The organism is Hydrogenobacter hydrogenophilus, assembly GCF_900215655.1.
GTDB classification, from domain to species: Bacteria; Aquificota; Aquificia; order Aquificales; family Aquificaceae; genus Hydrogenobacter; species Hydrogenobacter hydrogenophilus.
The window spans coordinates 56,145-111,629 of the sequence record NZ_OBEN01000004.1 but is presented as its reverse complement, the minus strand read 5'-3'; the positions used below and the strand labels follow the sequence as shown (position 1 = coordinate 111,629).

The 55,485-nt window shown below is 41.1% G+C and carries 58 protein-coding genes, 1 tRNA gene and 2 CRISPR repeat arrays (2 of these 61 running past the window's edge); of the genes, 24 read left to right on the top strand and 35 right to left on the bottom strand.

Annotated features, from left to right (window positions below):
- The 5 genes in view from CP948_RS05030 to fbp are tightly spaced (at most 47 nt apart) and all read right to left on the bottom strand, a layout consistent with a single transcriptional unit that may run on beyond the window.
- Positions 1 to 190: the 5' portion of a LysR family transcriptional regulator gene (locus tag CP948_RS05030; protein ID WP_096601981.1), read on the bottom strand. The gene continues 719 nt to the left of window position 1, outside the view; only the first 190 of its 909 coding nucleotides appear in the window; its start codon is at positions 188 to 190; its stop codon lies beyond the left edge, outside the window.
- A gap of 47 nt (positions 191 to 237) precedes the next feature.
- Complete coding sequence (locus tag CP948_RS05025; protein ID WP_096601978.1) at positions 238 to 642, bottom strand: arsenate reductase/protein-tyrosine-phosphatase family protein; 405 nt, start codon at positions 640 to 642, stop codon at positions 238 to 240.
- 16 nt (positions 643 to 658) lie between these two features.
- Positions 659 to 1,591, bottom strand: a complete 933-nt coding sequence (gene hemH / locus CP948_RS05020) for a ferrochelatase (RefSeq protein WP_096601975.1) — start codon at positions 1,589 to 1,591, stop codon at positions 659 to 661.
- Positions 1,584 to 5,048: a chromosome segregation protein SMC gene (smc, locus tag CP948_RS05015; protein ID WP_096601972.1), complete on the bottom strand. Its 3,465-nt coding sequence runs from the start codon at positions 5,046 to 5,048 to the stop codon at positions 1,584 to 1,586. Before smc ends, hemH begins: the two co-directional genes overlap by 8 nt.
- A gap of 11 nt (positions 5,049 to 5,059) precedes the next feature.
- Positions 5,060 to 6,205 (bottom strand): fructose-1,6-bisphosphate aldolase/phosphatase, encoded by a 1,146-nt coding sequence (gene fbp / locus CP948_RS05010; RefSeq protein WP_096601969.1) that lies wholly within the window; start codon positions 6,203 to 6,205, stop codon positions 5,060 to 5,062.
- Positions 6,206 to 6,265: 60 nt separating this feature from the next.
- On the opposite strand from fbp, the gene CP948_RS05005 reads away from it, so the two are divergent.
- A complete protein-coding gene (locus tag CP948_RS05005) occupies positions 6,266 to 6,655 on the top strand; it encodes a PA2779 family protein (protein ID WP_096601966.1) in 390 nt (129 codons plus the stop codon).
- A complete protein-coding gene (locus CP948_RS05000) occupies positions 6,652 to 7,164 on the top strand; it encodes a C39 family peptidase (protein WP_096601963.1) in 513 nt (170 codons plus the stop codon). The genes CP948_RS05005 and CP948_RS05000 overlap by 4 nt, the downstream gene beginning before the upstream one ends.
- Here CP948_RS05000 and CP948_RS04995 read toward each other — a convergent pair.
- Genes CP948_RS04995 through gspC form a run of 5 tightly spaced genes read right to left on the bottom strand, consistent with a single transcriptional unit; the run spans position 7,134 to position 12,145 of the window.
- Positions 7,134 to 8,201 carry a bis-aminopropyl spermidine synthase family protein gene (locus CP948_RS04995; protein WP_096601960.1) on the bottom strand — a complete coding sequence of 356 codons (1,068 nt, stop codon included), beginning with the start codon at positions 8,199 to 8,201 and terminating at the stop codon, positions 7,134 to 7,136. The genes CP948_RS05000 and CP948_RS04995 overlap by 31 nt on opposite strands.
- Before the next feature lie 26 nt (positions 8,202 to 8,227).
- A complete protein-coding gene (locus CP948_RS04990) occupies positions 8,228 to 8,827 on the bottom strand; it encodes an FAD-dependent oxidoreductase (protein ID WP_096601957.1) in 600 nt (199 codons plus the stop codon).
- A gap of 15 nt (positions 8,828 to 8,842) precedes the next feature.
- A complete protein-coding gene (locus CP948_RS04985) occupies positions 8,843 to 9,493 on the bottom strand; it encodes a hypothetical protein (protein ID WP_096601954.1) in 651 nt (216 codons plus the stop codon).
- Entirely contained in the window at positions 9,474 to 11,450 is a 1,977-nt protein-coding gene (gene gspD / locus CP948_RS04980) for a type II secretion system secretin GspD (protein WP_096601951.1), read from the bottom strand. The genes CP948_RS04985 and gspD overlap by 20 nt, the downstream gene beginning before the upstream one ends.
- Entirely contained in the window at positions 11,450 to 12,145 is a 696-nt protein-coding gene (gene gspC, locus CP948_RS04975; RefSeq protein ID WP_245810089.1) for a type II secretion system protein GspC, read from the bottom strand. Before gspC ends, gspD begins: the two co-directional genes overlap by 1 nt.
- Positions 12,146 to 12,254: 109 nt before the next feature.
- Between gspC and tpiA the strand changes: the two genes are divergently transcribed.
- Positions 12,255 to 12,995: a triose-phosphate isomerase gene (tpiA, locus tag CP948_RS04970; protein ID WP_096601945.1), complete on the top strand. Its 741-nt coding sequence runs from the start codon at positions 12,255 to 12,257 to the stop codon at positions 12,993 to 12,995.
- On the opposite strand, the gene CP948_RS04965 is transcribed toward tpiA, so the two are convergent.
- A complete protein-coding gene (locus CP948_RS04965) occupies positions 12,954 to 14,012 on the bottom strand; it encodes an LptF/LptG family permease (protein WP_096601941.1) in 1,059 nt (352 codons plus the stop codon). The genes tpiA and CP948_RS04965 overlap by 42 nt on opposite strands.
- 24 nt (positions 14,013 to 14,036) lie before the next feature.
- On the opposite strand from CP948_RS04965, the gene gcvT reads away from it, so the two are divergent.
- The 3 genes from gcvT to lgt are packed head-to-tail and all read left to right on the top strand — an operon-like array spanning position 14,037 to position 17,124.
- Positions 14,037 to 15,056: a glycine cleavage system aminomethyltransferase GcvT gene (gcvT, locus tag CP948_RS04960; protein ID WP_096601938.1), complete on the top strand. Its 1,020-nt coding sequence runs from the start codon at positions 14,037 to 14,039 to the stop codon at positions 15,054 to 15,056.
- Between the two features lie 43 nt (positions 15,057 to 15,099).
- Complete coding sequence (locus tag CP948_RS04955) at positions 15,100 to 16,302, top strand: methionine adenosyltransferase (RefSeq protein WP_096601935.1); 1,203 nt, start codon at positions 15,100 to 15,102, stop codon at positions 16,300 to 16,302.
- A 12-nt stretch (positions 16,303 to 16,314) separates the two neighbouring features.
- Positions 16,315 to 17,124, top strand: coding sequence for a prolipoprotein diacylglyceryl transferase (gene lgt, locus CP948_RS04950; RefSeq protein WP_096601932.1), 810 nt, complete (start codon positions 16,315 to 16,317; stop codon positions 17,122 to 17,124).
- On the opposite strand, the gene gatB is transcribed toward lgt, so the two are convergent.
- Positions 17,112 to 18,533, bottom strand: a complete 1,422-nt coding sequence (gene gatB / locus CP948_RS04945; protein WP_096601929.1) for an Asp-tRNA(Asn)/Glu-tRNA(Gln) amidotransferase subunit GatB — start codon at positions 18,531 to 18,533, stop codon at positions 17,112 to 17,114. The two genes, lgt and gatB, sit on opposite strands and share 13 nt — an antisense overlap.
- A gap of 35 nt (positions 18,534 to 18,568) precedes the next feature.
- On the opposite strand from gatB, the gene CP948_RS04940 reads away from it, so the two are divergent.
- Positions 18,569 to 19,159, top strand: a complete 591-nt coding sequence (locus tag CP948_RS04940; protein WP_096601926.1) for an SCO family protein — start codon at positions 18,569 to 18,571, stop codon at positions 19,157 to 19,159.
- Complete coding sequence (gene rsmG / locus CP948_RS04935; protein ID WP_245810091.1) at positions 19,159 to 19,746, top strand: 16S rRNA (guanine(527)-N(7))-methyltransferase RsmG; 588 nt, start codon at positions 19,159 to 19,161, stop codon at positions 19,744 to 19,746. Before CP948_RS04940 ends, rsmG begins: the two co-directional genes overlap by 1 nt.
- Here rsmG and CP948_RS04930 read toward each other — a convergent pair.
- Both CP948_RS04930 and CP948_RS04925 read right to left on the bottom strand, forming a co-directional pair.
- Positions 19,716 to 20,456 (bottom strand): tRNA (adenine-N1)-methyltransferase, encoded by a 741-nt coding sequence (locus CP948_RS04930; RefSeq protein ID WP_096601921.1) that lies wholly within the window; start codon positions 20,454 to 20,456, stop codon positions 19,716 to 19,718. The genes rsmG and CP948_RS04930 overlap by 31 nt on opposite strands.
- Positions 20,453 to 20,923, bottom strand: coding sequence for a hypothetical protein (locus tag CP948_RS04925; protein WP_180764091.1), 471 nt, complete (start codon positions 20,921 to 20,923; stop codon positions 20,453 to 20,455). The genes CP948_RS04930 and CP948_RS04925 overlap by 4 nt, the downstream gene beginning before the upstream one ends.
- 42 nt (positions 20,924 to 20,965) lie before the next feature.
- Here CP948_RS04925 and queC point away from each other — a divergent pair, with 42 nt between their 5' ends.
- The 4 genes from queC to fabD are packed head-to-tail and all read left to right on the top strand — an operon-like array spanning position 20,966 to position 25,216.
- Positions 20,966 to 21,616 (top strand): 7-cyano-7-deazaguanine synthase QueC, encoded by a 651-nt coding sequence (queC, locus tag CP948_RS04920; RefSeq protein ID WP_096601918.1) that lies wholly within the window; start codon positions 20,966 to 20,968, stop codon positions 21,614 to 21,616.
- Positions 21,617 to 21,624: 8 nt separating this feature from the next.
- The gene (locus CP948_RS04915; RefSeq protein ID WP_096601915.1) at positions 21,625 to 21,945 is read left to right on the top strand and encodes an MTH1187 family thiamine-binding protein; all 321 of its coding nucleotides are present in this window, start codon (positions 21,625 to 21,627) and stop codon (positions 21,943 to 21,945) included.
- Between the two features lies 1 nt (position 21,946).
- On the top strand, positions 21,947 to 24,280 hold the full coding sequence (locus CP948_RS04910; RefSeq protein ID WP_096601913.1) for an ATP-binding protein: 2,334 nt from the start codon (positions 21,947 to 21,949) through the stop codon (positions 24,278 to 24,280).
- Positions 24,281 to 24,283: 3 nt separating this feature from the next.
- Positions 24,284 to 25,216 carry an ACP S-malonyltransferase gene (fabD, locus tag CP948_RS04905; protein WP_096601911.1) on the top strand — a complete coding sequence of 311 codons (933 nt, stop codon included), beginning with the start codon at positions 24,284 to 24,286 and terminating at the stop codon, positions 25,214 to 25,216.
- Positions 25,217 to 25,224: 8 nt separating this feature from the next.
- Here fabD and CP948_RS04900 read toward each other — a convergent pair whose 3' ends face one another.
- Entirely contained in the window at positions 25,225 to 25,779 is a 555-nt protein-coding gene (locus CP948_RS04900; protein WP_096602021.1) for a DUF429 domain-containing protein, read from the bottom strand.
- Between the two features lie 19 nt (positions 25,780 to 25,798).
- Between CP948_RS04900 and ccsA the strand changes: the two genes are divergently transcribed.
- Both ccsA and CP948_RS04890 read left to right on the top strand, forming a co-directional pair.
- On the top strand, positions 25,799 to 26,554 hold the full coding sequence (gene ccsA, locus CP948_RS04895; protein ID WP_096601908.1) for a cytochrome c biogenesis protein CcsA: 756 nt from the start codon (positions 25,799 to 25,801) through the stop codon (positions 26,552 to 26,554).
- Complete coding sequence (locus CP948_RS04890) at positions 26,544 to 27,053, top strand: shikimate kinase (RefSeq protein ID WP_096601905.1); 510 nt, start codon at positions 26,544 to 26,546, stop codon at positions 27,051 to 27,053. The genes ccsA and CP948_RS04890 overlap by 11 nt, the downstream gene beginning before the upstream one ends.
- On the opposite strand, the gene ndk is transcribed toward CP948_RS04890, so the two are convergent.
- Positions 27,022 to 27,447: a nucleoside-diphosphate kinase gene (gene ndk, locus CP948_RS04885; RefSeq protein WP_180764090.1), complete on the bottom strand. Its 426-nt coding sequence runs from the start codon at positions 27,445 to 27,447 to the stop codon at positions 27,022 to 27,024. The genes CP948_RS04890 and ndk overlap by 32 nt on opposite strands.
- A 43-nt stretch (positions 27,448 to 27,490) precedes the next feature.
- On the opposite strand from ndk, the gene CP948_RS04880 reads away from it, so the two are divergent.
- Positions 27,491 to 28,441 carry an acetyl-CoA carboxylase carboxyltransferase subunit alpha gene (locus tag CP948_RS04880; protein ID WP_096601899.1) on the top strand — a complete coding sequence of 317 codons (951 nt, stop codon included), beginning with the start codon at positions 27,491 to 27,493 and terminating at the stop codon, positions 28,439 to 28,441.
- The gene (locus CP948_RS04875; RefSeq protein ID WP_096601896.1) at positions 28,438 to 30,468 is read left to right on the top strand and encodes a DUF3536 domain-containing protein; all 2,031 of its coding nucleotides are present in this window, start codon (positions 28,438 to 28,440) and stop codon (positions 30,466 to 30,468) included. Before CP948_RS04880 ends, CP948_RS04875 begins: the two co-directional genes overlap by 4 nt.
- Here the strand turns inward: CP948_RS04875 and secA are convergent.
- Entirely contained in the window at positions 30,451 to 33,246 is a 2,796-nt protein-coding gene (gene secA / locus CP948_RS04870) for a preprotein translocase subunit SecA (protein ID WP_096601893.1), read from the bottom strand. The two genes, CP948_RS04875 and secA, sit on opposite strands and share 18 nt — an antisense overlap.
- A gap of 118 nt (positions 33,247 to 33,364) precedes the next feature.
- Between secA and CP948_RS09005 the strand changes: the two genes are divergently transcribed.
- Positions 33,365 to 33,499: a hypothetical protein gene (locus tag CP948_RS09005; RefSeq protein ID WP_274536693.1), complete on the top strand. Its 135-nt coding sequence runs from the start codon at positions 33,365 to 33,367 to the stop codon at positions 33,497 to 33,499.
- On the opposite strand, the gene CP948_RS04860 is transcribed toward CP948_RS09005, so the two are convergent.
- Positions 33,489 to 34,124: a superoxide dismutase gene (locus CP948_RS04860; protein ID WP_096601887.1), complete on the bottom strand. Its 636-nt coding sequence runs from the start codon at positions 34,122 to 34,124 to the stop codon at positions 33,489 to 33,491. The genes CP948_RS09005 and CP948_RS04860 overlap by 11 nt on opposite strands.
- A gap of 108 nt (positions 34,125 to 34,232) precedes the next feature.
- Here CP948_RS04860 and CP948_RS04855 point away from each other — a divergent pair, with 108 nt between their 5' ends.
- Entirely contained in the window at positions 34,233 to 34,790 is a 558-nt protein-coding gene (locus tag CP948_RS04855; RefSeq protein WP_096601884.1) for a urate hydroxylase PuuD, read from the top strand.
- Here the strand turns inward: CP948_RS04855 and CP948_RS04850 are convergent.
- The 15 genes from CP948_RS04850 to cas10 form a co-directional block, all read right to left on the bottom strand.
- Positions 34,787 to 35,221 carry a copper chaperone PCu(A)C gene (locus tag CP948_RS04850; protein WP_096601881.1) on the bottom strand — a complete coding sequence of 145 codons (435 nt, stop codon included), beginning with the start codon at positions 35,219 to 35,221 and terminating at the stop codon, positions 34,787 to 34,789. The genes CP948_RS04855 and CP948_RS04850 overlap by 4 nt on opposite strands.
- Positions 35,222 to 35,249: 28 nt before the next feature.
- Positions 35,250 to 35,323, bottom strand: a tRNA-Arg gene (locus CP948_RS04845).
- Positions 35,324 to 35,563: a KH domain-containing protein gene (locus tag CP948_RS04840; RefSeq protein ID WP_096601878.1), complete on the bottom strand. Its 240-nt coding sequence runs from the start codon at positions 35,561 to 35,563 to the stop codon at positions 35,324 to 35,326.
- A gap of 17 nt (positions 35,564 to 35,580) precedes the next feature.
- Positions 35,581 to 35,817 (bottom strand): 30S ribosomal protein S16, encoded by a 237-nt coding sequence (rpsP, locus tag CP948_RS04835; RefSeq protein ID WP_096601875.1) that lies wholly within the window; start codon positions 35,815 to 35,817, stop codon positions 35,581 to 35,583.
- Between the two features lie 38 nt (positions 35,818 to 35,855).
- A complete protein-coding gene (locus CP948_RS04830; protein WP_096601872.1) occupies positions 35,856 to 37,889 on the bottom strand; it encodes a heavy metal translocating P-type ATPase in 2,034 nt (677 codons plus the stop codon).
- A gap of 49 nt (positions 37,890 to 37,938) precedes the next feature.
- Positions 37,939 to 38,733, bottom strand: coding sequence for a tryptophan synthase subunit alpha (gene trpA, locus CP948_RS04825; RefSeq protein WP_096601869.1), 795 nt, complete (start codon positions 38,731 to 38,733; stop codon positions 37,939 to 37,941).
- The gene (locus tag CP948_RS04820) at positions 38,715 to 39,122 is read right to left on the bottom strand and encodes an OsmC family protein (RefSeq protein WP_096601867.1); all 408 of its coding nucleotides are present in this window, start codon (positions 39,120 to 39,122) and stop codon (positions 38,715 to 38,717) included. Before CP948_RS04820 ends, trpA begins: the two co-directional genes overlap by 19 nt.
- A gap of 1 nt (position 39,123) precedes the next feature.
- Positions 39,124 to 39,564, bottom strand: coding sequence for an acetyl-CoA carboxylase biotin carboxyl carrier protein (accB, locus tag CP948_RS04815; RefSeq protein ID WP_096601864.1), 441 nt, complete (start codon positions 39,562 to 39,564; stop codon positions 39,124 to 39,126).
- The gene (gene efp, locus CP948_RS04810; RefSeq protein WP_096601861.1) at positions 39,564 to 40,133 is read right to left on the bottom strand and encodes an elongation factor P; all 570 of its coding nucleotides are present in this window, start codon (positions 40,131 to 40,133) and stop codon (positions 39,564 to 39,566) included. Before efp ends, accB begins: the two co-directional genes overlap by 1 nt.
- A gap of 53 nt (positions 40,134 to 40,186) precedes the next feature.
- A CRISPR array of direct repeats spans positions 40,187 to 40,831; the repeat unit is 29 nt; unit sequence GTCTCAATCCCACACGGTGGGCTAAAAAC.
- 305 nt (positions 40,832 to 41,136) lie between these two features.
- On the bottom strand, positions 41,137 to 41,865 hold the full coding sequence (gene cas6 / locus CP948_RS04805; RefSeq protein ID WP_096601858.1) for a CRISPR system precrRNA processing endoribonuclease RAMP protein Cas6: 729 nt from the start codon (positions 41,863 to 41,865) through the stop codon (positions 41,137 to 41,139).
- Between the two features lies 1 nt (position 41,866).
- Positions 41,867 to 42,934: a type III-A CRISPR-associated RAMP protein Csm5 gene (gene csm5 / locus CP948_RS04800; RefSeq protein ID WP_096601855.1), complete on the bottom strand. Its 1,068-nt coding sequence runs from the start codon at positions 42,932 to 42,934 to the stop codon at positions 41,867 to 41,869.
- Positions 42,921 to 43,865 carry a type III-A CRISPR-associated RAMP protein Csm4 gene (gene csm4 / locus CP948_RS04795; protein WP_096601852.1) on the bottom strand — a complete coding sequence of 315 codons (945 nt, stop codon included), beginning with the start codon at positions 43,863 to 43,865 and terminating at the stop codon, positions 42,921 to 42,923. The genes csm5 and csm4 overlap by 14 nt, the downstream gene beginning before the upstream one ends.
- Complete coding sequence (gene csm3 / locus CP948_RS04790; RefSeq protein WP_096601850.1) at positions 43,855 to 44,754, bottom strand: type III-A CRISPR-associated RAMP protein Csm3; 900 nt, start codon at positions 44,752 to 44,754, stop codon at positions 43,855 to 43,857. The genes csm4 and csm3 overlap by 11 nt, the downstream gene beginning before the upstream one ends.
- A 2-nt stretch (positions 44,755 to 44,756) precedes the next feature.
- On the bottom strand, positions 44,757 to 45,206 hold the full coding sequence (gene csm2, locus CP948_RS04785; RefSeq protein WP_096601848.1) for a type III-A CRISPR-associated protein Csm2: 450 nt from the start codon (positions 45,204 to 45,206) through the stop codon (positions 44,757 to 44,759).
- Between the two features lie 2 nt (positions 45,207 to 45,208).
- Positions 45,209 to 47,629, bottom strand: a complete 2,421-nt coding sequence (gene cas10, locus CP948_RS04780; protein ID WP_096601846.1) for a type III-A CRISPR-associated protein Cas10/Csm1 — start codon at positions 47,627 to 47,629, stop codon at positions 45,209 to 45,211.
- 91 nt (positions 47,630 to 47,720) lie between these two features.
- On the opposite strand from cas10, the gene purN reads away from it, so the two are divergent.
- The 6 genes from purN to CP948_RS04750 all read left to right on the top strand — a co-directional run bounded on the left by purN (position 47,721) and on the right by CP948_RS04750 (position 52,855).
- Positions 47,721 to 48,362 carry a phosphoribosylglycinamide formyltransferase gene (gene purN / locus CP948_RS04775; RefSeq protein WP_096601843.1) on the top strand — a complete coding sequence of 214 codons (642 nt, stop codon included), beginning with the start codon at positions 47,721 to 47,723 and terminating at the stop codon, positions 48,360 to 48,362.
- 38 nt (positions 48,363 to 48,400) lie between these two features.
- The gene (locus tag CP948_RS04770) at positions 48,401 to 49,189 is read left to right on the top strand and encodes an inositol monophosphatase family protein (protein WP_096601840.1); all 789 of its coding nucleotides are present in this window, start codon (positions 48,401 to 48,403) and stop codon (positions 49,187 to 49,189) included.
- A gap of 1 nt (position 49,190) precedes the next feature.
- Positions 49,191 to 50,072: a universal stress protein gene (locus CP948_RS04765; RefSeq protein WP_245810088.1), complete on the top strand. Its 882-nt coding sequence runs from the start codon at positions 49,191 to 49,193 to the stop codon at positions 50,070 to 50,072.
- Positions 50,069 to 51,709, top strand: coding sequence for a tetratricopeptide repeat protein (locus tag CP948_RS04760; RefSeq protein WP_096601837.1), 1,641 nt, complete (start codon positions 50,069 to 50,071; stop codon positions 51,707 to 51,709). The genes CP948_RS04765 and CP948_RS04760 overlap by 4 nt, the downstream gene beginning before the upstream one ends.
- Positions 51,709 to 52,563, top strand: a complete 855-nt coding sequence (locus CP948_RS04755; RefSeq protein WP_096601834.1) for an LptF/LptG family permease — start codon at positions 51,709 to 51,711, stop codon at positions 52,561 to 52,563. The genes CP948_RS04760 and CP948_RS04755 overlap by 1 nt, the downstream gene beginning before the upstream one ends.
- Before the next feature lie 67 nt (positions 52,564 to 52,630).
- Positions 52,631 to 52,855: a hypothetical protein gene (locus CP948_RS04750; RefSeq protein ID WP_096601831.1), complete on the top strand. Its 225-nt coding sequence runs from the start codon at positions 52,631 to 52,633 to the stop codon at positions 52,853 to 52,855.
- A gap of 16 nt (positions 52,856 to 52,871) precedes the next feature.
- Here CP948_RS04750 and CP948_RS04745 read toward each other — a convergent pair whose 3' ends face one another.
- A complete protein-coding gene (locus tag CP948_RS04745; protein WP_096601828.1) occupies positions 52,872 to 54,215 on the bottom strand; it encodes a sigma-54-dependent transcriptional regulator in 1,344 nt (447 codons plus the stop codon).
- A gap of 22 nt (positions 54,216 to 54,237) precedes the next feature.
- Positions 54,238 to 55,053: a transglycosylase SLT domain-containing protein gene (locus CP948_RS04740; protein WP_096601825.1), complete on the bottom strand. Its 816-nt coding sequence runs from the start codon at positions 55,051 to 55,053 to the stop codon at positions 54,238 to 54,240.
- Positions 55,054 to 55,441: 388 nt separating this feature from the next.
- Positions 55,442 to 55,485: direct repeats of the CRISPR family, unit length 29 nt; unit sequence GTTTCTAATGTACCGTGTGGAATTGAAAG; it runs 378 nt beyond the window's last position.

Genomic DNA, 55,485 nt, shown 5'->3' with positions numbered 1-55,485 from the left:
TCCTTCCTTCGTTGGTGAGCACTATTTTACCGCCCTGTCTTTGGAAAAGCTTAGCCCCCACTATCTTTTCAAGAGCCTTTATCTGTTGAGTGACAGCTGGTTGTGTTATGTAAAGTATTTCCGAAGCTTTTGAGAAGCTTCCTAAGTCTGCAACCGCCACAAAAGTTTTCAATTTGGTGATGTCTATCATTCCCTTTTAAATTATATGTATAAAAATGCCTTATGACAAGTATAAATCTACCTTATTTTGAAGAGAGAGTTTACATTCTCCTCTATCTGATCTCTGAGCTTTCTGAGGGCATTAAGATCGCTCGTGTCTTTGATTTCTTCCAGTACCCAATGTTCCCGTCTTTTGTGAGTGGGTACATAAGGGCATCTGTCTCTGGCTTCTGGAGAAAGGGTTATTATAATGTCCATTTCTTCGTAAGGTATTTCTTCAATACCTTTAGGCTTTATCCCTTCTGTAGGGTAGCCTTTCTCCTTTAGTACTTGTATGACCTCCTGTGGAACATCAGACAAAGGTTCTACACCGGCAGAGTAGATATCCAAGTTTAAAAGAGCATCTCGTGAGAGCTTTCTCGCTATAGCCTGTGCCATAACACCTCTTACTGCACCACCCGTGGACACAAAACACAGCTTCATCAAGACCTAATTATATCTATAAATGGGAAAGTATGATCTCCTTTAGTGCGGATATGAAAAGGGGGTGGTCTTTTAAGGTAGGTATCCTGACAAAACTTTCAACACCTAAGTTTTCTGCAAGCTTTTTGTAAGATACGTCAAGCTCGTACAAGGTTTCAGAATGCTCACACACAAAAGATACAGGTATGACAGCTATGCGCTTATAACCAGCTTTTATGGTTTCTTCTATAAGCTTGTCAGTAGGAGGTTCAAGCCATTTGACGGGTCCTATTTTACTCTGATAGCCCAGAGCGTATTCCACTTTAGGGAAGTGTTCCACAATGAGCCTGACTGTTTCCTCCGTTTGTTTTTGGTAAGGGTCTCCCCTCTTTATGACACTAACGGGTAAGCTGTGAGCGGTAAATAGGAAGAAATAGTCCTCCCAATTGGGAAGGTTTTCTTTTATGTTTTCCACCATTGCCTTTATGTAAAGGGGGTGATCGTGGTAAGACTTTACCTTAACAACAGGCACTTGTGGGAATCTTTTAAAAACTCTGTCAAACTCGTTAAAAGAAGATCCTGTGGTAGTTTTGCTGTACTGTGGATACATGGGAAGTAAGACTATTCTGTTTATGCCTTCTTTAAAGAGCTCTTCAAGAGCCTCTTCCGTAAAGGGATGCCAGTATCTCATAGCGATAGCCACTTTAAAGTCCTCTCCCAGTTCTCTCTGAAGTGCCTGTGCCTGTCTTTCTGTTTGCTCCTTTTGTGGGGACTTGCCTCCCATAACTTCGTAGTAATGCCTTGTCTTTTTAGCTCTTAGCTTGGATATTAGCTTTGCAACAGGTTTCTGTATAAGTCTGGGGATTTCTATTATGTCATGATCAGAAAATAGGTTGTAAAGGAAAGGCTCTACAGCAGAAAGGCTATCTGGACCACCCATATTGAGGAGTAAAACGCCTATCTTAGTCATTTGCAACCTCTACAAGAAAGTTCTTGACGGGGAAAACTCTTGACACACCGCCTCTGCTACTTACACCTATGAGCCTATCTGCATAAGATGCCAAGATCTCCCTTAAGGTGACCACTATGAACTGTGCCTTTTGGGAACGTTTCCTTATGAGCTCTCCTATCCTTCTGGCATTTGCTTCATCAAGGTGCGCATCTACTTCGTCAAAGTAGTAAAAGGGTGATGGTTTATAATCCTGTATGGAAAATATAAGAGCCAAGGCTACAAGAGTTTTTTCTCCTCCTGATATGGCATCTATGTATTGGACTTCTTTACCTTTAGGTTTGACTACAAGGTTTATACCACCAGAGAATGGGTCTTGGGGATTTTCTATCTGCATGTAAGCCTTGCCACCCGGAGATAGTTCTGCAAACACTCTCTTTAGTCCCTCATTTATGCTCTCAAAAGCGGTGTTAAAAGCGTTGAGCTTTTTAGTTTCTATCTCCTCAATCATTTCCTTTATAGCCCTTTTCTCTTCAGAGAGCTTTTTGTACCTATCCGTGTAGTCTCTGTGTCTCTCCTCGTACTCTCTGTAATCGTCCTCCGCTTTAAAATTAACGGTGCCAAGAGAAGATAGTTCTTTGCGTACAGTGTCTATGGCTTCTTTGAGCTTGCTGTAGCCTTCTTTTACCTCCTCTATGGGTCCTTCGTATCCCAATTCTCTGAACCTTAAGTTTATCTCTTGATGCTTTTCTTCAATCTTGGCATACTCAGTCTCTAAACGGGTGAGCTCTTCTCTCTTTGCTTCCTCCTGCAATCTTAACCTGCCTATTTTTGCCTGCAGATCTGTGCAAACCTCCTCCAATTGGTCCTTCTTTGAGTACAGCTCATATGCAGTTCTTTCAAGCTCTTTTATCCCTTCCTCTAACTTTCTTCTCTCTTCCTTTAGCTTTTCAATTTGATCTTCTATCTCTTGCTTAGTTCTCTCTGAGCTTTCCAAAAAAGCCATGTTTCTGTTTATCTCTGCGCGCAAATTCTGTATGTCTGACTGTAGTTCTTTTAGTTTCATACTTAGAGAAAAGGTAGCTTCCTTGAGATGATCAAGGGCTTTTCTACTCTTTTCGTAGTTCTCTCTTAAGCTCTCTATTCCTGACTCTTTGTAGTGTTCCAATATAGACTGCCTCTTTATAATTAGATTGTTTAACTTCTCCTCAAGGTAGGAAAGCTCCTGCATTATGGTGTTTTTTTCCTTCAGTAAATTCTCCTTTTCTTCCGCAAGCCTGCTGATATACTCTTCTGCTTTCCTGAGCTTTTCTTCTATCTCCTTTAGCCTCTCAAAGCCCATCTTATCTGACTCTTCTATGTCCTTTATGCGCCTCTCAAGTATCCTCAAAACACCTTCCTTTTGGATAAGTTCATCTCTTAGAGTTTTTATGGTGCTTTCTGTTTGTTCTTCTTCTTCTTTTAGGTCCTTCTCTGCTTTAGAAAGCCTTTCCAACTGCTCTGTGTAAAACTCTCTTCCTAAGTCCCCTCTGCTTTCTGTATGCCCACCGCTTATTACACCACTCTTTTCAAAAACCTCCCCCTCAAGAGTTACCATCCTGTAATTGCCTATACCTAAGTCTTTGGCACTCTGGAAGTCCTCCACCAAAAGGGTATCTCCAAACACGAACTTTATTGCCCTTTCAAACTTGCTGTCGTATTCCACTAAATTAACCACAAAATCTATATAACCTTTCCTTCTCGGATAAGGTGGAAGAGGTGTGGGTTTTATCCTATTTAATGGTATGAAGTTCAGTCTGCCCCTTTTGGTTTCTTTAAGCCTCTGTATGCACTCTTTGGCTACATCTTCATCTTCAACCACCACATAAGAGAGCCTTCCAGCGCCAGCGGATTCTACAGCTTTTATATATTCAGGATTTTTGACTTTTATAAGCTCATAAACCCTCCCATAAACGCCCCTTATACCTTCAAAGGGTAATGTGTCTGCATGTAAGCTTGCCAACTTAGCAGAGATGCCTGCCTTTTCCTTTATAACCTCTTCCCTCTTATATCTTAATGCCCTGAGCTTTTCCTCAAGTCTCTCAAGCTCTTGCTTTTTTTTCTTAACGGAGTGCTCTTCTTCTACCTGCATCTTTTTGTAATTTTCCATCTTTAGAGCGTTCTCTCCCATCTGTGATTTGAGCTTTTGCTCTTCTTCTTTGAGCTTTTGCATATCTTCTTGCACCTTTTGGGACTTTATGTCCAACTCCCTTAATTTAAGCTCTATCCTTGAAAGGTGTTCCTTCTTTTGATCCATCTCTTTTCTTACAGCATTTATCTTCTCTTCTGTTGCGTGCACCTCTTGTATAGATACTTTGAGACCTTCCTCCTTACTTTTTAACATTTGATAAAGTAAAGAAACCTCTTCTTCTTTACGGATCACTTCTTTTTCCTTTTGGGATACAAGGTCTTTAAGCTGGGCTTCTTCTTCAAGGAGTTTTTCAAGGTTCGCAGAGAGATTTTTTATGCGTTCCTTTGCCTTTAGCTGATCTTCTTCCATCTGGTTTCTTTTATTCTCAAGCTCTTGTATCCTTTTATCTGTGTGATCTATGTCTGAGCTTAGCCTTCCCAACCTCTCCCTGAAGGGAAAGAGCTGTGCGTTTATCTCTCTTAGTTCTTCTTCTTTTTGTGTGTGCTCTGATTCTAACTTGCTTATATCCTTTCTTATTTCTGAAATCTCTCTTTTCTTCTCTTCTATGGCTTTTTCAAGGTTATTCATGTTTTGACTTATGCTCTTTGCATCTTTCATCAACTGCCTTATTTGTAGTTCTCTTAGCTGACTTTCTAACTCTCTGTATCTTCTTAGTTTTTCCACTTCCTGAGAGAGCCGTTCCATCTGAACTTCCATCTCATCTATGAGAAGCCTAAGTTCTCTCAGCTTTAGCTCCACTTCTCCTAATTCTGTAAGGGCTTTTTGCTTTTTCTCCTCATACTCACCTATGCCTGCGACCTCTTCTATGAGCTTTCTTCTTTCTACGGGTGTCATCTTCACAAAGCGCACCACATCACCTTGTAAGACTATGTTATAAGCGTTCTCATAAAGCCCGGCTCTTGCAAGAAAGTCCCTTAGGTCTCTTTCTCTTACTACAGTTCCGTTTATACGAAAAACGCTCCTGCCCTCTTTATCCACCTTCCTTGATATGACGAGTTTGTCCTCTTCTATGGGGAAGGCACCTTCGTTTTTGAAATGCACCTCCACATACGCGTACTGACTTGCCTCACCGTCCTTTGAGTATATAAGGTAGGATAGGTTTTTTGCCCTTAAGGTTTTGGCTGTAGCAAGCCCCAATGCGAAGGATATGGCGTCACCTATGTTGGACTTTCCTGCACCGTTGGGACCTACTATCCCTATAAATCCTGGTCCTAAGGGTATCTCTACCCTCCCCTTCCCGTAGGACTTAAAACCCTCTACCACTAATTTTTCTATCCATGCAGTCATCTTATAAAAATTTAGTCTACATCGTGTTTTTCCGATGTTTCTTCTACAGGTTTTTTGGGAGCTTCCACTTCGTAAAACCTTTCCTCAAGCTTCTTTAGTATCTTAGGAAGTGTTGTGTACTCCATCTCTTCAGAAGGTAGTCTGTGAGGTTCAAATATGCCCTGTCTTCTTAGTATGTCTGCAATGATCTGAGCTTGTTCTCTTGCCTTGTCAAAGGCTGGATCATCAAAGAGGTCTCTGGGTCCTATGAGCTTACCTTCCGCAAGCTGATAACCTGCAGCTATCACCCTTGGAGGACCGTCAAATCTGGTGGGTGTTGCGTATCTGAAGGATACTGGCATAAGGGGTCCGTTGTGAGATCCTCTCATCCAACCCTCCACTATCCATGGCCTTGCAAAGGGTTCTAATATCTCACCTACCGCAGGAAAACCAGCCTGTGCTCTAACTATCATAACAGGGTCATCTTTTCCTACATACTTGCCTGCTATAAGAGAAAGCCTTTGGGTTGAAGCGGTTGCTGCTATCTCACCGTCGTGATTTCTCCACACATTCCTTACTGCATACCTCTCTACAGCACCTATGAGAGCCAATAGTTCATAAAGCTCTGCGGGTGTTGAGAGCTTTACCGCCTTTCCTGTGTAAGTGTCAAGCACCTCAAAGGTAAATCCGTCGTGCATTTTGGGGTCTATCACAAGCCCTGCACACACCATAGGGTCCGCAAACATCTCATAAAGAGGTAAGTTCCAAGCACTTGGGGAGGTCTTATCAGCAAAGAAGATGATCACAGGCTCTGATGGTCTTTCTTCAAACTCCATCTCCGCCACACCAGGACCCATACCTTTAACATTCCCAGAAAAGGCGGTGGACAAAATGTCCTGACCTGCACCGTAAAGCTTTAACTTTTTTGCCACCTGTGTTGCTTTTTCAAAGGCTTTCCAAGCTATACCGTGAACTATCTCACTGTCAACGCCGTGAGTATGTGTCATTACCAAAGCGGTGTCATCACCACAAACGAGCGTATCCGCATCAATGAGGTTTCCTTTTTTAACCTCTTCTCTTATAACCTCTCTTATAGTTTCTAACATGTCTGGATGTACAGAAGAGTGTCCCACATAACCCCCTACATCCGCTTTGATCACGCTCAGTGTTATCCTCATGCTTTTACCTCCTTAAGCAGGTTATAATAATTTTACCAAAACTGTTTGGGGGTGTTGGCTATGATGAAGTATCTTAGGAAGAAGGCTGTTGTGCTGACTGTTGCCTCTGCCTTTTTCTTTGTAAACTCAGCACCAGCATTAGCGGGTCTTGTAGATTCCAAACACACTTTTGAGGTGTCTTCCCAAAGAGATCAGGACATGCAAAAGGTACAAAGAGTCTTAGAAAGCAAGGTAGTGCAAGAGAAACTAAAAGCTTATGGGCTCAGCAAGGAAGAAATACAGGAAAAACTCTCCCAACTTAGTGATGAGCAAATACACATGCTTGCAAAGGCTTCTGATAAGGTCTTAGCGGGTGGTGATGGCATAGGTTTAGCTATTGCGGTCGTAGTGCTTCTTATACTGGTAGTAATACTTCTTAAGCTTCTCAACAAAGAGATCATCATAAGGTGAGAGGGCTTTTTGCTCTCCTTCTGCCTTTTTTACTTTCTTTTAAGCTCCTTGATGTTCCTTTTGTAAAACAGAAAGATGATTACTGTGGTCCTGCTTCTCTGAGCAGTGTGCTTGAATATTACGGTGTGAAGAAGAGTCAGGAAGACATAGCCAAGTTCGTATACGATCCCAGGCTTAAAGGTGCTCTCATAACTGATTTAGAAAACTATGCCAAAAAACTTGGCTTTAAGGCTTACACCTTCCAAGGAAATCTTGAGGATATTAAAAGATACATAGACGAGGGTAAACCTGTTATCCTGCTTTTAGACCTTGGCTTCCTCTGGTTTAGCGTGCCCCACTACATTGTGGTAGTAGGTTATGACGAAAGGTACATATATGCGCACACAGGTTATGAGAGCAAGAAAGCTTTTGATTACAAAGACCTTGACAGAAAATGGGCAAAGATGGGTAGAGTAGGATTAGTAGTGTATCCTCAAACTCAGGTAGTGGAACCTTCTTCGTCAAGATAAAACACATCGTCAGATATAGCCTCGTTCCACCTTTTAAAACCGGGCAATGCCTCTATCCTATACCAAGAGGACCTGTACCATATATCTTTGGGTTCTCTCCTGACAGGTGCTATCTGTGCAGCTTTAGTTTCTTTGTGATAGTCCCAAGTTATGTAAGCGTTAAAATCTTGAACTATATCCGTTATGGCAACACCAAATTCAGAAGTAAGGGCTATTTGAAAGTCCCTCCACCTGAATACGGAGGAGTCTCTGAGAGTAAGTCCAAAGTATCCTACCCCACCTTCTTCCTTAAGGGTTGCTATGCCTCTACCTATAAAGGCTCTAAAGGCAGGCAGGGTTTCTGGTGGATCAGAGACAAAGACATCATAACGTCCCAATATTTCTGAGGGAAAGGGGTTTCTAAGATCCCAAACGCGAGCTTCTGCGTTGTCTATGCCCAGCTCTTTGAATATGTTGTTATCAAAATCTATCAGTCTTTTGTCTATGTCTATGATGAGAACGCTTTTGGCTTTCCTTGAAAGGGCTACCGCAAGACCCGTAAGGTCATCTTCCGCTCCCAAGACAAGTATATCCTTGTTGCGCAGGTCTCCTCTTGAGTCCATAAATAGCACCCTTGAGACGGTGGTTTCTGGTGTCACAGAACCCTGATCGTAGTCTCTTATAGCCTTAGGTCTATCTTTGGTAAGCTGTATGAAGGTTCTGTAAAACTCAATGTCTATGTAAAAGGGTATGCCTCTACCTTCACAAGCTTGGCAGGTATAATCCACATAAGGCTCTATCCCAAGCTCTTTAATAAGGTCATACCCCTTCTGTGTGAGCCTTATGTTCTCCTCATCATCTATGAAGGCATAACCTTCTTTTATAAGCACTTTAACTATGCCAGATGCTGCAGGTACAGGCAGGTCTGACATATCCACTATCTGCCAAAAATCACCGCTCTTCAAAAGTGCAGAGAGTACTCTCTCTACATTCTTTTTATATATCCTTACCTGACTCTCTTCTCTGGCTTTGATTGCAAGCTCTGTAAGTAAGCTCACTTGTGCCTCCTTTTAGCTTTTAGTTATTATACATTTGGAACATCATGTATAACTATTCTTTTGCCCGCCATACGAGAGAGTATCTCACAAGCCACCTCCACACCAGAACCTGCACAAGATGTAAAGTGTGAGCTAATGCCTGCCAAAGTGCCCACAACAAACAGGTTAGGTAAAGCTTCAAAATCCTTGTGCTTTATCATCACCCTTCCAGGCTTTGGTGATTTTGGGTTTTCCACAACCTCCAGGCCAAGCCCCTTTATGCCAAATGCGTGAAAACCCGTAGCCAAAACAACATAGTCTGCACTATAGCTACTTCCTGAGGAGGTCTTTACAGTGTATCCTTGATCACCGTTCGTTATTTCTATCACTTCTTCTTGTATTATCTGCACACCTCCCCAATCCTGAATCTGCTTTTTTATCTTTTCTATAAGGTCTTTACCCAAGGTAGCACTCAGTCCCGGAACATTTTTCAGGTAAGCCTTGTTGAGGTCAGACTCCCCCTTATCAAAGAGAAGATAGTTTCTGTTTTCTGCCCACTGCCAGCCTCTACCCTTTGAAGAAGCCAAAGTAAGAGCGCACGCAAGCCCCGACGCTCCACCACCTACTATAATGACATCATAAATCATCAGGAATTTATTATATCACTTTTTCAGTTCAAGTGTAGGATTTTCAAGGTTTCCGTAGATGAAAAAGCTTACACCAACGCCCGAAACTGTGCCGTTAATTTGGGATCTTAAGGGGTCTTTCCTGTTTAAAACTATCATACCACTACCTTTTAAAACCTGTCCAAAGGCTATGGCTTGGCCTTCAAAAGTTCTTCCTTTGAACACAAGGGATAGCTCATCCACTTTTACATCTTTCGCTTTCACACTATAAAGCTTAGAAAAACCTCTTATGTCATCATTTATCTGTAAGTCCATGTCTTTTATGTAGAAGCCTTCTAAACACTTAAAGTCTTTGCCTTTTAGCTTTACGCTACCAAAAAGGTCAAACTTAAGCTCCAAATATCCATCTGCGCAATAACCTTTTGCCAACAGATATAGGAAACCCAAAGACAGATCAAGCCGGTTAAAACTGCCTACTTTTGAACTGCCCTTTAAGAGCTTTACATCATATAAACTCAAGCTTGTGCTGTTTTCTTGGACGCTTTTGGCTATCATATATATACCTTTTGACATGAGCCATCTGTCCAAGATCAAAAACTTGGGCAGAGTCAAAACAAGGACCAGCAAAGCGAAAAAGACAGTACCCAAAAAGTAAAGAGTGAAAAGCTTAAGGCTCTTTTTTCTCATTATATCTCTTTTCCATTGCTCTTTTTAGCTCTTCTGCCATCTTTTGGTGTTCTTGAGTGATCTTGGAAAGCTCCTCAGGACTCTCTATCACATAAGGTGTGAGAAATATAAAAAGCGAAACCTTGTCCTCTGTTTTTGTGTCCCTTCTGAATAGTCTGCCCACCGCAGGGAGGTCTTTAAGTCCGGGAATACCTTGAGTACTCTCTAAGGTCTTTGTGTTTACAAGACCGCCTATTATTACCGTCTGTCCGTTTTCTACTACTACATCGGAGTTTACCTGGCGGTTGGAAGTCACAGGTACAGCGTAGCTCAAAGTTCCTATCTGTGGTCTTATGTAGTCTATGATGTCCTGAAGCTTCAGCTTTATCTGTAGTCTGAGATCCTTTCCAGATACGCTGGGGATTACGCTTAAGTCTAATCCTACTTCCTTGTAGTCGTAAGTAATAACTGGCTGACCGTTTATGTCAAACTTAACACCCGAAGCGTAAGGGATCACTTGACCCACCTTTATCTCTGCAGATTGGTTGTCTAAGGTGAGCACCTTGGGATTGGACAGTATATTAAAACCACTACCGCTTTCTAACAGAGAAAACAAAAGCAACAGGTCAGGGAAGAAAAGCTGAGTACCTCCTACAGTTATACTCCTCCCTGAACTGCTAAGAACACCCATAATAAAGTTGCCCGAAAGTATGGCATTATAAACATCTTGAAGACTTCCACCACCAAAGCTTGCACCACCCTGAGTGCCTATTATCTGCCACTTGACGCCTATGTCTAAAGCTTTGCTGGTGCTCATCTCTATAACGCTTGCTGCTATTAGCACTTGCTTTCTTTTTACATCCATCTTTTCTACCAAAGACTTTACTCCTTGGTATTCCTGAGGTGTTGCATAAAGGATTACCGAGTTAGTCCCTCTGTCAAAACCTATTCTCATGCCCTCTTTTGTTTCTATGGGTAGAAATTGCGTCTGTACCTGCCTTGGCTGTTCTTCTTTCCTTAAAGGGGTTTCTAAACCTCTTATCTCTGGCATTTGTGGTGGTAGGTAAGTTTCTGGAATTTGCACTGTTGGAGGTGGGGTTATACCTTTGAAAAGACTCTGCAGGCTTTTGTATATTTCCTCAGCAGATATGTATTTGAGGGGTATAAGGTAAAAGCTCCTCTCTAATGTGCCAAAACTCTGAGTGTCTAAAGTGCTTATAACCTGCTTTATTATATTTTGCACGCTTTCTGAACCTGCAACTATTATGGAGTTGCTGTCCCTATTAAAGGTTATGAAGGTAGGAGTGCCAAGCTGTTGTTGAAAGGCAAGACTCAAAGCCTGAAGGCTCTGGAATACGGTGTCCGCTTTCGCCCTTTCCAACCTATAGACCACTACTCTTAGAGATCCCTCAGAAGAGTCCAGCTGTTTAAGTATAGATTTAATTTTGTCTACATTCTTGGATATGTCCGCTACAATGAGAGTATTTGACTGCTGATGTATGGCGCTTTTGGCAAAGGGTGAAAGGAAGGGTTGTATAGCTTGCTGTAGCTGAAGTGCTTGAACATTTTGTGCTTTATAGAGGTATATAACCACCTCTCCAGAAGTGCCTGTCTTTTTAAAAGGTGCAAAAGATACCGCCTGCTGCAGGGGAACTATTCTGACGAAGTTTTTTTCTTCTATAACTCCATAACCTTGCATGGACAAGGACAGAACAAAAAGGTCCCATGCTTCCTTTATACTGAGTGGCTTTGCAGAGCTTATGGTAAGGCTCCCTTTTACATTGGGGTCCAAAACTATGTTTTTGCCAGTAAGCTCGGACATAAACTTAGCTATCAAAGAGATGTCTGCATTTTGAAAGTTCAGATAAACCCTGCCAGTTCTTCTCTGTTCCTGAGCTTGCTTTTGAATTTCTTCTGCGCTTTGAGCATAAACCTCTACGCTGAACAAAAGAAGTATAAGGAGAAAAAGCACTCGCATCACTCTACCCTCAAGTTAATTTCTATGAGCCTTCCTTCTCTCATAAGGCTCACCTTAAGACTGTTTTCGTTTCGTAGAGCCTGAAGTATCCTAAAGGCATCTTCACCACTCTTTATGTCTTGGTTGTTTATGGATATGAGTATATCACCCGCTTTTATACCAGCCTTAGAAAATATACTCTGTGGGTCTACCCACTCAAAGAGAAAACCCCTTGTTTGTCCATTCTGAACGTAAGGCACCAATCTTATCTGCCTGAACATAATACCTGGGTCCGCAGTTACATTTTCTATTTCTCTTTTGGAAACTACAGCAGATAAGCTTTCCGAAAGTTTAGGTGTTCCTGCAGTAGGCTCAAAGGCAGGAGTTTTTGCGGTTTCAAAACTAAAACCTATCGCTTTAGTATCTTTTCCATCACTGAGAAGAAGGTAGTTTCTCTGTATATCCACAACCCTGTATCCATCTATATCACTTCCTATTCTTACCACTTTGGCTTTTCCGTTTACCTCCAAAAGAGCTAACTTTATTCCACCGCTCGCTGTAGCCAACAGACGCAGATGGCTCAAGTCTTTAAGCTCTGCAAGTTTTTGTTCTTTAAATATAAAACTCAGGTCTGGAGGTGTGTAGCTTTCTCTTTTCACTTCAGGTACAGAGATCCTCATCGAAGGTAATAAGTAAAAGTAAAAAAACAGAATCATCAGGATCACCGCATTTGAGATCAGTAACCAGTAGGCCCCCACCATAGTTATGTGTAAGAATTATACTTGAGTTTGACATTTAGTAATACCATATGCTAAACTTGACTAAATGAAGCTTATTTCCGCTAACTGGAAGATGAACATGACACCTACACAGACAAAAGATTACATTGCTAAATTTTTACCCTTGGTCAGAGATGTAAAAGATAGGGAGATACTCCTCTGTGTACCTTACACATCTTTGTGCGTTGCCTCTGATCTGCTAAAGGGGACTCACATAAAGCTTGGAGCTCAGAATGTTTATTATGAACCAAAGGGAGCTTTTACTGGTGAGATATCGGTAGCTATGCTCAAAGATCTGGGTGTATCTTATGTGATAGTTGGTCATTCAGAGAGGCGCTGGATCTTTGGTGAAAGGGACGAGACTATAAACAGAAAACTTCTGGCATGTCTTGATGGGGGTCTCAGGCCTATACTTTGTGTAGGTGAAAGGTTGGAGGAAAGAGAAGCAGGACTTACTTTTAAGGTTGTTGAAACCCAAATCAGGCTTGCACTGTCCTCTTTAGAAGATTATACAGACATGATAGACATAGCCTACGAACCCGTTTGGGCTATAGGAAGCGGAAATCCAGCAACACCTAAGGACGCGCAAGCAGTCCACAAGTTTATAAAGGATATTCTCAAAAGCATTAATAAGAACTATCAAGGCAAAACACGCGTCCTTTACGGAGGAAGCGTAAATCTTAACAACGCACGAGAGTTTATAAATACGCAGGATGTAGATGGTCTTTTAGTGGGTAGTGCCAGTTTAGACCCTGAATCCTTTGCTCAAATAGTAAATGCCTCTTAAAGAGAGTGCAATAAGAACTACAAAAGGGAAAAGTCCGTAAAGGGGACTTACCGTTGTGCTTTCTGGTAATTTTCTCACAAGAATAAAACTCACCCAGTAGAGAGAAAATGCAGGTAAGAAACTCAAAAAACCTGCAAAAATATTCCTACGCTTGATGGTATAAGATAAAACGGTAATGCTTATGGGAACAGAGGACAGTGAAGAGATAAGCCTCCTTATAACTTCTGACATGTAAAGGTTATAGTTTAAACCTACACTTTTGCCTATAGAGTACAGCATTAAAAGCTGACGCAAAGACAAATGCTCCACCTTTTCACCTAAGGGCTTAGCGTTTTTTATGTCAAAGAGTTTTATGCTAAACTGTTGAAGGATTTTGCTTTCTTCCTTGAAGTTCCAAATATTTGCTAAGGGTAAAAATACAGTATCACCCATCCAAATACCCTTTTCTCCTTGCACCACTTGTACTATTTTGTTATTTTCCATTTCTACATAAAAAATTCCCGCAACGCTACCATCTTTTATGCTCACAAACTTAAAATTTATGTAAACCCTTTTACTGTTATCTTCTTTAAAAAACCATGCATCTTTTAAGATAAGATCTTCTATCTCTTGTCTTTTCTTAAACTCTTTTTCTATTTTGTAAAGGTTCCTATTTTTTTCCGCATACACACCAAAACTCAGAAATAAGTTTATAAGGCTTATAAAGATCAGAAAAAGTACAACACTTGAGAGGAACCTTAAAGGTGATATCCCAAAACTTTGGACTATTAGATCTATCTTTTTTGAAAATACATGGTTAAGAAGTATCATTAGGGCAATTACACAGCTAAGAGGAAGAAGATAAAAGAAAGCTATAGGAAGCAGATTTGTAAGGTAGGACAAGGCTACACCACCCCCTTTTTCTTTAAACAGAAAGAGTAATTCCATAAGTGCGTAAGAGGAAACTATGCCCAACAACACACCATTCACAACAAGAAAGAGTTTTGCGTAAAAGGAAAGCACATATTTGCCAAGCATAGGAAAACATTTTACAATGTTTGTATGAGAACACCTCTTTACAGTATTCACAAAGAGCTAAATGCTAAGATATCTGAATTTGCAGGATGGGAGATGCCCATCTTTTACTCTTCCATAAAAGAAGAGGTTTTGGCTGTAAGAAATGCCTGTGGTGTCTTTGATGTTTCCCACATGGGAAGGATCTTTATAAGAGGTCCTTCCGCAAAAGATACTCTTGAGTATCTTACTACTAACCTAATAAGTAAGCTAAGTCCGGGAAAGGTTCAGTACAGTATGCTTGTCAATCAAAGAGGCACAGTTATTGATGACATAACTGTGTATATGCTGGATGAAGAAAACTTTATGCTGTGTGTGAATGCGATAAACAGGCAAAAGGTTATAAATTGGATATCAAAACACCATCCTGTGGAAGACCTTTCAGAAAGTACTGTGCAGATAGCCCTTCAGGGAAGAGATAGTCCTAAACTATTGTCAGAATTTTTTCCTGTTGAAGGTATAAAGTATTACCACTTTAAAGTTTTTGACAACATCATAATCTCAAGAACGGGCTACACGGGTGAAGATGGCTTTGAGATATACGCAGGTTTAAAGGAAGGTGTGGAACTTTTCAAAAAGTTTCTTGAACATGCCAAGCCGTGCGGTCTTGGTGCTCGGGACGTCCTAAGGATAGAGGCGGGTTTTCCTCTTTACGGACACGAGATATCCGAAGAGATCACACCCTTTGAGGCAAGTCTTGACAAGTTTGTCTGTATGGAGAAGGAGTTTATAGGCAGGAAGGCTTTGATGGAGACACAAGTAAATAGAAAGCTCTTTGGTCTTGAGCTTTTAGAAAAAGGTGTACCAAGGGAAGGCTATAAAATTTATGTGGAGGACAGAACCATAGGCGTGGTAAGCAGTGGCACTTACTCACCAACCCTTGATAGAGGTATTGCTCTTTGCTTTGTAGACCCTAACTATAGAAAAGAGGGACTTGAGGTATATGTTGATATAAGGGGGAAAAGGCTTAAAGCCCGGTTGAGAAGTTATCCTTTTGTGCGTAGGTAGATTATAATTTACCCTTAAAACTTTTCCTCAGGAGGTTTCTAAGGTGGCACAGATAGTGGTTACACCCATGACCTTTGAAGCTGTCTACGAACAATCTGCAGAGATAGTGGAAAGAAAGGGAATAGGGCACCCTGACACCATATGTGATAACTTAGCGGAAAGTCTTTCAAGAGAGCTATGTAAGTGGTATCTTGAGGAATTTGGAGCGGTTATGCACCATAATGTGGATAAAGCCTTACTTGTTGGAGGTATGGCAAACGCATACTTTGGAGGAGGAGAAGTTATAGAGCCTATAGAAATACATTTGGTGGGTAGGGCTATACTGGACAAAGATAGTAAAAGGTTAGATGTGCAGGAACTGGTCCAACACACAGTCAAAGAGTGGTTCAGAAAGCACATAAGAAATATAGATGTAGAAAGGCACATAAGAATTTATGCCAAGATAAAACCCGGGTCTAAGGACCTTGTGGAACTCTTTGAGAGGTTTCAAAAAAAAGGAGAGATACCTTTAGCAAACGATACTTCCTTTGGTGTAGGATTTGCACCTTTTGACCAGCTTGAAAGGGCTGTATACGAAGCGGAAAGGTTTTTAAACTCAGAAGCTCTCAAGAGGGAACACCCAGAAATTGGAGAGGACATAAAAGTCATGGGGGTTAGGATAGAGAACAAGATCAGACTAACGGTAGCTTTGGCGTTTGTAAGCAGATACATAAAGGACCTGGAGGAATACTTTTACAAAAAGGAACAGATAAAGGGGAAGTTAAAAATGTACTTGGAGGGGCTTTTAGGAAGAGAAGTAGATATAAATATAAACACCGCAGATAGTAAAGAAAACTCTTCTGTCTACATAACAGTCACTGGCAGCTCTGCAGAGCAGGGAGATGACGGTCAGGTAGGTAGAGGCAACAGGGTAAATGGTCTTATAACACCTTATAGACCCATGAGCTTGGAAGCTGCAGCTGGGAAAAATCCCATATCTCACATAGGTAAGATATACAACACAGTGGCAAACATCATATGCCAAAGAGTAGTCCAAGAAGTGGAGGGCATACAGGAAGCTTATTGCTATATAGTTTCTCAGATAGGAAAACCCATAAACCAACCTCAGGTGCTTGATGTGAAGGTAAGAACCAAGAGAGACATAGCAAGCATAAAGGAAGAAGTTAAAAGAATAGCTGAAGAAGAGCTTGAAAGGATGCCAGAAGTCTGGAAAGGCTTTCTTGAAGGTAGGTACTCAGTAGCTTAAAGGGGGTTTGATATGTTTCCTGTGCTTATTGAACTTTTTGGTATAAAAATTTACACTTACGGAGTGCTTGTTGCCATAGGTGCTCTTATAGCTTACTTTTTGAGCCTAAGGTTTGCAAAAAAAGAGGGATTAAATACGTCTCATGTAGAAAACACTCTACTTATGGCTCTGTTTTTTGGAGTGGTTGGTGGAAGGTTAGCTTATGTGGTAGAGCATCCTGAGCAAGTGCATAGCCTATTAGATGTGTTTGCCATATGGAACGGTGGCATGGACTTTTTTGGTGGACTCTTGGGTGGCATCTTGGGAGCTATAGTGGGGATGGTCATATACAGACTGCCATTGTGGAAAACGGGTGACATAGCTGCTTTGTCTTTAACTGTAGCGCATGCCATTGGAAGGCTTGGATGCACCTCCGCTGGATGTTGTTATGGACAGCCTTTCCCTGCTGACGGTGTAAACACACCTGGCATACACTTTACTGATAAGTTTCCCTTCTTTTATATGGTCTTTCCAGAAGGTGCGGTAGCTCCACCTTATACACCACTTTACCCTACTCAACTCATGGAGTTTTTTGGTTTGATCCTGATTTTCCTAATCTTGATGATGGCTTACAGGAAGAAACCTTTTGACGGCTTTGTTTTCTCTCTGTATATGATGCTTTACGGTCTTTTGAGGTTCTTCCTTGAGTTTTACAGAGGTGTGACGCCACCCATATCAGGGATAGGTCTAACTTGGAATCAGCTTGTTTCTATAGGTATGATAGTAATCTCGCCTTTGCTTATGTTGTCCCTAAAGACAAGTAAAAAAGTTCAGTCCGCGTGAGCCTTCAAAAGCTCCAGCAGGATTTTATTAACTAACTGAGGATTTGCTTTACCCTTAGTTGCCTTCATCACCTGACCTACCAAAAAGCCCAAGAGTTTTTCCTCTCCTTTGATGTACCTTTCTACCTCAGAAGGGTGTTTCTGTAAAACATCTTGTACTATTCTCTTTATATCCTCTTCGTTGCTTATCTGTTTTAATCCTTTTTCTTCTACGATAATCTCTGGGTCTTTTCCTGTCTCTACCATATGCTTGAGGACCTCTTTGGCAAGCTTGGAAGATAGCGTTCCGTCTTTTATAAACCTAACGAGCTTAGCAAGTTGTGTGGGACTCACTGGAGACTCTTCTATGTCCTTTTGCATATCGTTGAGAAGTCCCAAAAGGTCGTTTAATAGCCAGTTGGCAAGAAGTTTGGGTTCTGGAAGTACCTTCATGGCAGATTCAAAGAAATCACCTACCGCCTTCATATCCGTCATAACTTTGGCTTCGTAAGGAGTGAGCCCGTATTCCTTGACAAATCTCTCTCTCCTTTGGTGTGGGAGTTCCGGCATGGTGTTTTTTATCTCATCTATCCACTCTTGGGGGATCACCAAGGGTAGAAGGTCTGGGTCTGGAAAGTACCTGTAGTCTTCTGCCTCTTCCTTTGTTCTCATGGGATGAGTAAGACCTGTTGCGGGGTCAAAAGTTCTCGTTTCTTGCACCACCTGACCGCCAGAAGACAGTATTTTTATCTGTCTTTCTATCTCGCTCTCTATGGCTTTCTGAACAAACCTAAAGGAATTGACATTTTTTATCTCTACGCGAGTTCCCAGCTCTTTAGAACCTTTGGGTCTTATGGAAACATTTATATCACACCTTAACTGTCCCTTTTCCATGTCTGCCTTGGAAACACCTGTGTATCTCATTATGTTTCTTAGTTCTTCCAAAAAGAGTCTTGCAAGCTCTGGAGAGTCTATGTCAGGTTCTGTGACTATCTCCATAAGGGGAGTACCTGCTCTGTTTAGATCCACATAAGTCTTGCTACCTTCGTGCAGGTTTTTACCTGCGTCCTCCTCTATATGAAGCCTTCTTATCCTTATTCTTTTGCCTTCTATCTCAAGCCAGCCATTTACTGCGAGGGGCTCTTCGTACTGGGATATCTGGTATCCCTTAGGAAGGTCCGGGTAAAAATAGTTCTTCCTTGCAAAAACGGATCTGTGCCTTACTTCGCAGTTTAAGGCAAGACCTGCTCTTATAGCATACTCCACAGCCTTTTTGTTAACAACAGGCAGACTTCCCGGAAGACCCAGACACACGGGACACACTTTAGTGTTTGGCTCTGCTCCAAATTCAACAGGGCAAGAACAGAACATCTTAGTTTTTGTGTCCATCTGCACGTGTATCTCAAGACCTATTACAGGCTCAAACTCCATACTACCTATTCTAACACAGAGCTTATAATTTACTTATGAGGAAATTAGCGTTATTTATAACATTGGTGGGTCTAATGGTTTTTAACTTCTCATGTCAGAAAAAGCACGAGTTTTACGGCTTTGTCTACGATCAGCCTGCTTACGACTTTAAACTGATCGATCAAGACGGAAAGGAGGTCAGGCTTTCCGATTACACAAAGCAAGGTAAGGTAGTAATTTTATTCTTTGGCTACACTCATTGCCCAGATGTATGTCCCACCGCTCTAAACACCCTTGCCAACATGATGAAAAAGTTAAAGGAAGAAGAAAGACAGAAGGTTCAGGTGCTCTTTATAAGCGTTGACCCAGAAAGGGACACACCAAGCGTGCTTAAAAATTATGTTCCCTTTTTCTACCCTACCTTTGTGGGACTCACGGGAAGCCAAGAGGACATAAAGAAGGTAGCCAAAGAGTACAAGGTTTATTACAAAAAGGTAAAGGGAGAGTCATCCGCAGGATACTTGGTAGACCACACCGCCACCATATACGTTATCACGCCTGACATGAAGATAAAGCTTCTTTACACACCTGCAAAACAAGACCCAGAAAAAATGGCAAAGGATGTAGAATACCTCTTGAAAACTTGATGGAGGAAATATTCAAAAGGAACGGTTTTGAACTATCTTCTAATCAGATAAAACTTTTTGAGATATACCTGCAAGAACTCAAAAGATGGAACCGAGTGCATAAACTCACATCTATAGAAGACCCTGAAGAGATAGTCATAAGGCATTTTGTGGATTCGCTTACCCTGAGTTGGTGCTTTGTGCAGAAAGGTATAGATATTGATGGAAAGAGCGTGTGCGATGTGGGGTCTGGTGCAGGTTTTCCCGGAGTTCCTTTGAAGATATACTACAAGGACAAAATAAAGCTCACCCTTGTGGAATCAATCGCAAAAAAGTGCGCCTTTCTTGAATACTTAAAGGTAAAGCTAAGTCTTGATTATACTGTAATGTGCAAAAGGGCGGAGCAAATTCCGGAAAATTCTTTTGATATAGTAGTGTGCAGAGCCTTGGGTAAATTAGAGGATATAGTTCCTATGCTTTGGAGGCTATCCCGTCAGTTTGTCTTTATAATGAAGGGCAGAGATCTTCCTGAAGGCTACGATTATTGCGAAATAAACACGCACGACATTAAAAACAACTATATCCTTTTCCTTCCAAAAACCACATAAGCAGTGTGGGCTACCATCTGGTCATGGGGTCTTAGTCTTTCTGGATTTGTCTTGTAATGTCTGAGTAGTATCTCAAAAACTTGAAGATCAGCAAAGAGAGTTTGCATACTGGATAAAAGCTTACTCACCTGGTTTGTTGTAGGGAGTACAAAGGCACAAGCTTTGCCTCCTTTTAGCACCTTCCATACTTTCTCTATGTATTCCCAAGGTTCTTTTACATCTACAAAACAAGCATCAAAAGAGTCATCTTCTACAGACGCAGATAGGAAGTTTTCGTTAAAAGCCTTCACATTAGAACACAAGCCAAACCTCTCCCAGTTTTTCAAAGCGTTGTTGTAAAAAATAGTATCCGCTTCGTAGGTCCAAACCTCACCAGCCAAAAGCGAAAGGACTGCGCTCATGACACCGCTTCCAGTTCCAAATTCCAACACTCTGTCAGTGCTTTTTATGTTTAGCTTAAAGGCTATGTAAAAGGCATCTTTTGGATAGACTATTTGCGTCTTTCTTTCAAAACCTAAGAGTATGATGTCTTCAAGGGTGGGTCTAAATAAGAAAAACTCTCCTACTTTTTCACCCTCTGACCTTCCCACAATATCCCGAAAGCCCACAGTGTTTCCCCTCACACTGAGGCTCATACCCTTTACTAACTTCCTCAGATACTTTCTGTCCTTGTATACTATAAGCACATAATCTCCTTCTTTGAAGCTCATCTCAGTTCCAGTATAGCCCTTCCCAGAAGGTAGGATGCTTGAGAGTATTTTAAAGCGTACTCGTAATCTTTGACCCGTGCGTTCTCTTTAGCGACTTGATAAAAAAGTAATTGGTAAGAGTACAGGTTTGTGTATTTATCCTTGTACTTCCTTGTGGCATTGAGGGTAAGGAGTGCATTTCTCAGTCTTTTCTGAACAACTACATCAAGGAGTTTTTTATTTTTGGGAATCTGAAAGTCATCACCTTTTATCGCTTCAAGTGCAGACAGAATCTTGTCTGCTGAGCGCTGGAGTTTCTTATCGTTAGAAGAGCATGCATCTTTTATAAACCTGTCTGCTTCTACCATAAGCTCTTCGTATATAGCTGACTTTTCAAGGTTTGTGTATCTCTGTGTTAGAGATAGACAGTCTTGTGCGTAAGCAAAAAAATAAAGAACCAATAGCACAAAAAATCCTGCTGTTTGCATTAACTAAACTCATTATAAGCTAAAAGGAGTTATCATAATATCATGAGTAAAGGTAAGGTTATAGTCCTTCTTTCTGGGGGAATGGACAGTGCAGTTCTCTTGTGGCTTTCAAAGAAGGAGTTTGAAAAAGTTTATGCTATATCTTTTGACTACGGGCAGAGGCATAAAGTAGAGCTAAAGTATGCTAAAGAACTTGCCAAGTTAGCTCAAGTTGAAAAACATATCATCACCCATATACCCCATTACAGTGAAATAAAGATCTCAGCGTTGCTAAGTGAAGATGTGCCAGTGCCAAAAGGTGAATACCCAGAAGATGAACCACCTATAACCACGGTACCCATGAGAAACCTTACCTTCCTTTCTATAGCCGGTGCTTTTGCAGACGCGTTAGAAATAGACCACATAGGTATAGGTGTTCATGCTCTTGACAGTCCTTATCCTGACTGCAGGCCCGAGTTTATAACTTCTGCAGAGGCTGCCATAAACGCTGGTTCTGTGCTGGTAGCAAAAACTAAAAAAAGAATTCACATTTACGCGCCTTTTCTTGGCATGTCTAAAAGAGATATAGCACTCTTAGGTAAGGCTTTGAATGTACCTTTTGAAAAGACATACTCGTGTTATTTAGGTACAGAACCTCCCTGTGGAGAGTGCCCCACCTGCTTGCAAAGAAAATCCGCCCTTTCTTCAGTATAATTATAGACATGAGCCTAATAGTCTTTGTTAGTATGACCCCTTTAGGGAAGGGTGAGAGCGTAAGTGAGTATGTAGCACGCGTTGTTGATATAGTAGATAAATCAGGACTTGCCTATGTCCTTACACCCATGGGCACAATAATAGAAGGAGAAGACTGGGATGAAGTTATGAATGTACTCAAAAAGGGTTTTGAAGCTCTAAAGGAAGACTGCAATAGGATAAGCATAATCATGAAAATAGACTACAGAAAGGGCAGGTCAAAGGGTTTGATAAGTAAGGTAAAGTCTGTAGAGGAAAAGGTAGGAAGAGAAATAAAGAAGGCTCTATGATATGGCGCTTAGAAAGGTACTTGCGGACGAACTTTTACTCCCCTTTTATTACGAAAAAGGGACGGAACAAGTAGTTCCCGCTGAACTGTTTCCCGGTCAAGATAGGGTGGAAAGAGCTTTTGACCTTGCACTCAGCACATCTTACGAAGGCTACAATGTTTTTGTATCCGGACCGGAGAGCATAGGTAGAACCCTCTACACACTTAGAAAACTCAGATCTGCCTCTGAGGGCAAACCTCCACCAGAAGACATATGTTATGTGAATAACTTTGAAAACCCTCTCAGACCCCTTTACCTTCTTTTGCCCGCAGGATACGGAAAGAAGCTTGCCCAAGACATAGACAGAGCCATAGAGACCCTAAAGGAGGATCTACCAAAAGCCTTTGAGAGTAAAGAATATGAAGAAGAAGTAGCAAGAATAAATAAAACTGCTGATGCACAAAGAGAAAGGATACTTCAAGAACTCACACAAGAAGCTCAAAAGCACAGCTTGGGAGTTGTATTTACACCTGCAGGAATAAGACTACTTCCTTTGATGGGAAGGAGATTAGTCAGTGAGGAGGAGCTGATAGGAAATGAAAAACTCCAAGAAGTTTACGAGAAAAATCTTTCAGCCTTTGAAGAAAAGTTCAGAGAGTTTATGAGAGAGTTAAGGGAACTTGATCACAGTGTAGCAGACCAAGTGCTTGAACTTAGGAGAAGAGTGGCTTACTATGTTGTGGAAAAGGTTTTTTCAAGGTTCGAGGGGAAATACAGGAACTTTAACGATGCACGCAACTTTATAGAAAAACTCAAAGAGGAGATAGTCAAAAACACAGACCTTTTCATGTTTTGGCATACATCTAAAGGAAACCTTGCAGTTATGAGATCCTTAGAGAGAGCTTTTAACGCTTTCAGGGTAAATGTTTTAGTAGATAACTCAGAGCTAAAGGGCCTTCCCGTTATCCACGAAGAGGTGCCGACCTTACAGAATCTTTTCGGTAGGATATCTTACACTGTGGAAATGGGTGTCTTGCAAGCAGATCACATGAGCATAAGTGCGGGAAGTCTTCACAAGGCAAGAGGGGGATACTTAGTTCTTAGAGCTATGGATCTTCTGAAGAATCCTTACCTCTGGAATGCTTTTAAGAAGGTCCTTATGCACAAAAAGATACACATGGCAGGAGGTATAATGGAAGACAGTATTCTTCCTTATGTGGGTATATCACCTGAGCCTGTTCCTGCGGACATAAAAGTCTTTTTAATAGGAGATCCTTTTCTTTACCAAATACTCTCCCTATACGATCCTGAGTTTAACAGACTCTTCAAAGTAAAAGCGGAGTTTGATCCAGTCATAGAGCTCAGTGAGGAATTTATAGAGAATTTTCCCAAGATGATAAAGAAGGTCATCACCGATGAGGGTATAAAGGACATAAGCGCTGATGGGCTTTTGGAACTTTTGAAGTATGCCATCACTCTTTCTGGTAGTAGGAAAAAGGTTAGCTTGCTTATGGGCTACATAGTAGATGCCATAAGGGAAGCGGATGTCATCTCAAAAAACAGCAAAAACATATCAGCAGAGCACATAAAGAGAGCCATAAGAGAGAAAATATACAGGTCAAACCTCATTGAAGAGAAGATAAGAAAAGCTATACAAGAAGGCAAATTTTTGGTGGAGGTTAAAGGTAAGAAGATAGGTCAGGTAAATGGCCTTAGCGTTTACGAGCTGGGAGATATAAGTTTTGGTAAGCCAAGTAGGATAAGCGCATCCGTTTACATAGGGGAGAAAGGTGTTATAAACATAGAAAGGGAAGTGGAGCTCAGTGGACCCATTCACTCAAAGGGTGTGCTTATTCTAACAGGATACATGGGGAACAAGTATGGTAAAGATTTCCCCATACACTTATCGTGCAATATCACCTTTGAACAGTCTTACGAGGAAGTAGAAGGCGACAGCGCTTCTGCAGCAGAACTTATAGCTATACTTTCCGCTATTTCTGGTGTGCCTGCAAGACAGGACATAGCCATAACAGGGTCTGTGGATCAGCATGGCAACATACAGCCTGTAGGTGGAATAAAGGAGAAAGTGGAGGGCTTCTACAAGACATGTAAAGTTATAGGGCTCACCGGTGAGCAGGGTGTGGTTCTACCCTCAAGAAATTACGATAACTTAGTCCTTGACGATGAGGTCTTAGAGAACATAAAAAATGGAAAGTTTCATCTTTACACTGCAGAAACGGTAGATGATGTTATAGAGATAATATTTGGAATGCCTGCGGAGCGCTTTCACAAGCTTGTCATTAGAAAACTTCAAGAATTTCATAAAAAGATAACTAAACCCAAAGAGAAGGGGTGAAACATGAGCAAGATAGCTTACATATTCCCAGGACAGGGATCTCAGTATGTGGGAATGGGATATGACTTTTATAAGGAGTTTTCCGAGGCAGCAGATGTATTTCATAGTGCAGAAACTGCGCTTAGATACAACCTAACAGATGTGATCTTTAAGGGTCCGGAAGAAGAACTTAACAAAACTATCAACACACAACCTGCAATACTTACTACAAGCCTTGCCATATACGCAGTGCTTAAGGCTAAGGGCTTTCCAGAACCGAGCTTTGTAGCAGGGCACTCTCTTGGTGAATACACAGCTTTATGTGTAGCAGGGGGTGTGGAGCTCTTTGAGGCGGTAAGGCTTGCACATCTTAGGGGCAAGTACATGCAGGAAACTGTCCCAGAAGGAAAGGGAGCTATGGTAGCTGTTCTCAAGCTTCCACCAGAAAAGGTAGAAGAAGCCTGCAAGCTTGCCAGCGATGAGGGGATAGTAGAACCTGCCAACTATAACTCACCTGAACAGACAGTCATATCAGGCGAAAAACCTGCAGTGGAAAAGGCAAGCCAGATAGCCAAAGATATGGGGGGTAAGGTAGTGTCTTTGAAGGTTTCTGTACCTTCACACTGTTCTCTTATGAAGCCAGCAGCTGACGCTTTTAGGCTAAAACTCGCTCAGACACCCATAAAGAATATAAGCATACCTTTAGTACAAAACTACACCGCTTTGGCACACACCATGGCTCATGAAATACGAGAAAACCTTTACAGGCAGATATTCTCACCGGTCAAGTGGTATCAGAGCGTTCAATACATGGTTCAGGAAGGTGTAGATACCTTTGTGGAAATAGGTCCCAAAAATGTCCTTTCAAAGCTCGTACAACAAACTGTTCCTCATGTGAGAGTACTACATGTAGAGAAGGTGGAAGATGTAGATAAAGTTTTAGGTGTTTTAACCTAAAACTCTGCTCAAATCACTATAACACCGTCCTTCCCATCAAATATCATAGCCTTGCAGGACAAATAGCGAATCCCTGAAAGAAGACAAGCCAATGCATCAAGCTCATCTTGGTAGTATTCTCTATCTTCCAAGGTAAAACCAATGGATTTGTAGAGGTTTTTTATAGCTTCCTTATCCTTCCTCCTTACGCCAAAAATATCGTAAAGGGCACCCGGAAAAGTCTCAAAAACTTTTATACCCTTAGCTTCCAAAATACCCTTAATTTTCAATGCTCTTGTAGTTAACATTCTCATAGGTCCAAGAGTAATTGGGAAAAACCTTATACCAAATGTGCGTAGTTTTATATCACACTCTCTAAAGTGGGGTCCTCTATCCTCTATACTTTTTCTACCTTCTGGAAGACTCAGCGGTGCGTCTATCATAACAAGATCAAAGTTTTCAGATAGCTTTAAAATGTGCTCATCTTCATAAATGATACCTACTTTAACCTTATTGTTTTCCAAATAAGCAACGCCAGTTTTTCTTTTTGGACTTCCTGCCAAATCCAATCCCAAAACTTTCATATATCTTAAACTATATAAGATGCTGGTAATTAGCATGGGTTTTTACCTTTTGTCTTTTTTTATAGCACTACTTTTTTCTTACCGTGGTAAACTACCTAACAGAACTATCTTTTTTTCTATGCTTTTTGCACTCTTGTTTTACTTTGCCTATGTGTTTCACATGGGTTTTAAATTAGGTAGCTTTCCCTTTGCTAATATTTACGGGTTTATAGGCCTTCTTGGAAACACAATGATACTTGCCCTTATAGTATTTTCCTTAAAAAATCCTCAACTGCTCAGACTTTCTGCAGTATTTTCCTTTTTTGGGTTCTTGTCTGACTTACTTGCGCTGCCTTCAGAACCATCTCCATACAGAAATCCTCTTTATTCTTTACACACACTTTCCGCCTTATTTGCTTATACATGCGCCTTCTTTGGAGGTTTAGCAAGTTTCTTTAGACTTTTGCTGGAGAAAAAACTAAAGCACAAAGACATGCCCACCTTTTCATTACCCATAAATCTTCTTAGGTTTTCAGAGAGGCTTATGATAAACCTGGCCTTTGTCTTTTTTACCCTTACGCTCATCTTTGGAAGTTTCTGGACAAGGATACACTTTGGTAAACATTGGATAAACGACCCAAAGCTAGTATTTACACTGCTTCTGTGGATATACTACGCTTTCGTAGTTCATATGAATTTGGTGAAAGGCTTAAGACCCAAACAGCTTTCTGCTTTTATAATTTTAGGGAGTTTCCTCTCTCTCCTTAATTTACTGTTCGTTAGACATGAAGTTTGAAAGGATATTCCTTATAGGTTTTATGTGTAGCGGTAAAACCACCGTGGGTAGAATCCTGGCGGAAAAGCTTCAGTGGCATTTTTATGACACAGATGAGGAGGTGTATAAAGAGGAAGGCATGAGTATAGAAGAGATCTTTGAAAAGAAAGGCGAAGAATACTTTAGAGATGTGGAGCTAAGAGTTCTCAAAAGGTTATCATTAGAAAAGAAGGTGGTGATAAGCACGGGGGGAGGTCTCGGCGCTAACCAACAAGCCATGCAGATCATGAAAGAAAAAGGCTTAGTGGTATGGCTTGATGTGAGTTTTGATAACTTTATGCAAAGGTGTTTAGGAAATAACAACAGGCCTATGCTAAGGAAAAGTCTAAAAGAGCTTAAAGCTTTGTATGAACAGAGAAGACAAAAGTACTTACAGGCTCACATTCAGGTGAGCGCACATACAGCGCCTCAGAAGATAGCAGAGAAGATCATTCAACTAGTTCAAGACGGGAAAATATAAAAGGTATCTCGTAATCTGCAGACTCTTTTGAATCCGAAGCGTGAATAGCGTTTTTCCCCTTGTCCGTACCAAAGAGAGCTCTTATAGAGGAAGGTGCAACCCTTCTTGCCTCCTCGCTATCCGTGGGTCCTATAATGTCTCTCACCCTCTTTATAGCATTCTCACCTTCAAGAACGCAGGCAACAACAGGTCCTGATGTCATAAACTCCACAAGCTCACTGTAAAAGGGTCTGTCTTTATGAACTATGTAAAACTTCTCCGCTTGCTCTTTGCTAAACCTAAAAAGCTTCATGGCAAGTATCCTAAAACCTTCCTCTATGAACCTGTCTATTATTTTTCCCGTTGCTCCCTTTTGGAAGGCATCGGGCTTTATGATTATGAGTGTTCTTTCCATGCCTATTATTATAGCAGAAAATATTTAGATATAATCTTAAATCATGATCCTTGAGTTTGAAAAAGACTATTTGGAACTTTACCAGAAGGTTGATCAGTTAAAACGTATCTACAAATTGGGAAACAGAGAGAAGGAAGAGGAACTTAGAAAACTTCAGAGAGAGTTAAGAAAGAAAGCTAAGGAACTTTACAAAAAGCTTGATCCCTGGGATAGGGTACTCTTGGCTCGTCATTCACAAAGACCCCACACTTTGGATTACATAAATATGATCTTCAAAGACTTTATTGAATTGCATGGTGATAGATGCTTTGGAGATGACAAGTCCATTGTCGCTGGCTTTGCTTACTTTGAAGGCATGCCCGTTGCGGTAATAGGACACGAAAAGGGAAAAAGCACAAAGGAAAAAATGGAAAGAAACTTCGGTATGCCTCATCCGGAAGGCTATAGGAAGGCCATAAGGGTTGCCAAACTTGCGGAAAAGTACCTAATGCCCGTGATCACCTTTGTGGATACACCTGGAGCCTATCCGGGAATAGGTGCAGAAGAAAGGGGACAGTCGGAAGCTATAGCGGAAAGTCTTTACACTTTTGGATACCTAAAAGTGCCTTCCATAGCAGTAATTATAGGTGAGGGAGGTTCCGGTGGTGCACTCGCTTTGGCTGTTGCCAACAGGGTGCTCATGTTTGAAAACGCCATCTATTCCGTTATTTCGCCTGAAGGTTGTGCAGCCATACTTTGGAAGGATCAGTCCAAGGTAAAAGAAGCATCTTCAGCTCTAAAGCTAACTGCTCAAGATCTGCTAAAGCTCGGTGTGATAGACTACATTGTACCTGAACCCTTAGGTGCATCTCACATAGACCCTGTCAGAAGTGCAAGAGTACTCAAGTATTTCTTAAGAAAATGTATAAGAGAGCTTGTCTCAAAAAGCGCTGAAGAGATACTAAGAGAAAGAATAGAAAAGTTTGGAAGCATGGGTGCATTTTTAGAACAATGAACACTTTTGTCATTCACGGACACTTTTACCAACCCTACAGGACCAACCCTTATATAGGGGAGATAATGCTTGAAGATACTGCCTATCCTTATGATAACTGGAACGAACGCATCTACAGAGAGTGCTATCTTCCCAACGCTTACGCTCATTATCTATCAGAGGGAGAGGTAAAAGAAACAGTAAACAACTACTCAAAGATGAGCTTTAATATGGGCTGGACGCTTATTGACTGGATAGAAAAGCATCACCCTGAGATTTTAAAGAAGATAAAAGAGGGTTCTGAAAACGCCATAGCCACATCTTTCAATCACACTATATTACCCTTAGATCCTCAGGAAGATAAGGAAATACAGATCTTCTGGGGTATAAGAGCCTTTGAAGAGTTCTTTGGCAGAAAACCCAACGGTTTTTGGCTTCCTGAGCTTGCAGTGGATAAAGAAACCTTGCAGATACTCATAAAATACGGAGTAAAGTACATTATCCTTGCACCCCATCAGGTAAAGACAAAGGGTAGCTTTTTAAGATACTACTTGCAGGAAGGTCATATGGACATATTTGTTTATGATGGAGAGCTCTCTCAGGGTGTAGCCTTTGGCGAGCTTTTAAGCGATGCAAAACACCTTCTTGAACTGCTAAAGTCAAGGAAAGACCTAACCCTCATAGCTGTAGATGGAGAGACCTTTGGACATCACAAAAAGTTTGGTGAGATGGGACTCGCTTATATGTTTACCCAATCTTCAAATTTCACCACTCTTGAAGCTTTCTATAGAGAAAAAATACCTAAACTCTCTACAGACATAAACTTCAACACATCTTGGAGCTGTCCACACGGCATAGAAAGATGGAGAAGCGATTGTGGGTGTAGTAGTGGAGGGATGGAGGGTTGGCATCAAAAGTGGAGGAAACCTCTTAGGGAAGGCTTAGAAGCTGTTCGCTCAAGGATAAAAGAGATAGTCTATAACCAACTGGAAGAGTATTTCTCCGATGTGCCCAAAGCCATTTTGGGATTCATTGATGTTATACTGGGTGGTTCAAAGGATGAATACTTTGCAAAATACGCAAAGAAAAAGTTCAGCAAAGAGGAAAGGATAAAGGCACTAAAGCTATTAAACGCTGTAAAATACATTCAGCTGTCTTTTTCTTCTGACGGTTGGTTCTTTGCGGAGATATCAGGTATTGAGACTGTTAACAACCTCCTCTTTGCCAAAAGAGCCATAGACTTGGTGGAAGATCCCATTTCAGAAAAATTGCTCCTGAGACATTTAGAGTATGCTCCCAGCAACATACAGGCTTACGGTAATGGGCTTGGTGTATGGAAAAACCTTGTACTTCCAAGGTTGTATTCTCCACAGGATATTTCCAAATGTGCCCTTGTACTGCACCTATCAGAACTGAAAAATTCTACCGATAGCTTAGGAAAGTGGAACTTTCAGGTACTACAGGAAAACACGGTTAGGCTTGTAGATACAGAAACTGAAGAAGAGTTCCTCTTTGAGGAGCAGTTAAAAGATTTCTCCGCCTCATCCCTACCTTCCCTCTACGCCAAGGAAGTTTTTGAAAAGTGGGCTATGGACTACATAAAGGAAGAAAGCGAGTTTCTAAAAGATTACGAGTTTCTTTTGGAGGACTTAGTTCAACACTCAAAGTCTCTAAAGTTTCACACCGCTCAGTACATAAGGGAAAGGCTCACGCTCTTTTTAAAGTCTCAACTGCTTGTCCTTCTAAAGGAAGATTCTCCCCTTGAGAAGATAAAGGATGTGCTCACTAAGGCAGAAAAACTTTCTCTGGATGTAAAGGACGAGCATTTGGCAAGGGAACTCAGTTTATACATAAAAAGATCAGTGCTTAAAGCTTCAGAAGAAGAACTCTTGGAGGTTCTTGAGTTTGTCAGAAATTACAACCTGTCTGTGAGCAGATACGAGCTTTACATAGACACATGGGAACTGCAAAATATAGTCTGGGAAAGAAGGCAGGATATAAAGAATAGGAGAGTATTTGAACTTTTGAACTTATCTCCTTCTCTTTGATTGCAGTCTTTCCTTTAGCGTTTTCCTTCTGGGACCTTTTTGGTCTGCTTTACCTTCCACACCACTAAAGACTGCCTGTTTTAGAAGTTTCTCTGCCTGCTCTTCTTCTCTTTGTACCTCCTGCTTTAGTTCCTCCTGAGACTTTACTTCAACCTTAAGAAGGTCTGATATGGAGCTTTCCTTAAATTTAAACATCATGTTCTCAAAGAGGTAAAAAGCCTCCTTTTTGTATTCTATGAGAGGATCTCTGGAAGCGTATCCCCTCAGGTAAATGCCCTCTCTTAGCCTATCAAGAACATGAAGGTGCTCTCTCCACAGGTGGTCTAGGTTATTGAGTAAAACTATCCTGGTTATTTCAGAGATAAGCTCTTTGCCTAAGGTTTCTTCTTTTTCCGCGTATATTTGTTTTACCGTATTTGTGAGTTTTTCTATGAGTTCTTCTTTGTCCCTTGCGGGTGGAAGTTTTATGTCCCTTCCCGTTAGTTCTTTGAGGTAATCCTCAAGAGGCTTAGTTTCCCACAGTTCTGGTTCTTCTTCAGGAAGCAGTTGGTGCACTTTTTCCTCAAGCACATCCCTTATAAATTCTTCCACATACTCTTTGAGATACTTGCCTTCCAGTATATCCCTTCTTATACTGTATACAGTAAGCCTCTGGGTATTCATCACATTGTCGTACTCAAGAAGTCTCTTCCTTATCTGGAAGTTTTGGGCTTCAACTCTTTTCTGTGCGTTTTCTATGGCTTTGGTCACCATCCTGCTTTCTATGGGTTCTCCTTCGGGTATTTTGAGAAATTCCATCATCTTCTTTACTCTGTCTCCACCAAAAATACGCATAAGGTCATCTTCAAGAGAGAGTATGAACCTGGTTTCTCCTGGGTCTCCCTGCCTTCCTGCCCTTCCCCTAAGCTGGTTATCTATCCTGCGCGATTCGTGTCTTTCTGTACCGATAACCAGCAGTCCACCTAACTGCAGTACCTTCTCCTTCTCTTCTTGAGTTATCTTGTAGGCTTCCTCTAAGGCTTGCTTCCACTCTTCCTGTGTGGCAGTCTCTGGTGTTTTCCCTCTTTTGGCAAGTATTTCTTTTGCAAGATACTCTGGATTTCCACCAAGAAGTATGTCTGTACCTCTTCCTGCCATGTTGGTAGATATGGTGACCGCATTGAGCCTACCCGCTTGCGCTATGATCTCCGCTTCTCTTTCGTGATGCTTGGCGTTGAGCACATTGTGAGGTATGCCTTCCTTTTTTAACAGTTCAGAGAGATGCTCAGAGTCCTCTATGGACACAGTACCTACCAAAATGGGTCTTCCCTTTTGATGTTCCTCCTTTATGTAATTTATAACCGCTTGCCACTTTTCCTTTTTGGTTTTGTAAACCATGTCAGGGTGGTCATGTCTTTTGACAGGTTTATGCGTTGGAATAACTACCACATCAAGACCGTATATCTCTTTAAACTCAAGAGCTTCTGTTTCTGCAGTGCCCGTCATACCAGAAAGTTTCTTGTAGAGCTTAAAGTAGTTCTGGAAGGTTATGCTTGCCAGTGTCTGGTTTTCCTGCTGTATGGGAACTCCCTCTTTTACTTCAATAGCCTGATGCAATCCATCGGACCATCTTCTGCCCGGCAGAACCCTGCCTGTGAACTCATCCACTATAAGCACCTCTCCGTCCCGGACTATGTAATGAACATCTCTCTTAAACAAATGATGAGCTCTTAGAGCTTGGTTTAGCGCATGAAGTAAGTCTATGTTTTTCACATCGTAGAGATTATCAACGCCCAAAAGTTCTTCCGACTTTCTTATGCCCTGTTCCGTCAAAATTACCGTCCTGTTCTTTTCATCTACAATAAAGTCCTCATCCTTTTTTAGCTTTCTTACCACCTGATCCGCTCTGTAGTATGCGGAAGTATCCATCTGAGAAGGTCCTGATATGATAAGGGGGGTGCGTGCCTCGTCTATGAGTATGGAGTCTACCTCGTCCACAATGGCAAAGTTATGCCCTTTTACCTGCACTATATCATCAAGGGATATGGCCATGTTATCCCGCAAGTAGTCAAAACCAAACTCGTTGTTGGTTCCGTAAGTTGCGTGAGCTTGGTATGCTTCTCTTCTTTCGCAGGGTTCTAACTTAGTAAGAAAAGCCTTTTTAGCAGTCATATCTATGAGCTCAGAAGGAAGAACCTCCTCAAAGTATCCCTTTGGCCAAACGCGAAGGTCCTTCTCTATTGCTTCTTGAACCAACTCTTCGCTTACCCACTCTACCTTATAAGAAGAGTAGTCAGAGTTTATGACTCCCACATCAAGCCCTAAGAACTTGTATATGGGACCCATCCACTGAGCGTCCCTTCTTGCAAGATAGTCATTGACCGTGACCACATGCACTCCTTTGTCAGTAAGAGCGTTTATATAAACAGCAGAAGTGGCTACTAAGGTTTTCCCCTCTCCCGTTTTCATCTCCGCTATCTTACCCTGATGAAGTACAAGACCACCTATCAACTGAACATCAAAGAACCTAAGCCCTATAGTTCTTTTTCCCGCTTCTCTTACAAGCGCAAAGCCTAAGATCACTTCATCGGTGATCTCACCATTTATTATCCTCTCGCGCAGATGCTCATCGGTAGAAACCTTCAGATGCAGTTCTTTAGAAAGCTCTATAATCTCTCTGTTGGTAAGAGAGTCCAGCTCTTTCTCTTTCTCAGAGATCTGCCTCACATACCGCCTGAGCCTCTTTACCTCTCTCTCGTTCTTTGTTCCTATAATCTTTTTAATTAGCCATCCTACCATAATTTTTAAATTATACACGCATAAGCTTGTGTTCATAAAATCTTAACTTTTATTCCCTACTATATATCCCATGAAGGTTTTAAAAGTTAACGACAGAAGGGTAGCTGAGAAGTTGCGTATGAGGCTTCTAAGAAAAGGTATGGTGGTTGCAGAGGTTTACAAAGAAGATGATCTAAAGAAGGACTTTGTAAAAAAGGCAAATGTGGTACTTTTTGTAAAAAATGAAGAGCCCCAAAAGAGGCTCACTTTATAAAATCTTTTAATACTTCGTAAGCCTTCATAGCCTTTTCAAACCTTTCGTTGATAACATCCCAATTTAGGCTTTCAAGGAAGGCATCTATATACGGAGGTCTTTTGTTCTTTTGGTCCACATAGTAAGCGTGTTCGTATGTGTCAAGCACTATTATGGGTATAAGCCCTGTGTAGTTATAAACATTGTGAGCGTCAAGTCCGTTCACCACAAGCCTACCTGAAAAGATGTCAAGACCAAGAATTGCCCACCCTCTGAAGGCTATACCTGCAGCCTTTATCTCCTGAATGCAGGCATCCCAAGAACCAAAGTCTTCCTCTACCTTCCTTTTTAAAGCTTCAGAAGGTTGTCCTTGAGGTTTCAGGTGTCCAAAATAGAGCTCGTGAAGGACAACACCCATGTAATTGAAAGTTTCCTCTACTTTGAGCTCCCTGTATTCGGAGTAGTTCTGATTTGCCTTGCTTCTGTCGGAGAAACTTTTGTCCGCAAGCTTTTCTTGAATTTCGTTGTATTTAGCTACATAGCCCTTGTAATGGGCTTCAAAGTGAGGCTCTATCTGCTCGTTGGATATCCCCCTGAGGTCTGAAGGTTTAAGGTGATCCTTTGGTTGTAGCTTGTGGATAGCCATTGCTTCACCTCCTTGTTAGAGTTTTTCTTTCTATATTATATTAACTATTTTGCAGGGATAATTTTATGAGAGCGATCATCTTGAAAATATAAAAAAGGAGATGCGAACATGCCAGAGCTAGAACTCTTCTTAAGATGGGTGCATTTTATTGCGGGCACCATTTGGGTAGGCATGCTCTTCTTCTTTACTCTTGTAAACACACCTTACATAAAGATAACAAAACCAGAAGAAAGACCGGCACACATACCCAAACTCATGCCTTTGGCTCTTGCGTGGTTTAGATACGCATCAGTAGTAACCGTTTTGGTGGGTCTTATGCTTATCTACATAAAGTATTGGTCCGTTGGTGATGTTGTACAATCGGATTCAGCAAAAACTATACTTGTGGGTGGAATATTGGGCATAATTATGATGTTAAATGTTTGGTTATTTATCTGGCCAAATCAGAAAAGGATCATACAGGCAACCGTTAAAGGAGAAAAACCTGACCCAAGTTGGGGCAAAAGGGCATTGCTTTTCTCAAGAATAAACTTCACCCTTTCTTACCCTATGCTACTCTTTATGGGAGCTTCCTCCCACTATCCCATGGGATGGGGCATGATACTTATAACGGGTGTTATAACTGCGCTAATAGGTTTGGGTATAGTCCTATACGTACAGCGTTAATGGTGGTGGTGCCCTTCGTGTCCTTTTTCTTCCGATTTTTTCACGTCCGCTTGAACCTTTACTTCTCCTGACTTTTCAAACTTAAGGGTTAGCTCTACCTTTTGTCCTTCTTTGGGCTTTTGCACTAAGTTTATGAGCATAAGATGGTAGCCTCCAGGTTTTAGCTCTACGCTCTTACCAGGTGGTATCTCCAAAGCTTTTACTCTCCTCATTTTGCCACCAACAGTTTTATGAATCTCCACCACCTTAGCTATGCTTGTGGATGCGGATAGAAGTTTGTCCGGCTGGTCTCCTTTGTTTTCTATTATCATGTAAGCGGCGCTCATGCTTGATACTGGTGGCACTTCCCTTACCCATGCATTTTTGATTTCTATCTTGGGCTGTGCGTATACGATTCCAGCCAGACCTACTGCTAAGACCAGCTTTTTCATGATACACCTCCGTTAATTAATCTTAACACCGGTCCGGCGGGAGTCGAACCCGCAACCTTGGGATCCGTAGTCCCACGCTCTATCCAGTTGAGCTACGGACCGTTATTCTAATATCTCAAGGACCACCCTTTTGTTAATTTTTCTGCCCATGGCTGAAAGGATAGTCCTTAAAGACCTTGCTATCCTTCCTTGCTTTCCTATAACCTTGCCAAGGTCTTTTTGGTCAACCCTGAGTTCAATAACTACAGTTTTCTCTCCTTCAATTTCCACCACATTCACATGCTCCGGATTGTCCACCAAGGACTTGGCGGTAATCTCTACGATGTCTCTGAGCTGGCTCATGTTCCTACCTCCTTGTCTTAGAGTATTTTTGCACTTTTGAGAAGACTTTTGGCGCGGTCTGTGACCTGCGCACCTTTGGACAGCCAATCTTTTACTTTATCCTCTTTAACTTCCAACCGTTTGTTTATAGGGTCGTAAGTTCCCAATATGTCTATATACTTGCCTTCTCTGGGACTTTTTGCATCCATAACCACTATCCTATAAATGGGGTGGTGAGTTCTTCCAAATCGCGTAAGCCTTATTCTGACTGCCATACCTTTCCTCCTGTTTTATAAGATTATAACAGAAAATTTCACTTTCTTATGGAGTTTATGACTACGCTCAAAGAAGAGAGAACCATCATAAGTCCAGCTATTTCTGGTTTTAGCACCACTCCATAAGAGGAAAATAGACCTCCTGCAACTGGTATACCAAGAGCGTTGTAGAAAAATGCCCAAAAGAGGTTTTGCTTTATGCGTCTGCTGACAACATCTGCCATTTCAAAAAGGTCTTTGATGCCTTGCAAACCTGAAAGGATCACCACATCACACACTCTTTTGGCTATGTCCGTTCCGGAACCTACTGCAAAAGAAACATGTGCTTTTGCCATAGCTGGAGCATCATTTATCCCATCTCCCACCATACCTACTCTGTGTCCCATGCTCTGATACTTTTCAAGCACAGCGAGTTTATCCTCTGGCTTTACCTCCGCGTAAAACTCCTCTATACCAAGAGCGTTGGCTATACGTCTGGCATTCTCTTGCGCATCACCCGTGATCATCACAAGCTTTATACCTCTATTTTTCAAATAGTTGAGTGTGTCCTTTACATCACTTCTGATCCTTTCCTCAAGATGAAACTCTCCGATAATTTCCTTTCCCTTAGTCAAAACAGTGATAGAGTTTTTATGATTCATACCAAGCGCTGAAGGATTGCCTAAGTAATAATCCCCACAGTAAATACCTTCCCCCGGCACTTCTGTGCAGTCTTGTAAACTAACGGTTTTTGCTTTCATTTGCTCGCAGTAGTCTCTTATAGCTTTTGCACGAGGATGGTTAGAAGCATTAGCTACTGAAAAAGCCAGGTCTAAAGCATCTTCTGTGTGAAAAACTGCCTTTACTACTTTTGGAATGCTCTCTGTGAGTGTACCCGTTTTGTCAAGAAGAAGCACATCTATGTCTTTTATTCTTTCAAGCACCGAAGGATTTTTTACTAACAGACCCTTTCTGTAGGCTCTCAAAAGACCCACCGTTAGAACTAACGGAACCGCTATGCCAAAGGCACACGGACAAGAGATCACAAGCACTGAAAGGGCAAAGCTAACACTTTTTTGTAGATCCCCTGTGCTTAGATACCACAAGGTAAACACAAGCAGAGAAATAATTACCACAACCTGGACAAAATAGTGGGCAACTCTGTCAGCTATCCTGTGTATCTTGGGTTTTTGCTTTAAAGCATCCTCAACAAGTTTTATAAGCAAAGATACATAACTGCCTGCAAGGGTTTTTTCCACCTTGGCTTTGGCATAACCGTTAATTATCAGACTTCCTGAAAATATACGCTGTCCTGCTGTCTTTAGGACGGGTTTACTCTCTCCTGTAATTACAGATTCATCCACCTCAACCTTTCCTTCAAGTACATAAACATCAAGAGGTACAAGGTCGCCTGTCCTAAGAAGGATAATGTCTCCTATGAACACCTCTTGAACATTTTTTTCTTCTTCTTTTCCATCCTTTCTTAGCAGTCTTACCTTGCTGGTTTGAATTCCGAAAAGCTCTTTTAAAGATTTTACCGCTCTTTCCTTTGCTCTCTCTTCCAAATACTTTCCTAATCTCACAAAGGTTATAAGAAATACGGAGGTCTCAAAAAAGGGCGATCCTTCAAGCACCTTCAGCATAGTTAGCACACTATACAGATACGCTCCAGTGCTTCCAAGAGCTACCAAAAGATCCATATTCCCCACACCAGAGATCAGGGACCTGTAAGCGGACTTGTAAAAGCTGTACCCACCTATAATTTGCACCAACGATGCAAGGACAAATTCCACACGGACATTATGGAAAAACATAAGTGGTATAAAAAACAAGCTTATAAAGATGCAAAACAAAAGTATAAAAAGGTCTTTATTCCTTTCTTCAGTGCCTTTTGACACCCTATAACCAAGGGATTCTATAGCTTCCTTTATGTTCTCTACCGAAAGAAGCTCTTCGTCAAACTCCACCTGAACCCTTCCCAATTCAAAAGAAACTTCCACTGACTTTACACCTTTGAGTCTTTTAAGGTTTATTTCTATGGTCCTTGCGCAGTTTACACAGGTCATACCCTCTACTTTGAGTGAAGTCTTCATGGTTTATAAGATCTCAAAAAGAGTATGTTAATTCAAGACTTTTATTTATCTAAGGTTTTAGACACAATTTTAACGATGATTTTAACTCCTGCACCTTTTGGGAAAGCTCTTGAAGCTTTCTTTCACCCGCAAGCTTTACTAAGGCGCTTCCTACCACAACACCCTCTGAGAAATCTCCTATCGCTCTTGCCTGTTCTCCGTTGGAAACACCAAATCCAACCACTACAGGTTTATCACAGTTTTTTCTGTATCTCTCTATGTCTAGTTTTAGCCTCTCTATGGGAAGTTTTTCTCTGGCACCGGTAGTTCCTGTAATGGAGACAAAATAAGTCATGTCATCTGTGTGTTCGCATATGAGCTTTAACCTTCTTTCTGAGCTTGTGGGTGAAGCAAGAAGCACCAAAGATAGTCCAAATTTTTGAGTGTATCTTTTTAATTCCCAACACTCTTCTGGTGGAAGGTCTGGCACTATAAAGCCGTCTATACCGCTGTCTTTGGCAAGCTCACAGAACCTTTCAAGACCTACCTTAAACACAGGGTTGTAATAAGTCATAAGGAAAAAGGGTATGTCTGGGAATTCGCCTCTGAGTGTAGAGCTTATGCTCAAAACGTGCTTTAACCTTGTGCCTCTCTTTAGAGCCTCTTCGTGGGCCATCTGTATGGTAATCCCATCCGCGATAGGGTCAGAGAAAGGAAAACCTATCTCAAGAAAGTCCGCACCTGCTTTGAGAACAGTCCTAAAGGCTTCAAGGGATGTCTCATAATCGGGATATCCCGCCATAAGGTAGCACACAAGCACCTTTTCACCTTTGCTAAATTTTTCTACTATTCTTTCTCTTCCCATACTTGTATCTCCACATCGATGGAAACCGCTTTGCTTAGCATGGCATACACACTACAGTACTTATCTATGGATAACTTCACTGCAGATTCTACCGCCTTTTTGTCTATGTTCTCCCCTACAACGGTGTATATGAGCTTTATACTTTCATACACCCTTGGAAACTCGTCTCTCCTTTTGCCTATAGCGTCTATCTTTATGCTCTTTACTTTCTGTCTTTTCTTCCTAAGAATGCTTGATACATCAACACCAGAACAACCTGCTAAGGCAACAAGAAGAAGTTCCATAGGTTTATAACCATGATGACCCACTTTTATGCTTCCCTCAGAGGTTTGCGCTATAAAAGTGTCCTCTTCAGAAGATAGTAAAAGGCTAACACTCTTTTCTTCCATTTTACACGCTCGTATCTATTAAAAATAAAGGCTGTCCATACTCTACAGTTTCTCCGTTTTCAACTAATATCTTTACTATCCTTCCACGCACATCGCTTTCTATCTCGTTCATCACCTTTAGAGCCTCTATTATGCAAAGTATCTGTCCGGGAGATACTATGTCCCCAACTTCCACAAAAGGTGGTGCACCCGGAGATGGAGACCTGTAAAAAGTGCCAACAAGAGGGCTTTTTATCACATGCAGGTGTTTTTCTTCCTCAGATTTTTCCGATGGTGGAAGAATCTCTATGTGTTTTGGCTCTTTTTGAGGTTCTGTTTTCAATGGGTGATCTTTGTGATATGTTTCTATGTGTAGCTTTAGGTCTTGGGTTTCTATGCTTAGAGTCTTTATGTCGCTACCTTTGATTAAGCTTATGAGTTCCTTTATAAACTCTTTGTCCATTACTTGACCCTTTCTACATACACACCCTTCCTTGTATCCACCTTTATAATGTCCCCTTCGTTAATAAAGAAGGGCACTTGAACCACTGCACCTGTTTCCAATTTTGCTGGCTTTGTTCCTCCTGCTGCAGTATCTCCCTTAAAAGCTGGCTCTGTTTCAATAACTTTTAGTTCTACATGTTTGGGCAGTTCTATACCTACAGGTTGTCCTTTGTAAAGAAATACAACCACTGTCATACCTTCTTTTAGAAACTTTATCTCTTCTTTTATGTTTTCTGCGGGAATGGGTATCATTTCGTAAGTTTGCTGACTTATAAAGTAGTAATTGCTACCGTCATTGTAAGAGTATTCTGCAAAGACCTGTTCAAAATCCGCAAGCTCAATGGTATCAGAGGACTTATAGGTTAGTTCTATCACATTTCCTGTCTGCATGTTTTTGGCTTTTATCCTGACAAAAGCCTGACCCTTGCCGGGTTTCACATGCTCGTAGTCAATAACCCTATAAGGCTGACCTGCATGTTCAATAAACATATCCCTTTGTATGCTGTTTATATCTATTCTGACAGCCATAAAAGGTATTTTATCATAATTCAAACTTTCCTTGTCCTTTCAATTCAAAAGGTATCCAAATCCCACACAGTGGGCTAAAAACAACCTTTTCCCGTCTGGAGAGTGCATCTTAGTTAAGGATGTCTCAATCCCACACAGTGGGCTAAAAACGCAGTGGCTATTCTTTGAAGAAGCAACAGACGAATCATGGTCTCAATCCCACACAGTGGGCTAAAAACAGCTTTAAACTCTTTGTCTTAGACTTCATGAACTCTTTGTCTCAATCCCACACGGTGGGCTAAAAACTTGCAACGAACGAGATCAAAATATACAAGTACTCTCCGAGCACGTCTCAATCCCACACAGTGGGCTAAAAACATTAAGATCGCCGCTGAAACCTCTCCATACGAGGGGTTGATCTCAGTCTCAATCCCACACGGTGGGCTAAAAACTTGTTTCTAGCGAAGGCGAACAAGTTTTGCTTGCTCCGTCTCAATCCCACACGGTGGGCTAAAAACCGATATACCCGCAAGGCATTGTTTAGGAAAGACAGCGGTCTCAATCCCACACGGTGGGCTAAAAACCTCAAGAAAGAACCACTACATCATTGATAACAGTTATGTCTCAATCCCACACGGTGGGCTAAAAACACAATACTCCCGTCCGTATAGAACCCACACCCGCACAAGTGTCTCAATCCCACACGGTGGGCTAAAAACCCCAAATCCTTATATGTTTGATCTTATTCTCTCTTAAGCTTTTTGTCAATGGGCTACCCTCTTTAAATGAAGTTAATTTTCGGAAATTTTCAGTTCCCAAAAATGGGCTAAAAAAGTGCCATTTCTAAGCATTCAAACCCAACCATTCCAAAAGTACCTCATCAAAACATCAAAATGCCAAAGTGTTTTGATGAAGGTATTAAAGCTATAGTGCTCCTATAATCTTACAAACCTAAACCTTATTCAGTTGCCAATATAACAAGGGATCATATGACCCCTCAGTTTTCTAAAAGTATAACACATTTTTACATACGGTGCAACTTTACCATACCCATGTCCATGGTGGTTTTTTGTCCTACTCCTGCATACTCTGCAAAGCGTGCAAGCACAGAGAGGGTTTTGGCAAGCTCTGGGTCTTCTGTGGTGTAGCACACTATACCCAAAAAGCCCCTAAAGGTTATGTTGCTTCCTATTGTGTGGTTTGTGGAATGAAGTTCCAGTGCCTTTATGCCTACTTTTTTGGCTAACTCTTCCTCCAAGTTCTTTATGTTTAGTTGGTGCTTAGAAAAGCTGTTCCATCTGGTCAGTAGGTTTTTGAATATGAGCACAGGGTTGGGTAAGATGTAGTCCCACCTGTAGCGCCTAAAGGAAGTGGGTTTGAGAAACTCAAGGCAGATGTTTTTTAAAGGTTTTGTGTTTAAGAGTTCTTCGTAGGTTCTTGCCTTCTCCTGTTTTATACCGTATGGTTTTATGGTCATGACCTTTGCGGACCTTAGGTATAGGTCTTTTTCCTGCGTGTAGTATTCGTAAAAGATAATGGGTATAAGCTCATCGTCTAACACTCCCAATCTTAGTTCCAAGCTTTGGCTATCTGCGGAAAGTATCCAAAGGGAAAAGGGTTTTTTCTTAAGGTCGTGTATCCTGCCTGTGATCTCTTCTGGCAGAAGTCTAAGATAAATGCCATGCACTTCAGAAGGTGTTGGGTTGCTTATGGGTTCTGAAAGCTTAAACTTTAGCCTCAGTATTGCTGGCATCTTACACCTTCAAAAGAGCCCATCCAAAAGTCTTGCCATCTTGCGTTATTCTTCTGGTCTTATTGACCTCGTTTCTTACTTTGGATTGAGTTTGCCTAAAGACCTTCTCAAAAAGCTTTGGGTCTTCTCTCTTTACCAAAAGCATAACAGTAGTGCTCAGATAACCCTCGTGCTTTCCAAGTCTCAAGAGTATCCCATCATTAAGTCTTTTCTTTATGTTTTCCAAATGCAGAACCGTTTGGTGTTTTCCCTTTCTCTTGAAAAACTTTATTTCCTCATCTAATAAATCTCCGTAAAACTTCTGTGAGAACTCCTTTAGCTTTTTGTAGAAGTTCTCAGGCTTTATGTAATCAAGAAACCTGTAGCTCCCAAAATTGCTAAAATGAGGCAGTATTTTTTGGTCTATATACTCCCTGAAATTCACTACCGTGCCCTCTTTTAGAGCTTCGCAAGGATAAATTTTCTCATCTGAACCTACAAGCTCTGGCACTTCTACCTGTAGATGGCTTGGGTCTATGGGTTCGCTATCAGAAACCACAAAGGCTTTAAAAAGGTCTTGCTGAGCATTTCTTTTTTGTACGTTCCTTGGATAGAAAACATTTTTCTCTAATATTTCTTCTGCGTCCTTTATGTGTCCTTTCTGTAAAGCTTCTATAAGCTCCTTCCTTAACTCTTCATCTTCCATCAACACACCAACCAGAAAGAGATGTCTGATAGCTCCCTTTATCTCGCTACCGGGTATGTAGGGCTTATACATGCTCTTTATAAAGCTCTCTATCTGCAAGCTTTGGGGCTTTCCGTTAATTCTTACTGTATATACAGGCTCTATCTTGCTCTTGAGATGCGGATCATCTCTAAACAGGCTCTCAAGGAAGGAGCGCTCTGTAGATTTGGTCTTTATTGAAATAAAGATTTTCTCTCTTAGATTTCTTGGTTCTCTTTCAATGACTTGAATAACTCTGTCAAAGAAATAGACTTTTAGATAAGGTCCCTCTTTTACAAAGTCAAAACCTGTTAGCCTCTCTCCATCACCTATATGCACTGGGGACAAAAGCTCAAGCTGTACCATTGCCTTCCCTCACAAAAAGCCCAAAGGCAAAGCCATACTGGTATATGGTCCTTTGGTTATCTTGTAGTGCTACCTTTAAAGAGCCGTAATAATACTTCCTCTGTTTTACATGCATCACACTTCCAGCACTCAGGTAGAGCATTCTCTTTTTCCACAAAAACCTTGTCATTCTCTCATAGTAGTTCTCCACCGCTCCAGTATAAACAAAAGTGTCATAAAGACTGCGTTCAAGGTCAAAGTTAGGATCGTAAAAGCTTTCAGAAATAAGCACCATATTATCGCTCTCAGGTTGAAGGTATTCTTCTATCCAATGTTCTTTTAGCTCTTTTGCTTCTACCTCAAAGTGTCCAAAGCCTGTGCTTTTATTCTTTCCAATGGGAACAAACCTAAGAGCGGACAAAACAGGCTCTGTGTAGGATGTATCAAAGAACCTTATAAAAACCTTAAAGGTATTGACATGATAAGCCTCTTCTGTGTAATACTCTCCTCCTGTTGTGGTGTTTGTGATCCTGTTTATGCTTGCATGAGGTATGAGCAGTTTTTTTATGGGTATGCCTTGCGTTTTTGTAATCTTTATGTCTGCAAGTGTTTTTATTCTGCCTTCCAAAAACCCTCTAAAGGTCTCCTCATCAACCAAGGACGCCTTTTTTAACTTCTTTAGCTTAGAGTAATTTTCCTTTGTTCCTTCGCAGTAATCTTTACCTCCCAACTTCATCTGTGGCTTAGGAAAGTATAGCGTGCCTCCTACCTCATACACAGGAGAAGATACCAAAAAGGGTGGCTTACCCTTTTTGAACTCAGAAAGCGTGTCCGAAAGCTTTTCTTCTGAATATAGATACTTTATACCCCAGCAGATAGCCCCAAACAGAGTAAAAGACCTTATAGGACTGCCCACAAGACCCTTAGGCTTAAAGGCAACTTCAACCAGCATTTTTAGGCTTTCCTGTGATTTCCTCAAGCTCTTTTATGATCTCTTGGTCTTTTATATCCGCAAGAGAGCCAAACTTTCCTATCTCATTCTCCTGAGCTATTCCAAGGTAGTATGCCTTTGGTCTGTATATCAGCCTTATGTTTTCAAACTTAACCCTTCCAGAACCCCTTGAGCCATAACCTCCAAGGTAGCTATCTTCCAATGCCCTCATGCCTGTAAATACCAGATTTAGGCGGTCCTCATCTCCCTCTTTATACAGCTCAAAAACCATCTTACCCTCAAAGATGGCACCAGCAGGCACGCGCTCCACTTTACGTGGATGTGCCCTTGATGTGATCCTGTTTATCTGGTTTTCTGTCTTTATCTCAGTTAGCAAGCCTTGGGTGATCTCCTGCAAGACTTCTAAGCTCTCTTTTGTCAGGTAGGCATCAAAAACCTTGAGCCTTGGCGGTCCAGGAAGCTCTTTTGGGTTTTCTCCTGCTATATTTTGTATGGTATTTTGATCTCCTGTACCAAAGACTATACACACACTACATCTTCCACAATCGCAGGGTTTGCCAGCGTTTTCTATGTACTTTTTGTTTTTCTCTTCAGGCTTACCTCTTTCTTCAAGTATCTTTTTCTTGTTCTCAAGCATCTTATCCACATTTCCTAAAAGCCACTCAAGAGAGCTTCTCATCTTGCCCTTTATAGAAGATCCGGGTATGTAAGGTGTGCCTTCTGGCATGTCCGTGCCATCTTGGTAAAACTTGGGTATGGGTGCGGTTGTCTTTATCACTGGGCTGTCAAGACCACCTATCTCAAAGTTTTCCACAGAGCCACCCACCCTCAAGCCCGTAAGAGCCTTCAGGTGATAAGTGATGATCACAGACCCCCTATAACTAAACATGTTTAGCCTCCTCTTTCCTTTTTAGAGTAAGCTACTATGGACATCATAAGTTCATAAGCTCTGTTGAGGTTTTCCTTTGCAGTTTCTTTATTCTTGCTTATGTGCTTCTCTATGTTATCAAGTATTTTGTGAATTAACTCTTTGAATCTGTCATTTATTATTCCTCTTTGAGCTTGATACTCTACAAGAGCATACAACATGTAAAGCCTTGGTGCCACCGCCTCAATATCTCTTTTTTTCGCAATGTCGCGCAGGTTCTTAAACTCTTGGTATATGCGCCTAAGTTGTACAGCTCCTATGTTGAGATTTTTTGCTAACCTTTTTCCGTATCCTTTAGGATGGAAGATGTCTTTGTCATGCAGGTCCTTAAGGTCTCTGCTTTTCAAAAAGTTCTCCAATTCTACTGCAGGGTCTTGCTCTTCTTGATGATACTGTCCCCTCTGGTGTTGCATATCTAACCTCCTGTATTTTTATTAACTGCCTTATTACTTCCTTTCTGACGAGTCTTCATAAGTATGTACTTTAGCATAAAGCGTGCTTGCTCTAAGTCTATCTGATAATCTTCGTCCAAAATAAGCTTAATGAATTCCTTTGCCTTACTTTCTTCCAAGTTCCTGTAGGTAAAGTAGTAAAGTAGTGGATAAAAACGCATGTCAAGCACGCCTCTTTTGGAGTGTTGCTTTAAAAGGTTATAGATTTTATACACAAAGCTACGGTTTAACTTTTCGTAATTCTTTTCACCTAACTTGTCAAGGGCTTCTTCCAACTGATCCCATGTTAGAACCTCAGATAGCACCGCTACCGCAGGCTTTTTCTCCTTTGCTTTGTCCTCCTCCTTTCCTGCACCTTCTGCACCCAGCCTTACCGGATACTTGGGACCAGCCAGATATATACCCGCAGAAAGGTCAAACCTGCCCCTTGAGCTTGCCTCACCTTCTGTATAAAGCTTGAACTCCTGCCTTATAGCACACATCGCACTTAGGCTATCCTCCCAGTAGCCTATCAAGAAAAGGTCATCTCCACCCGAATAAACTGTGTATATGCTTTTTTGAAATCTCTCCCTTATTATGGCATTTACCACGCCAGAGAAAAAGAGTTCCAAGTTTCTGCTTAATGTTGCCACTCTTGAGATGGAATAGTCCTTCTTTAGACCGCAGGCAAAGATGTAGCCCAGATTATCCACATCTGCACGAGCAAATCCCAAGAGCTCATACCCACTCTCCGCATCTTCCACGAGGCTCTCAAGGTCAAGAACGTTATTCTCTTCATCGGTTGGCACCGTCCTTGCTAAGAACCTAAAGCCATCCACATCCTCAATATTTTTCGTGTTGTTGATGGCATACAAAAAGCCCTCTGTGTTATGTTTTTTGTCTTTTAAAAAGGCGATGCCACCTATGGGTTCTATCCAGAGATCCGCTTCTTCTGGGTCTTTGGTAAGAAGTAGGTAATCTGCCTTTACTGACTTTGCTCCCAAGGTCTCAAACTCTTTACACGCATGGCATACTAATTGATTCCCCTCCTTATCGTAGCCTTCTTTTATTAACACACTCCTGCAAGATGGACAGATGACTTTCCCTTCCGGCTTTTGCCAGTCTTGGTTAGCAAGCTCCTCAAACCTCTCTATTACTCTGTAGAACTTTCTCTTTTTCTTCTCTTCTACTTTCTCATAGAGACTCTTTACCACCTCTCTAAAGTTTGATGCATAAGCACCGCTTTCTTCTTGTATCCTGAGCATGTTGGCGTTAAATTCGTGATGGGTCAATACAAATCCCAGAGCACCATTGTACTTCCTTATGAGAGCCTCTTCTACGTTTTGCTCTATCTTTGCTAATTTTTGATCCATACCTTCCTCGTAGCCCACCAAAGCCCAAAACTTACCACCACCAGCATACAAAAGGTTTGCCCTTGGATAGCCCAGCTCCCCAAGTAGGTATCTGCCCACCAGCTCGGGAAGGATAGCAAGGAACAAGCTTTTGCCCCTCAGCCTTTTGGCAGAGCCTTTGTAGCCAGAAAGGTTGTAAAGAAAGTTTTGGATGCCCGTGATGTCCCCGTCAATGAGTACGAGTTTTAAATTCTCACCTGCGGTCTTGAAGTCAGACCCCCTGCCCATTAAACTCTCTATGACTTTTATGTTGTAATCAGTCCAAAAAGATGCAGAAAGACAAGCAACAACACGCGAATGGTCAAAGAGAGAGATATCCGGGTAATGAGAGTCCTTTCTCTCTTGGTCCCAAGTGCTCGCAGGCACACACCAAAAATACTTATAAAAGATGTGGTAGAGCCTCTCAAAAGCCCTCTCAAGGTCAGAAAAATCTATACTATCCAATCCCTTTTTAAAGCCACAGAGTAGATTTTTATACTTGTCTGTTATCTCCTTCTCTATCTTTTCCTTCTCACCTATATCTATGCGCGCTTTTATCTCTTGATAGTCTTTAGGATACACAAGTTTGTAGCCTTCTGGTGTTTCAAAATCCACCTCAAGGGGCTTTAGCTCGTAGTAATGGGTCCACTCTACATTCTTGTGTTCTCCGTCAAGCTCCACAACGGAAAAGACGTTCATAAGAAGCTTTACCTTTTCCTCTAAAGTTCTGAGACTCCTTTCGGAGCTTGCAAAGTAGTCTGCAAAGCGGTAGATGTAAGGGTGTATGTCTCCCAGTGTTTCTGGTTTGTGATGGTAGGTGCTTGTGATTATCTTTTTGTAGTCCTCAGAGCTTAGCTTGTGCTTTAGCTCTTTTTCTACGAAGTTGTAAGAAAGCTTGGCGTGTTGATAATTAAACTCTTGGTAGTTATTCTCTTTAAAGCCAGCCCTTTGGAGGACCTTGCCTATGTCATGAAGAAGTCCGCCTATCGCAAGCAGTAGCCTCTCCCTCTCCATCTCTCTTTATTATAACCTCCTTATTTGCCTACTTCTGACAAGGTGTATCTTGACAAACTCAAGACATTTGCGTTAGATTTATTGCTTGCTTATGAAACTGGGTGTACTTGTTTCTGGCAGAGGTTCCAATCTTCAGGCTCTTATAGATGGCATAGAATCAGGAAAACTACCTTGCAGTATTGACATAGTTATATCCGACAGGGAAAAAGCTTACGCTTTAGAGAGGTGTAAAAGGCACAAAATACCGTACTTAGTGATAAAGAGAAAAGACTTTTCAACGCAGGAAGCCTTTGAAGAGGAGATAATAAAAGCTTTAAGTGGTGTAGACCTTGTGGTATTAGCAGGTTTTATGCGCATTCTGTCTGAACACTTTATAAAAGCCTTCCCTATGAAAATAATAAATATCCATCCCTCCCTTACACCAGCTTTTTTGGGAAAGTCCGCTCAGAGGCAGGCTCTTGAGTACGGTTCTAGAATAACAGGCTGTACCGTTCACTTTGTTACAGAAGAGTTGGACAGCGGTCCTGTTATAGTTCAGGCTTGCGTGCCCGTGCTTCCTGATGATACAGAAGAGACACTATCAGAGCGCATACTTTCTTACGAGCATAGATTGCTACCTCAGGCGGTAAGGTGGATATCTGAGGGAAGGGTAAAGGTGATGGGAAGGAAAGTAGTAGTCCATGGTGCAAACTACGGAACTCTTCCTGCAAATCCACAGCTTGAAGTGTTTTAGCTTTAATAGGATATGTGATATACTTTCTTTAAACTCTTATGGATAAAGTGGAGTCTTTCTTAAAGGTTGCCAAAGAATCAGCGTTAATAGGTGGACTTATCCTTAAAGAACACTTTGGAAAGCTTACCCAAAAAGATGTCCAAGAAAAGTCAGAAAAAGATGTGGTAAGCTTTGTGGATAAAAGCTCTGAGGAAAGAATAAGAAAATATATAAAGATAAACTTTCCAGACCACGATGTAGTGGGAGAAGAAGAAGGAGGTACAGATAACAGCGACTATGTCTGGTACATAGACCCTCTTGATGGTACGAAAAATTACATAGCGGGTTTTCCCATCTTTGGTGTATCCGTGGGACTTACTTATCGGAAAGAACCTATAGTGGGTGCGGTATACATGCCTTTATATGACACTCTTTATTGGGCTTACAAGGGTGGCGGTGCTTACAAAAACGGCAAAAGTATAGAGGTTAGCAAAAGAGTGCAGGTAAAAAGTTTTTTTATCGCTTACGGTTTTCCCTCAAGAGCAAAAAGAAACCTTGACATATACTGGAATATATTTAAGGAACTTTTTGAGAAAGTGGGAGCTATGAGAAGGCCAGGTGCTGCAGCAATAGACCTTTGTTTTACAGCAGAAGGTATATTTGATGGCCTTATAGAGTTTGAACTAAATCCTTGGGATGTGTGTGCAGGCATACTGATACTGCAAGAGGCAGGTGGAAAGGTACATCTTACAAAAGACTTGACCAAAGGAACGGATGTGATAGCTGGTACACCCACTGCTTTTCCGTACATAGAAAATACTGTAAAATCTAACTTAGAGGGTTTATAACATGATGAAGTTTTTAGTGCCGGTTGACTTTACAGAGATAACTAATCCTCTCCTTAGGTTAGTAAAAATATTAGCTCAAGCTCATTCTGCAAAAGTGGCTCTCCTTCATGTGGTATCGCCAGTACTTTATCTTCCATATCCAGAAAGCTTTGGAATGAGCGTTATAGACCTTGAACTTCTTTCTGACCTTGAAAAGAGGAAGGAAGAGGAAGCAAAAGAACGGCTCTCTGGACTTGCAGATTTTTTAAAACCCATACCTGTAGAACTAATGATTGATATGGGTGACCCTGCGGAGCTCATACTTGAAAAGGAGCAGTCTTTTGACCTTATTATAATGGCTAGCCACAGAAAAAGCCTGATAGAAAAAATACTCGTAGGTTCTACCGCAGAAAAGGTAGCAAGGTACACAAAGAAACCCCTACTTGTACTCAAAGGCAGAGAGGTAGAAAACTTCAAAAAAGTGGTCATAGCGCATGATTTGTCCAAATACGCAGACCTCGCCTTTGAGTTTGCTATTAAACTCCTTAAGCCTTTCAACCCTCAGACAACTATTCTTCATGTGGAAGAGACCATAGAATTACCTGTAGTAGCTAACATAAAGGATGTCATAAGTGAGCGCTACAGAGAAGAAAAGATAAAATACTTGGAAAGTCTCAAAGAAAAGGCTCGGGCGGAAGGATTTACTACTCAAGTGAAAGTTATAGAAGGGAAAAATCCTGCGGATGCAGTGCTGGAATATCTGAAAAATAACACAGATGTAGATCTAATAGTCATGGGAAACAGAGGACTTTCTACACTTCAGAGGGTACTTCTTGGAAGTACATCTTCAGAAGTCCTTAAGAAAGCAGAACTGCCAGTACTTATACACAGGAGTGTTCAATGATATACCTGCTTTTATTGGTTTTTATATCTTTACCTTCTTTTGCCTACAATCCTTACACAGATTACTTTTTCTGCAGATACTATCAGCAGGAAAAACCACAAAAAGCAGAATTTTATTGCAGGAGAGCTTTAGAGAAAGCACCCACGCCAAGTCTCTTTGTAGACACAGTTAGGCTTGAGCTAGTTTTGAAGAGAAAAGATAGAGCTCTTGAACTTGCAAAGAGAATGAAAGCAATGTATCCTAAGCATCAGGAGTCTTACCTGACTCTTTACAGTGTTTATTCCTTGATGAACGAGCCAAGTAAAGCCCTATCCGTACTTGAGGAAGGCCACACGCTGATCCCAAATTCCAAAGAGATCATGCTCTTTCTGGCAGACGAATACCTAAAAAAGGGTGAAAGGGAAAAAGCCAAGTCTATTATAGAAAAGCTCGCAAAGGAAAGCCCTGACAATCCACTACCCTATTACATGCTTGCAAGAATATATCTCTCCGAAGGTGATAAAAAGCTTGCCATACAGTACTTAGAAAGGTCCCTTAAGATAAACGCTACATTTGAAGCCGGATTTATCACCTTAGGTAAGATTTACGAAGAAGGTGGAGAATATACTAAAGCGGAACAGCTCTACAAGGATGTGCTAAAAAGCTCGCCAAACAACAAGTCCGCTCTTGAAAGGCTTGCCCAGCTTTATGTACTCACCAACAGGCTTGAAGATGCACAGGAAGTATACGAAAAACTCGCCCAACTTTACCCTGAAGAAAATTACACCTATCAATACGCTTTGGTACTTATAAGAAGTGGAAAACAAGACCAAGCAGAAAAAATTCTTAGCCAGCTTTACTCTAAGTACCCTGATCGTCTTGATGTAGCCTACACCTACGCTTTACTTTTAGAAATGGGGAAGAAAACGGACAGCGCACGCAAAATATACGAAGATATATACAAAAAAGATCCCACCAACACGAAGGTTATAGAAAGACTCGCAGGCATGTACATAGATAGCAGAGACTACGAAAAAGCACGCCATTTACTCCAAAAAGGTCTTTCCTTAGAGCCTAAAAACTACCAGCTTAACCTTCTTATGGGAAGTCTTCTTAACGAAGAGGGAAAGCCTCAAGATGCCATAACTTACATAAACCTCGCCATAAGCACAAATCCTATGGACTACAGGGGATATTTTTTAAGAGCCATAGTGTATGACAAGTTAGGACAGCCAATAAGCGCAGAAGCAGACCTCAAAAAAGCTCTTGAGCTAAACCCTGGTGATCCAGAGCTTTTAAATCATTTGGGATACTCTCTCCTTCTTTGGTACGGACCTGCACGCTTAGAGGATGCAAAAAAACTCATACTTGAAGCCTTATCAAAGGATAAAGAAAATCCTGCCTATATGGACAGTTATGCTTGGGTTCTATATTATGAAGGAGATTACAAGAGCGCTTACGAATGGCTAAAAAAGGCTTATGAGAAGGAAAAAGGAGACCCAGTCATTAACGAACATATTGGAGATGTGCTTGTAAAACTCGGAAAGAAGCAAGAGGCTAAAAAATACTACGAAAAGGCATTGGAACTTCTAAAAGCAGGGAAAAGAGGAGAACCAGGACAAGAGAACAGGCTCAAAGAAAAGCTTAATCAATACTGATGCTGTGGAGTTTTTTAAGTTGGAAATTAATAAAAATGTCCATTATTATCAGCTTTGTTCTATCTTTAGCTTTTATACTCTTTCAGTTTTTTAGGATAGACAACATAGTTTTATCCCTTCCTCTGCGAGAGACCTTACCCTTTTTAGTCCTTTGGATATTCTATTCTCTCTTTTATTTTCTGCCAACTTCACTTTTCGTATCTTCTTCTGTTGTTTTTTTTGAATTGAAGGATACAGAAAAGCTAAATGTTATAGAATCCTTTGGTATATCTCCCTACTTTGCCTACTTGCAGACACTTATAAGGTGCGCACCTATCTTTTTATTCTTAGTATTTACATCCTTTATACTCCACGAGGAAGACATATCTTTCATGAGAAATTATTTAACTTACAAATATTACTTGAACATGGTTTATTCTATACCCGAAAAGACATTTTCCACGGTAGGAGATATGACTCTCTATACAGATGGACGCACTGGCAATTACCTTAGTAATGTATTTTTTAAAAAAGAGCGTATTTTAGTAGTGGCAAAGAGCGCCCATATAGAAAAAGACACCCTAATATTCACTGAAGGAAGCTTACTGTCAGAAGAAAATAATAAGTTCTATCTAACATCCTTTTGGGAATACCGACTGAGTCTTGGAAAGTTTGTAAGCTTAGAAAGAAACAAAGAAAAGCTCAAAAGGGACCAAAAGCTTAATTTACTGAACTCTCTACTTTCGCCTATGCTTATTACCTTAGGTTTTTTAATATCAAAGAAGACAGACCGTTCCACAAGGCTTTACTATTCTGTAGGTGTGCTCTCCGTGTTTTACCAGTTTTTCCTTTTGACGATAAAACCCCTACTGTAAGTTTCATCAATTTTTCATCTTAACCCATATAGAATTATACTTATCAATACTTTTAAGGAGGTAAGCCATGAAGAAGTTCTTAGCAGCACTACTTACAGTAGCCTTTGCAGGTGCAGCTGTAGCTGCAGAAGCTCAAGCTCCCGCAGGCGAGAAGAAGGAAGAGAAGCCTGCAGCCCAGAAGGAGGAAAAAGCTCACAAAAAAGCTCATAAGAAGCACATGAAGAAGCACATGAAGAAGGAGGAGAAGAAGGAAGAGAAGAAAGAGGAAAAGAAGGAAGAGCAGAAGAAGTGAACCTTTTGTGGGGGCTTTAGCCCCCTTCTATCTGTATGTTGTACTGTTTTATTTTTCTGTATAGATTAGAAAGATCAAGGTTTATTACTTGTGAAACTTTCTTCAAATCGTAGTTGTATTCTTTGAGTTTTCTCTTCAGAAATAACTTTTCAAATTCCTGCTTAGCAGTCTTTAGGTCTTTTTGTTCAAAAAGCGCATCGTAATTCTCTGCAGGCAAAAAGCCAAGTAAGTTTTTTATATCCTGCGCCTTTATCTCCTCACCCGTGTGAAGGATCACGAGTCTTTCTATAAAGTTTTTAAGTTCCCGTACATTTCCCTTCCATGGGTATGCCATCAGTAATGCTTTTGCCTCCTCCGTTAGGTGTTTTTTAGGTTTCTTATACTCTTTGGAAAACTTATCTAAAAAGTGTTCCGCAAGCAAAATTATATCCTCACCTCTTTCCCTAAGAGGTGGTAAGCTTATAATAAAGGCAGATATTCTGTAGTAAAGGTCTTCCCTAAAGTTTCCCTTTTTTATTTCTTTGCGCAGATCTTTGTTAGAAGCACAGATGAGTCTAAACTCAGAATATACGGTTTGCGTTCCCCCTAACCTTGTGAACTTTTTAGTCTCAAGCACTCTGAGGAGTTTAGCCTGAGCTTTTAGGCTCATATCTCCTATTTCGTCAAGAAAGAGAGTCCCACCATGTGCAAGTTCCAACTTTCCCTGTTTTCTTGCAAATGCGGAAGTAAAGGCACCCTTTTCGTATCCAAAAAGCTCTGCCTCTATAAGATCTTCCGGTAGCGAAGCGCAGTTTATGTCTACGAAAGGTGCTTGACTTCTTTCAGAAAGTTCGTGTATCTTTCTTGCCACCAGCTCCTTACCTGTTCCGCTCTCACCTATTAGAAGCACGTTTATGTTTGTCTTGGCTATCTTTTCTATAATCTGCTTAAGCTCCATCATGGGTTTTGAAGAACCTATAAGCTCGTCTTCTTCACTCTTTGTTGCTCTTTTCCTCAAGACCTCCTGAACCGCTCTATCTACCGTTAAGAACAACCTTTCCATAGAGAAGGGCTTTTCAAGAAAGTCATAAGCACCTTCCTTTATGGCTTTAACAGCGTGTTCTACTTTTCCATGGCCTGTTATGATGATAACGCTTGTATCTGGAAGATAAGTTTTAATGTAGCTCAAAAGGGATAGACCATCACCATCTGGTAGCCATATATCAAGCAAAACAGCGTGAAAGTATTCGGACTGTATAAGCTTTTTGCTACTTTCTATGCTTTCCGCGGTCTTTACATAGTAGCCTTCTTCCTCAAGAAGTTTTGCAAGAGTTTCTCTTATATTCTTTTCATCGTCAATAACCAAAAGCGCACCTTTCATAGTAATTAAAATAAAGCAAAGGTTATTCTCTTATGATTATCTTAGCTCCGTTATCAAGAGTGATTATCTTTTCTCTGTGATTTGCTACATCTGCTGATGGGCTTTCTGCTTTAGCTTGTCTTTCCTCTGGAATAGAAAGTCCGTACTTGATAGGATCTCTTGTTAACAAAAGTACTGCAAAAAAAGCTGGCACATAGTTTCTAGTTTCTACAGGAAGCATGTCCTTTGTGATCCAGAAGTCTACACCTGCGGTTTTGTTTTTTACACAGTTCTCACCGCAGTTGTACGCTGCCAATGCAAGCTCCCAATTACCAAACATGTTATATAAGTCTTTTAAGTATCTTACCGCTGCTTCTGTTGATTTTATTACATCAAATCTTTCATCTACTTGTTCATCTACCCGAAGTCCATACCTTTTTGCAGTTGATGGTATAAACTGCCAAAGCCCAGCAGCTCCAGATCTTGACACAGCTAAAGGGTTAAAACCACTCTCTATAACTGGAAGCAAAGCAAGTTCAGAAGGTAGCCCGCTTTTTTCTATGATGGGTTTTATTAGTGGTAGGTAGTACTCAGCCCTTTGGAGTGTCTTTTGAATATACGGTTTATTTTGTAAAAAGTACCATATGTATCTTCTGATCTCCTCGCGATCTGGTACAGGAATGCCAAAGTTCTTTGCCTCTTGGTAGATAAACATTTCTTCCTCTTCAGAAAAAGTAAAGCTCCCCTTTTTCACTAGCCTTATGGTATCCCTGCTTTTTGGTATGACCGCTTGCTTTACGGTTGCAGTGCAAGAAAACAAAAAACAACACAACGCAAGTATTCCTATCCCCCTCTTCATTAAAAGTTAATTATAAAATCTTTTGCGGACAAATAGTATCCTTCACACACTTTATGATATATATCATAAGCAATTTCTCTCTCTAAGGGTTAAAATAAAAAAAGGATTGAGTGGTTTTATAAGCCCCTTGTCATCTTGACAGTTGAATAAGGACTGTGTTTGTAAGATAAGAGGGGTAGTATACCTTTGATGTCTTCATCAAAACATTTTGGCATTTTGATGTTTTGATGAGGTACTTTTGGAACTGTTGAGTTTCAATAGTTAGGAATGGTAATTTTTCAGCCTCTTTTTGGGAACTGAAGATTTCCGAAAATTAACTTCATTTGAAAAGGGTACCCTTTTAGCAAAGTGTTGATGTATAATGTTTTTCTTGAATATCCCTTTTGGGGTTTCTAATGTACCGTGTGGAATTGAAAGCCTTACTACAAGCTA

Coding starts and splice junctions, on each gene's coding strand:
- CP948_RS05025 (WP_096601978.1), bottom strand. CDS start 642: ATGAAGCTGTGTTTTGTGTCCACGGGTGGTGCAGTAAGAGGTGTTATG.
- hemH (WP_096601975.1), bottom strand. CDS start 1,591: ATGACTAAGATAGGCGTTTTACTCCTCAATATGGGTGGTCCAGATAGC.
- smc (WP_096601972.1), bottom strand. CDS start 5,048: ATGACTGCATGGATAGAAAAATTAGTGGTAGAGGGTTTTAAGTCCTAC.
- fbp (WP_096601969.1), bottom strand. CDS start 6,205: ATGAGGATAACACTGAGCGTGATCAAAGCGGATGTAGGGGGTTATGTG.
- CP948_RS05005 (WP_096601966.1), top strand. CDS start 6,266: ATGATGAAGTATCTTAGGAAGAAGGCTGTTGTGCTGACTGTTGCCTCT.
- CP948_RS04990 (WP_096601957.1), bottom strand. CDS start 8,827: ATGATTTATGATGTCATTATAGTAGGTGGTGGAGCGTCGGGGCTTGCG.
- CP948_RS04985 (WP_096601954.1), bottom strand. CDS start 9,493: ATGAGAAAAAAGAGCCTTAAGCTTTTCACTCTTTACTTTTTGGGTACT.
- gspD (WP_096601951.1), bottom strand. CDS start 11,450: ATGCGAGTGCTTTTTCTCCTTATACTTCTTTTGTTCAGCGTAGAGGTT.
- gspC (WP_245810089.1), bottom strand. CDS start 12,145: ATGATTCTGTTTTTTTACTTTTACTTATTACCTTCGATGAGGATCTCT.
- tpiA (WP_096601945.1), top strand. CDS start 12,255: ATGAAGCTTATTTCCGCTAACTGGAAGATGAACATGACACCTACACAG.
- CP948_RS04965 (WP_096601941.1), bottom strand. CDS start 14,012: ATGCTTGGCAAATATGTGCTTTCCTTTTACGCAAAACTCTTTCTTGTT.
- gcvT (WP_096601938.1), top strand. CDS start 14,037: ATGAGAACACCTCTTTACAGTATTCACAAAGAGCTAAATGCTAAGATA.
- lgt (WP_096601932.1), top strand. CDS start 16,315: ATGTTTCCTGTGCTTATTGAACTTTTTGGTATAAAAATTTACACTTAC.
- gatB (WP_096601929.1), bottom strand. CDS start 18,533: ATGGAGTTTGAGCCTGTAATAGGTCTTGAGATACACGTGCAGATGGAC.
- CP948_RS04940 (WP_096601926.1), top strand. CDS start 18,569: ATGAGGAAATTAGCGTTATTTATAACATTGGTGGGTCTAATGGTTTTT.
- rsmG (WP_245810091.1), top strand. CDS start 19,159: ATGGAGGAAATATTCAAAAGGAACGGTTTTGAACTATCTTCTAATCAG.
- CP948_RS04930 (WP_096601921.1), bottom strand. CDS start 20,456: ATGAGCTTCAAAGAAGGAGATTATGTGCTTATAGTATACAAGGACAGA.
- CP948_RS04925 (WP_180764091.1), bottom strand. CDS start 20,923: ATGCAAACAGCAGGATTTTTTGTGCTATTGGTTCTTTATTTTTTTGCT.
- queC (WP_096601918.1), top strand. CDS start 20,966: ATGAGTAAAGGTAAGGTTATAGTCCTTCTTTCTGGGGGAATGGACAGT.
- CP948_RS04915 (WP_096601915.1), top strand. CDS start 21,625: ATGAGCCTAATAGTCTTTGTTAGTATGACCCCTTTAGGGAAGGGTGAG.
- CP948_RS04910 (WP_096601913.1), top strand. CDS start 21,947: ATGGCGCTTAGAAAGGTACTTGCGGACGAACTTTTACTCCCCTTTTAT.
- fabD (WP_096601911.1), top strand. CDS start 24,284: ATGAGCAAGATAGCTTACATATTCCCAGGACAGGGATCTCAGTATGTG.
- CP948_RS04900 (WP_096602021.1), bottom strand. CDS start 25,779: ATGAAAGTTTTGGGATTGGATTTGGCAGGAAGTCCAAAAAGAAAAACT.
- ccsA (WP_096601908.1), top strand. CDS start 25,799: ATGCTGGTAATTAGCATGGGTTTTTACCTTTTGTCTTTTTTTATAGCA.
- CP948_RS04890 (WP_096601905.1), top strand. CDS start 26,544: ATGAAGTTTGAAAGGATATTCCTTATAGGTTTTATGTGTAGCGGTAAA.
- ndk (WP_180764090.1), bottom strand. CDS start 27,447: ATGGAAAGAACACTCATAATCATAAAGCCCGATGCCTTCCAAAAGGGA.
- CP948_RS04880 (WP_096601899.1), top strand. CDS start 27,491: ATGATCCTTGAGTTTGAAAAAGACTATTTGGAACTTTACCAGAAGGTT.
- CP948_RS04875 (WP_096601896.1), top strand. CDS start 28,438: ATGAACACTTTTGTCATTCACGGACACTTTTACCAACCCTACAGGACC.
- secA (WP_096601893.1), bottom strand. CDS start 33,246: ATGGTAGGATGGCTAATTAAAAAGATTATAGGAACAAAGAACGAGAGA.
- CP948_RS09005 (WP_274536693.1), top strand. CDS start 33,365: ATGAGGCTTCTAAGAAAAGGTATGGTGGTTGCAGAGGTTTACAAAGAA.
- CP948_RS04860 (WP_096601887.1), bottom strand. CDS start 34,124: ATGGCTATCCACAAGCTACAACCAAAGGATCACCTTAAACCTTCAGAC.
- CP948_RS04855 (WP_096601884.1), top strand. CDS start 34,233: ATGCCAGAGCTAGAACTCTTCTTAAGATGGGTGCATTTTATTGCGGGC.
- CP948_RS04850 (WP_096601881.1), bottom strand. CDS start 35,221: ATGAAAAAGCTGGTCTTAGCAGTAGGTCTGGCTGGAATCGTATACGCA.
- CP948_RS04840 (WP_096601878.1), bottom strand. CDS start 35,563: ATGAGCCAGCTCAGAGACATCGTAGAGATTACCGCCAAGTCCTTGGTG.
- rpsP (WP_096601875.1), bottom strand. CDS start 35,817: ATGGCAGTCAGAATAAGGCTTACGCGATTTGGAAGAACTCACCACCCC.
- CP948_RS04830 (WP_096601872.1), bottom strand. CDS start 37,889: ATGAAGACTTCACTCAAAGTAGAGGGTATGACCTGTGTAAACTGCGCA.
- trpA (WP_096601869.1), bottom strand. CDS start 38,733: ATGGGAAGAGAAAGAATAGTAGAAAAATTTAGCAAAGGTGAAAAGGTG.
- CP948_RS04820 (WP_096601867.1), bottom strand. CDS start 39,122: ATGGAAGAAAAGAGTGTTAGCCTTTTACTATCTTCTGAAGAGGACACT.
- accB (WP_096601864.1), bottom strand. CDS start 39,564: ATGGACAAAGAGTTTATAAAGGAACTCATAAGCTTAATCAAAGGTAGC.
- efp (WP_096601861.1), bottom strand. CDS start 40,133: ATGGCTGTCAGAATAGATATAAACAGCATACAAAGGGATATGTTTATT.
- cas6 (WP_096601858.1), bottom strand. CDS start 41,865: ATGCCAGCAATACTGAGGCTAAAGTTTAAGCTTTCAGAACCCATAAGC.
- csm5 (WP_096601855.1), bottom strand. CDS start 42,934: ATGGTACAGCTTGAGCTTTTGTCCCCAGTGCATATAGGTGATGGAGAG.
- csm4 (WP_096601852.1), bottom strand. CDS start 43,865: ATGCTGGTTGAAGTTGCCTTTAAGCCTAAGGGTCTTGTGGGCAGTCCT.
- csm3 (WP_096601850.1), bottom strand. CDS start 44,754: ATGTTTAGTTATAGGGGGTCTGTGATCATCACTTATCACCTGAAGGCT.
- csm2 (WP_096601848.1), bottom strand. CDS start 45,206: ATGCAACACCAGAGGGGACAGTATCATCAAGAAGAGCAAGACCCTGCA.
- cas10 (WP_096601846.1), bottom strand. CDS start 47,629: ATGGAGAGGGAGAGGCTACTGCTTGCGATAGGCGGACTTCTTCATGAC.
- purN (WP_096601843.1), top strand. CDS start 47,721: ATGAAACTGGGTGTACTTGTTTCTGGCAGAGGTTCCAATCTTCAGGCT.
- CP948_RS04770 (WP_096601840.1), top strand. CDS start 48,401: ATGGATAAAGTGGAGTCTTTCTTAAAGGTTGCCAAAGAATCAGCGTTA.
- CP948_RS04765 (WP_245810088.1), top strand. CDS start 49,191: ATGATGAAGTTTTTAGTGCCGGTTGACTTTACAGAGATAACTAATCCT.
- CP948_RS04760 (WP_096601837.1), top strand. CDS start 50,069: ATGATATACCTGCTTTTATTGGTTTTTATATCTTTACCTTCTTTTGCC.
- CP948_RS04755 (WP_096601834.1), top strand. CDS start 51,709: ATGCTGTGGAGTTTTTTAAGTTGGAAATTAATAAAAATGTCCATTATT.
- CP948_RS04750 (WP_096601831.1), top strand. CDS start 52,631: ATGAAGAAGTTCTTAGCAGCACTACTTACAGTAGCCTTTGCAGGTGCA.
- CP948_RS04745 (WP_096601828.1), bottom strand. CDS start 54,215: ATGAAAGGTGCGCTTTTGGTTATTGACGATGAAAAGAATATAAGAGAA.
- CP948_RS04740 (WP_096601825.1), bottom strand. CDS start 55,053: ATGAAGAGGGGGATAGGAATACTTGCGTTGTGTTGTTTTTTGTTTTCT.